The 56904-nt window shown below is 69.5% G+C and carries 53 protein-coding genes and 1 rRNA gene (1 of these 54 only partly in view); 14 read left to right on the top strand and 40 right to left on the bottom strand.

Annotation, left to right across the window (positions count from 1 at the left end):
- The 4 genes from AB0M51_RS07735 to AB0M51_RS07720 form a co-directional block, all read right to left on the bottom strand.
- Window positions 1-573, bottom strand: partial view of a YegS/Rv2252/BmrU family lipid kinase gene (locus tag AB0M51_RS07735; RefSeq protein ID WP_363748571.1) — the 5' portion only. The gene continues 300 nt to the left of window position 1, outside the view; the window shows 573 of its 873 coding nt (coding positions 1-573); it begins with the start codon at window positions 571-573; the stop codon falls past the left edge of the window.
- A 49-nt stretch (window positions 574-622) separates the two neighbouring features.
- A complete protein-coding gene (gene tatC, locus AB0M51_RS07730) occupies window positions 623-1378 on the bottom strand; it encodes a twin-arginine translocase subunit TatC (protein WP_344202001.1) in 756 nt (251 codons plus the stop codon).
- Window positions 1379-1463: 85 nt separating this feature from the next.
- Window positions 1464-1760: a twin-arginine translocase TatA/TatE family subunit gene (locus AB0M51_RS07725; protein WP_344202003.1), complete on the bottom strand. Its 297-nt coding sequence runs from the start codon at window positions 1758-1760 to the stop codon at window positions 1464-1466.
- Between the two features lie 57 nt (window positions 1761-1817).
- A complete protein-coding gene (locus tag AB0M51_RS07720; protein ID WP_344202006.1) occupies window positions 1818-2015 on the bottom strand; it encodes a hypothetical protein in 198 nt (65 codons plus the stop codon).
- Between the two features lie 152 nt (window positions 2016-2167).
- On the opposite strand from AB0M51_RS07720, the gene AB0M51_RS07715 reads away from it, so the two are divergent.
- Window positions 2168-3361 carry a winged helix DNA-binding domain-containing protein gene (locus AB0M51_RS07715; RefSeq protein ID WP_363748567.1) on the top strand — a complete coding sequence of 398 codons (1194 nt, stop codon included), beginning with the start codon at window positions 2168-2170 and terminating at the stop codon, window positions 3359-3361.
- Here the strand turns inward: AB0M51_RS07715 and AB0M51_RS07710 are convergent.
- A complete protein-coding gene (locus AB0M51_RS07710; RefSeq protein WP_344202013.1) occupies window positions 3358-4329 on the bottom strand; it encodes a WYL domain-containing protein in 972 nt (323 codons plus the stop codon). The two genes, AB0M51_RS07715 and AB0M51_RS07710, sit on opposite strands and share 4 nt — an antisense overlap.
- The gene (locus tag AB0M51_RS07705; protein ID WP_344202015.1) at window positions 4326-5282 is read right to left on the bottom strand and encodes a WYL domain-containing protein; all 957 of its coding nucleotides are present in this window, start codon (window positions 5280-5282) and stop codon (window positions 4326-4328) included. Before AB0M51_RS07705 ends, AB0M51_RS07710 begins: the two co-directional genes overlap by 4 nt.
- Window positions 5283-5369: 87 nt before the next feature.
- Here AB0M51_RS07705 and AB0M51_RS07700 point away from each other — a divergent pair, with 87 nt between their 5' ends.
- Together AB0M51_RS07700 and AB0M51_RS07695 are read left to right on the top strand one after the other, a co-directional pair.
- Window positions 5370-6452: a DUF3866 family protein gene (locus tag AB0M51_RS07700; protein WP_344202018.1), complete on the top strand. Its 1083-nt coding sequence runs from the start codon at window positions 5370-5372 to the stop codon at window positions 6450-6452.
- Window positions 6453-6528: 76 nt separating this feature from the next.
- Window positions 6529-7026, top strand: a complete 498-nt coding sequence (locus AB0M51_RS07695) for a hypothetical protein (protein ID WP_344202021.1) — start codon at window positions 6529-6531, stop codon at window positions 7024-7026.
- 50 nt (window positions 7027-7076) lie between these two features.
- Here the strand turns inward: AB0M51_RS07695 and AB0M51_RS07690 are convergent, their stop codons facing one another.
- The 3 genes from AB0M51_RS07690 to pafA all read right to left on the bottom strand — a co-directional run bounded on the left by AB0M51_RS07690 (window position 7077) and on the right by pafA (window position 10872).
- Window positions 7077-8048 (bottom strand): FKBP-type peptidyl-prolyl cis-trans isomerase, encoded by a 972-nt coding sequence (locus tag AB0M51_RS07690; protein WP_344202023.1) that lies wholly within the window; start codon window positions 8046-8048, stop codon window positions 7077-7079.
- 145 nt (window positions 8049-8193) lie between these two features.
- Window positions 8194-9459, bottom strand: coding sequence for a GNAT family N-acetyltransferase (locus AB0M51_RS07685; RefSeq protein WP_344202026.1), 1266 nt, complete (start codon window positions 9457-9459; stop codon window positions 8194-8196).
- Between the two features lie 51 nt (window positions 9460-9510).
- Complete coding sequence (gene pafA / locus AB0M51_RS07680) at window positions 9511-10872, bottom strand: Pup--protein ligase (protein ID WP_344202029.1); 1362 nt, start codon at window positions 10870-10872, stop codon at window positions 9511-9513.
- A gap of 132 nt (window positions 10873-11004) precedes the next feature.
- On the opposite strand from pafA, the gene AB0M51_RS07675 reads away from it, so the two are divergent.
- From AB0M51_RS07675 to AB0M51_RS07650, 6 genes are all read left to right on the top strand, one after another.
- Window positions 11005-11940 (top strand): hypothetical protein, encoded by a 936-nt coding sequence (locus AB0M51_RS07675; RefSeq protein WP_344202031.1) that lies wholly within the window; start codon window positions 11005-11007, stop codon window positions 11938-11940.
- 93 nt (window positions 11941-12033) lie between these two features.
- Complete coding sequence (locus AB0M51_RS07670; RefSeq protein WP_363748562.1) at window positions 12034-13098, top strand: alpha/beta hydrolase; 1065 nt, start codon at window positions 12034-12036, stop codon at window positions 13096-13098.
- Window positions 13099-13140: 42 nt separating this feature from the next.
- The gene (locus AB0M51_RS07665; protein WP_344202036.1) at window positions 13141-14034 is read left to right on the top strand and encodes a hypothetical protein; all 894 of its coding nucleotides are present in this window, start codon (window positions 13141-13143) and stop codon (window positions 14032-14034) included.
- A 49-nt stretch (window positions 14035-14083) separates the two neighbouring features.
- A complete protein-coding gene (locus AB0M51_RS07660) occupies window positions 14084-14737 on the top strand; it encodes a response regulator transcription factor (RefSeq protein ID WP_344202039.1) in 654 nt (217 codons plus the stop codon).
- Window positions 14737-16113, top strand: coding sequence for a CHASE3 domain-containing protein (locus tag AB0M51_RS07655; protein WP_344202042.1), 1377 nt, complete (start codon window positions 14737-14739; stop codon window positions 16111-16113). Before AB0M51_RS07660 ends, AB0M51_RS07655 begins: the two co-directional genes overlap by 1 nt.
- 49 nt (window positions 16114-16162) lie before the next feature.
- On the top strand, window positions 16163-16513 hold the full coding sequence (locus AB0M51_RS07650; RefSeq protein WP_344202044.1) for a response regulator: 351 nt from the start codon (window positions 16163-16165) through the stop codon (window positions 16511-16513).
- Here the strand turns inward: AB0M51_RS07650 and AB0M51_RS07645 are convergent, their stop codons facing one another.
- From AB0M51_RS07645 to AB0M51_RS07635, 3 genes are read right to left on the bottom strand one after another with little or no spacing between them, the layout of a single operon-like run.
- A complete protein-coding gene (locus tag AB0M51_RS07645) occupies window positions 16514-17791 on the bottom strand; it encodes an ABC transporter permease (RefSeq protein WP_344202046.1) in 1278 nt (425 codons plus the stop codon). It lies immediately after the preceding gene.
- The gene (locus AB0M51_RS07640) at window positions 17788-18546 is read right to left on the bottom strand and encodes an ATP-binding cassette domain-containing protein (RefSeq protein WP_344202049.1); all 759 of its coding nucleotides are present in this window, start codon (window positions 18544-18546) and stop codon (window positions 17788-17790) included. Before AB0M51_RS07640 ends, AB0M51_RS07645 begins: the two co-directional genes overlap by 4 nt.
- Window positions 18543-19649: a substrate-binding domain-containing protein gene (locus tag AB0M51_RS07635; protein WP_344202052.1), complete on the bottom strand. Its 1107-nt coding sequence runs from the start codon at window positions 19647-19649 to the stop codon at window positions 18543-18545. The genes AB0M51_RS07640 and AB0M51_RS07635 overlap by 4 nt, the downstream gene beginning before the upstream one ends.
- Before the next feature lie 165 nt (window positions 19650-19814).
- Here AB0M51_RS07635 and AB0M51_RS07630 point away from each other — a divergent pair, with 165 nt between their 5' ends.
- On the top strand, window positions 19815-21464 hold the full coding sequence (locus tag AB0M51_RS07630) for an APC family permease (RefSeq protein WP_344202054.1): 1650 nt from the start codon (window positions 19815-19817) through the stop codon (window positions 21462-21464).
- Window positions 21465-21483: 19 nt separating this feature from the next.
- Here AB0M51_RS07630 and AB0M51_RS07625 read toward each other — a convergent pair whose 3' ends face one another.
- The 7 genes from AB0M51_RS07625 to ald form a co-directional block, all read right to left on the bottom strand.
- Window positions 21484-22218 carry a pseudouridine synthase gene (locus AB0M51_RS07625; RefSeq protein WP_344202056.1) on the bottom strand — a complete coding sequence of 245 codons (735 nt, stop codon included), beginning with the start codon at window positions 22216-22218 and terminating at the stop codon, window positions 21484-21486.
- Entirely contained in the window at window positions 22208-24049 is a 1842-nt protein-coding gene (gene scpB / locus AB0M51_RS07620) for an SMC-Scp complex subunit ScpB (protein ID WP_363748556.1), read from the bottom strand. Before scpB ends, AB0M51_RS07625 begins: the two co-directional genes overlap by 11 nt.
- Window positions 24046-25011 (bottom strand): segregation/condensation protein A, encoded by a 966-nt coding sequence (locus AB0M51_RS07615; protein WP_344202061.1) that lies wholly within the window; start codon window positions 25009-25011, stop codon window positions 24046-24048. The genes scpB and AB0M51_RS07615 overlap by 4 nt, the downstream gene beginning before the upstream one ends.
- A gap of 2 nt (window positions 25012-25013) precedes the next feature.
- Window positions 25014-25376 (bottom strand): hypothetical protein, encoded by a 363-nt coding sequence (locus AB0M51_RS07610; protein ID WP_344202064.1) that lies wholly within the window; start codon window positions 25374-25376, stop codon window positions 25014-25016.
- Complete coding sequence (locus AB0M51_RS07605; protein WP_344202067.1) at window positions 25361-26443, bottom strand: AAA family ATPase; 1083 nt, start codon at window positions 26441-26443, stop codon at window positions 25361-25363. The genes AB0M51_RS07610 and AB0M51_RS07605 overlap by 16 nt, the downstream gene beginning before the upstream one ends.
- Window positions 26444-26637: 194 nt before the next feature.
- Window positions 26638-27573, bottom strand: coding sequence for a site-specific tyrosine recombinase XerD (gene xerD, locus AB0M51_RS07600; RefSeq protein ID WP_344202128.1), 936 nt, complete (start codon window positions 27571-27573; stop codon window positions 26638-26640).
- Window positions 27570-28685 carry an alanine dehydrogenase gene (ald, locus tag AB0M51_RS07595; RefSeq protein ID WP_344202070.1) on the bottom strand — a complete coding sequence of 372 codons (1116 nt, stop codon included), beginning with the start codon at window positions 28683-28685 and terminating at the stop codon, window positions 27570-27572. Before ald ends, xerD begins: the two co-directional genes overlap by 4 nt.
- Before the next feature lie 231 nt (window positions 28686-28916).
- Here ald and AB0M51_RS07590 point away from each other — a divergent pair, with 231 nt between their 5' ends.
- Window positions 28917-29741, top strand: coding sequence for an LLM class F420-dependent oxidoreductase (locus AB0M51_RS07590; protein WP_344202072.1), 825 nt, complete (start codon window positions 28917-28919; stop codon window positions 29739-29741).
- Between the two features lie 42 nt (window positions 29742-29783).
- Here the strand turns inward: AB0M51_RS07590 and AB0M51_RS07585 are convergent, their stop codons facing one another.
- On the bottom strand, window positions 29784-31751 hold the full coding sequence (locus tag AB0M51_RS07585) for a family 43 glycosylhydrolase (protein ID WP_363748552.1): 1968 nt from the start codon (window positions 31749-31751) through the stop codon (window positions 29784-29786).
- 116 nt (window positions 31752-31867) lie between these two features.
- Here AB0M51_RS07585 and AB0M51_RS07580 point away from each other — a divergent pair, with 116 nt between their 5' ends.
- Window positions 31868-32461 carry a hypothetical protein gene (locus AB0M51_RS07580; RefSeq protein WP_363748550.1) on the top strand — a complete coding sequence of 198 codons (594 nt, stop codon included), beginning with the start codon at window positions 31868-31870 and terminating at the stop codon, window positions 32459-32461.
- On the opposite strand, the gene AB0M51_RS07575 is transcribed toward AB0M51_RS07580, so the two are convergent.
- The 14 genes from AB0M51_RS07575 to AB0M51_RS07510 all read right to left on the bottom strand — a co-directional run bounded on the left by AB0M51_RS07575 (window position 32442) and on the right by AB0M51_RS07510 (window position 49679).
- Entirely contained in the window at window positions 32442-35789 is a 3348-nt protein-coding gene (locus tag AB0M51_RS07575; protein WP_363748548.1) for a GH92 family glycosyl hydrolase, read from the bottom strand. The two genes, AB0M51_RS07580 and AB0M51_RS07575, sit on opposite strands and share 20 nt — an antisense overlap.
- A gap of 94 nt (window positions 35790-35883) precedes the next feature.
- A complete protein-coding gene (locus AB0M51_RS07570; RefSeq protein ID WP_344202082.1) occupies window positions 35884-36531 on the bottom strand; it encodes an NUDIX hydrolase in 648 nt (215 codons plus the stop codon).
- Entirely contained in the window at window positions 36531-38261 is a 1731-nt protein-coding gene (locus AB0M51_RS07565) for a CTP synthase (protein ID WP_344202084.1), read from the bottom strand. Before AB0M51_RS07565 ends, AB0M51_RS07570 begins: the two co-directional genes overlap by 1 nt.
- Before the next feature lie 21 nt (window positions 38262-38282).
- Window positions 38283-39308 carry a glycosyltransferase family 4 protein gene (locus tag AB0M51_RS07560; protein WP_344202086.1) on the bottom strand — a complete coding sequence of 342 codons (1026 nt, stop codon included), beginning with the start codon at window positions 39306-39308 and terminating at the stop codon, window positions 38283-38285.
- A complete protein-coding gene (locus AB0M51_RS07555) occupies window positions 39305-40882 on the bottom strand; it encodes a lipid II flippase MurJ (protein ID WP_344202089.1) in 1578 nt (525 codons plus the stop codon). The genes AB0M51_RS07560 and AB0M51_RS07555 overlap by 4 nt, the downstream gene beginning before the upstream one ends.
- The gene (locus tag AB0M51_RS07550; RefSeq protein WP_344202092.1) at window positions 40861-41670 is read right to left on the bottom strand and encodes a hypothetical protein; all 810 of its coding nucleotides are present in this window, start codon (window positions 41668-41670) and stop codon (window positions 40861-40863) included. The genes AB0M51_RS07555 and AB0M51_RS07550 overlap by 22 nt, the downstream gene beginning before the upstream one ends.
- 1 nt (window position 41671) lies before the next feature.
- The gene (locus tag AB0M51_RS07545; protein WP_344202094.1) at window positions 41672-42619 is read right to left on the bottom strand and encodes a copper transporter; all 948 of its coding nucleotides are present in this window, start codon (window positions 42617-42619) and stop codon (window positions 41672-41674) included.
- Window positions 42616-43797 (bottom strand): putative cytokinetic ring protein SteA, encoded by a 1182-nt coding sequence (steA, locus tag AB0M51_RS07540; RefSeq protein ID WP_344202097.1) that lies wholly within the window; start codon window positions 43795-43797, stop codon window positions 42616-42618. Before steA ends, AB0M51_RS07545 begins: the two co-directional genes overlap by 4 nt.
- Window positions 43798-43905: 108 nt before the next feature.
- Window positions 43906-45636 (bottom strand): DNA repair protein RecN, encoded by a 1731-nt coding sequence (gene recN / locus AB0M51_RS07535; protein WP_344202099.1) that lies wholly within the window; start codon window positions 45634-45636, stop codon window positions 43906-43908.
- Window positions 45637-45639: 3 nt separating this feature from the next.
- Window positions 45640-46572, bottom strand: coding sequence for an NAD kinase (locus tag AB0M51_RS07530; protein WP_344202101.1), 933 nt, complete (start codon window positions 46570-46572; stop codon window positions 45640-45642).
- A gap of 12 nt (window positions 46573-46584) precedes the next feature.
- A complete protein-coding gene (locus tag AB0M51_RS07525; RefSeq protein ID WP_344202103.1) occupies window positions 46585-47394 on the bottom strand; it encodes a TlyA family RNA methyltransferase in 810 nt (269 codons plus the stop codon).
- Window positions 47395-47407: 13 nt separating this feature from the next.
- Window positions 47408-47863 carry a hypothetical protein gene (locus tag AB0M51_RS07520; RefSeq protein ID WP_344202105.1) on the bottom strand — a complete coding sequence of 152 codons (456 nt, stop codon included), beginning with the start codon at window positions 47861-47863 and terminating at the stop codon, window positions 47408-47410.
- 1 nt (window position 47864) lies between these two features.
- Window positions 47865-48413 carry a polyhydroxyalkanoate synthesis protein PhaF gene (locus tag AB0M51_RS07515; RefSeq protein WP_344202107.1) on the bottom strand — a complete coding sequence of 183 codons (549 nt, stop codon included), beginning with the start codon at window positions 48411-48413 and terminating at the stop codon, window positions 47865-47867.
- A gap of 159 nt (window positions 48414-48572) precedes the next feature.
- A complete protein-coding gene (locus AB0M51_RS07510; RefSeq protein WP_344202110.1) occupies window positions 48573-49679 on the bottom strand; it encodes an HAD-IIA family hydrolase in 1107 nt (368 codons plus the stop codon).
- A gap of 24 nt (window positions 49680-49703) precedes the next feature.
- Here AB0M51_RS07510 and AB0M51_RS07505 point away from each other — a divergent pair, with 24 nt between their 5' ends.
- A complete protein-coding gene (locus tag AB0M51_RS07505; RefSeq protein WP_344202113.1) occupies window positions 49704-50849 on the top strand; it encodes a DUF1015 domain-containing protein in 1146 nt (381 codons plus the stop codon).
- 1 nt (window position 50850) lies between these two features.
- Here the strand turns inward: AB0M51_RS07505 and AB0M51_RS07500 are convergent, their stop codons facing one another.
- From AB0M51_RS07500 to AB0M51_RS07480, 5 genes are all read right to left on the bottom strand, one after another.
- Entirely contained in the window at window positions 50851-51711 is an 861-nt protein-coding gene (locus AB0M51_RS07500; RefSeq protein ID WP_344202115.1) for a CHAD domain-containing protein, read from the bottom strand.
- A 3-nt stretch (window positions 51712-51714) separates the two neighbouring features.
- Window positions 51715-52422, bottom strand: coding sequence for a hypothetical protein (locus tag AB0M51_RS07495; protein WP_344202118.1), 708 nt, complete (start codon window positions 52420-52422; stop codon window positions 51715-51717).
- Entirely contained in the window at window positions 52419-52889 is a 471-nt protein-coding gene (locus tag AB0M51_RS07490; protein ID WP_344202120.1) for a hypothetical protein, read from the bottom strand. Before AB0M51_RS07490 ends, AB0M51_RS07495 begins: the two co-directional genes overlap by 4 nt.
- An 849-nt stretch (window positions 52890-53738) precedes the next feature.
- Window positions 53739-54791, bottom strand: a complete 1053-nt coding sequence (gene bioB / locus AB0M51_RS07485) for a biotin synthase BioB (protein WP_344202130.1) — start codon at window positions 54789-54791, stop codon at window positions 53739-53741.
- Between the two features lie 105 nt (window positions 54792-54896).
- Window positions 54897-55481, bottom strand: a complete 585-nt coding sequence (locus tag AB0M51_RS07480; protein ID WP_344202123.1) for a helix-turn-helix domain-containing protein — start codon at window positions 55479-55481, stop codon at window positions 54897-54899.
- 88 nt (window positions 55482-55569) lie between these two features.
- Here AB0M51_RS07480 and AB0M51_RS07475 point away from each other — a divergent pair, with 88 nt between their 5' ends.
- Entirely contained in the window at window positions 55570-56535 is a 966-nt protein-coding gene (locus AB0M51_RS07475) for an NADP-dependent oxidoreductase (protein WP_363748540.1), read from the top strand.
- Window positions 56536-56604: 69 nt separating this feature from the next.
- Here AB0M51_RS07475 and rrf read toward each other — a convergent pair.
- Window positions 56605-56722: ribosomal RNA gene (gene rrf, locus AB0M51_RS07470) — 5S ribosomal RNA — on the bottom strand.
- Between the last annotated feature and the right edge of the window lie 182 nt (window positions 56723-56904).

Raw genomic sequence — 56904 nt, 5'->3', positions numbered from 1 at the left:
CAGCATGGCCGCGGTCTCGATCGACTCGCCGTCGACGGTCACGACGTACTCGAGCGGGGTGAACGTGCGGAGCTCGGCGAAGGTCGCGAGCGTGTAGCGGGAGCTGCCCTTCGGCCAGGACATCGCATTGGCGCGCTTGTTCACCAGCGAGTCGAAGCCGCCGGCCACGACCGTGGTGATGAACACGTCCTTCGCCGCCGCCAGGTCGATCGTGCGGGTCCGGCCGCCGATCACCAGGTCGGCCGCGGCGCCTGGATCCCCCAGCGGTACGCCGATGCCGCGGGCGAAGTCGTTGCCGGTGCCGGCCGGGATCACGCCGAACGGCATCCCGGAGTTGGCCAGCACCTGCGCACCCAGGTGGATCGTGCCGTCCCCGCCGATCAGCGCGACCGCGTCCGCGCCGGACTCCACCACCTCGGCGGCGATCCGCCCGACGTCGTCGGCGCAGGTGGTGGTGTGGACGTCGACGGTCAGGCCCGCGCCCGCCAGCCGTTCCCGCACCGAAGGCGCGATCCGCGCGCCACGACCCCGCCCGCTGGAGGGATTGACCACCAGCGCGATGCGCCGACTCACCGGACGCCCCTCGAACCCCCGCGCCGGAGGCGCGGTAGTAGTGCGGGCATCAATCCGCCAGCAGTTCTTCGTTGCGCACCTTGCGGCGTTTGTCGTTGATCCGGGCGATCACCTCGGAGGCGAAGAACAGCACGCACATCGGGATCGCCAGCAGGCACATCGTGAACGGGTCACCGGACGGCGTCGCGACCGCGGCGAACACGAAGATCACCAGGATGATGTACGGCCGGAACTTGGCCAGCGCCGACGCCGGCACCACGCCGACCATGTTCAGCAGCACGACCACCAGCGGGATCAGGAACGCGACGCCGAACACCAGCAGGGTCCGGATCACGAAGTCCAGGTACTTGCCGAGCTCGATCAGGTTCTGCACCTGCTCCGGGGTGAAGCCCAGCAGGATGCTGATGCCCTTCGGCAGCGTCCAGTAGCCGAGCGCGATACCGGTCGCGAACAGCGGCGCGGCGATACCGGCGAACAGGTACGCCCACTTCTTCTCGCTGCGGTGCAGGCCCGGCGCGATGAACGCCCAGAGCTGGTACAGCCAGATCGGCCCGGCCGCGATCAGCCCGAGCAGCGCGGACACCTTGATCCGGAACGTCAGCGGGTCGCCGACCCCCTGGAAGGTGAGCTGCGGCTTCAGGCCGCGGTCCTCCGCGAACGGCCTGACGGCCGTCTCGAACGGGTCCTTCAGGATCGCGAGCGCCGGGTAGTACACAAACCAGGCGACAACCGTGCACACCACGATCGCGAGCACACTGATGAGCAGCCGGTTACGGAGCTCGACAATGTGTTCGCGCAGGGTCATCCGACCCTCTGGGTCCCTCGGGCGGCGGTCTTCCTTCGCCTTCCGTCGCCCGAACCTCACCATCGACACAAGTGGGGCGTTCTGTTCAGTTCGCCGTGTGCGTGGGCGGCAAGCCGTCGCCCGGCGCCTGGCCGTTCGCCTGGTTCGGCTGTGCCTGGGCCTGCTGAACCGGCTGCTGTACCTGGGCCGGCTGCTGCGAGGCCTCGTCGGTCAGCTCCGCGTCCTTCTTCCGCGGACCGACCTCGTCCTCCCAGATCTTCTTCGACTTGCCGAGCTGCTTGACCAGCTGCGGAAGCTTCGCCGAACCGAACAGCAGCACGACGATCGCGAGGATCACGAGCCACTCTGCGCCTTGGGGCATACCGAGGAGCGGTGCTGCCATGTCGATCTCCCTTTCAACATCTCAACTCGGACTCGAGCCTGAGTTCGTGGCCGAATACTACGCCGGAGCGTGCGCATCCTCACGGGTCTGTCCAGACCCGGCCGCGGATCGCGACTGCGCTGCGTCCAGCTTGGACTGGGCGGCGACCAACTCACGCGTCAGTGCCTTGCCCTGGCGCCACAGCTTCAGCGCGAGCAGGGCGAGGACGATTGTCCACACCACCACGACCGCGATGAAGAGCAGGAACCAGTACATACCCAGGAGCCTAGCCGGTTCCGGCCGCGGGCCCACGACCTACGGTGCGTCTCCGCGGACAACGGTGCCGGAACGTGATGGTAAAACCGAGTGTCGCGCAGGGTCTTCCGACGGGCTGAGAACGGGCTGAAAACGGGCTGAAGGGTGTGTGGATGAGGCGGATCGGGGTGACGGAGCGGCGGGCCCGGCTGGGGCGCCGGCACCGGCTCGGCGCTGGCTGCCAGGCAGCGGACCCGGTCGAGGCCGCCGCGTCGATGGTCGCGCTGCACGCGACCGATCCGGCCACCGTGCACCTGAGTGTGGCCGCACGGGTTCCGGGGAGTGAGGTCGCGAGCACGGAGCGTGCACTGTACGACGACCGCGCGCTGATCCGGATGCTGGGCATGCGCCGGACGGTGTTCGTCGTACCGACGCCGTTCGCGCCGGTCGTCCAGGCGGCATGCACGGACGACATCGCGGTGAAGCAGCGGAAATTGCTCGTCAAGCACCTGGCCGAGGCGGGAGTCGCCGAGGACGCCGAGACCTGTGGTCGCTGGCTCGCGACCGTCGAGGAGTCCACGGCGACCGCACTGGCGCTGCGGGGGTCGGCCACCGCGCAGGAGCTGGCCTCCGACGAGCCGCGGCTGCGGACCCGGCTGAGCATGGCGGCCGGCAAGTCGTACGCCGCTCAGCCGTACGTGACGAGCCGGGTCCTGTTCCAGCTCTCCGCTGAGGGCCGGATCGTCCGCGGCCGACCGCTGGGCACCTGGTTGAGCGGCCAGCACCAATGGTCACCGTCCGCGGACTGGCTGCCCGGCGGGCTCGGCGACAAGCCGCCGGCTGAAGAGGCGCGTACGACGCTCGCACGGGCGTGGCTGACGTCGTTCGGCCCTGGTACTTCCGCTGACCTGCAGTGGTACGCCGGTTGGACGCTCGGGCAGACCCGTAAGGCGCTCGCGGCGGTGGACGCGGTCGAGGTGGAGCTGGACGACGGCCAGGTCGGCTACGTGCTGCCTGACGACGACGCCCCCGAGGAACCTGTCGATCCCTGGGTGGCGTTCCTGCCCGGCCTGGATCCGACGCCGATGGGCTGGAAGGACCGCGGCTGGTTCCTCGGCCCGCACAAGTCCAAACTGTTCGACACCACCGGCAACGTCGGCCCGACGATCTGGTCCGACGGCCGCATCATCGGCGGCTGGGGTCAGCCCGAGTCCGGCGAGGTCCGGTACGAGCTGCTGGAGGACGTCGGCGCCGACGTGACCGCACTCGTCGAGGCCGAAGCGTCCCGCTGGACCACCTGGCTCTCCGGCGTCCGCGTCACCCCTCGCTTCCGTTCCCCTTTGGAGAGAAAGCTCAGCCTGGGCTAGACGTCGTACGCGGAGAGGGCGTCGCGGGCGGTGGCGGCGATCTGGGTGGTGAGGTCGGGCGGGTCGAGGACCGTGGCGGCACCGCCGAGGCGGAGGACCAGGCGTTGCAGCCAGTTGGTGTCGGCGACCCGGAGTTTGACGATCAGGGAGTTCTCCGGGCCTTCTTCGACGGACTCGTTCGGGTAGTACTCCGCGACCCAGCGCGCGGGCGGGGCCAGGCGGAGGGTGGCCAGGAGGTCCTGTTCGGAGGGCTGGAACATGCCGTTCGACAGGTCGCGCGGGGTCGCCTCGGGCGGTGGTTCGCTCGGCAGGTCGAGAAGTTTGACGTCCGCGATCCGGTCCAGCCGGAACAGCCGGACGTCCTCGGCCAGGCGGCACCAGGCCTCGAGGTACGTGCGCCCTTCCGACACCACGAGCCGCATCGGGTCCACGTCCCGCTCGGTCGTCTCGTCGCGCGACGGTACGTCGTACGTGAGGTGCAGGCGGCGCTTGGTCGCGAGGCCGCGGTTGACGATCTCGGCGATCTCCGGCGCGGCCGGCTCGACGTGGACGTGGGCCGCGGCGCCCTCGCTCGCGGCGGCAGCCTCACCGGCGGCGCGTTCCAGCTTCGCGATCGCGCGGTCGACGGCGTCCCGGTCCGGGCCGGCGGTGACCTCGCGCAGCGTGCGGAGGGCGGTCAGCAGCGCGAGCGCCTCGTCCGCGGCCAGTCGGAGCGGCCGGGCCAGGTAGTCCGCGTTGTTGATGTGGATGACGCCGTCGCCCTCGGCGGCCTCGATGTCGATCTCGATCAGGTCGCCCATCTGCGCACCGGGCAGCCCGCAGAACCACAGCACCTTCAGGTCCGCGATGATCTGCTTCGGCCGGACGCCGAACTCCTTGGCGACGTCGTCGACGCGGGCGCCGTCGTTCTCCCGCAGGTACGGGACGAGCGCCAGCAACCGCTGCACCTGGTCACGTGCGTTACTCATGCGCCGGCCACCGTCCGCAGCCGCCACAGCACACCGTCCAGTACGTCGCCCGGGCCTTCCACGACCGCGTCCGACCCGTACGACGCGATCTCCTCGGCCAGCACCGACGAGTCCGCGTACGGGACGTGCAGCAGGTCCCAGCCCTCCTCGTACGGTTCGATCGCGTTCGCGCGTCGCCGCAGGCTCACACAGGATCCGGTCCGCGCCCGCACCTTCGCCTCGGACGTCGGCCGCGGCGGGGCCAGCTCGGTCACCAGCGACCGCAGGTCCGTCCCCTCCGGCACCGTGAACGCGCCGGGCTCCCCCACCGTCTTCACAGCGCCGCCGATCCGCGACATCCGGAACATCCGGGTCGCCTGCCGGTCGCGGTCGCGCCCGACGACGTACCAGCGGCCGTGCCAGGAGACGATCCCCCACGGCTCCAGCGTCCGGGTGGTCGGCTCGGACGCGCCGCTGCGCAGGTGCTCGAACCGGACCGCCTGGCGCGCCACCACGGCCGCCCACAGCGGGTCGAACGACGGCTCGGACGCGCCGACGTGCGGCTCGATCGCGCTGAGCGCCGACTGGTCGGTCTGGATGCCGGCCGCCTTCAGCTTCAGCACCGCGGAGGTGGTCGCCTCGGACAGGCCGGCGTGCTGCCAGACCCGGGCGGCGACGCCCAGTACGGCGGCCTCGTCCGGCTCCAGGTGCACCTCGGGGAGCTCGAACACGTCGCGGCGGATCCGGTACCCGACCTCGTCGGAGAAGAACTTGTCGATGGTGCCCATCTCGATCGGGATGCCGAGATCGCGCAGCTCGTCCTTGTCCCGCTCGAACATCTTCTCGAAGGCGTCGTCGGTCTGCCCCGCGTACCCCTCGACGACCTCGCGGATCCGCTCCTTGGTCACATAGGTGCGCGCGACCAGGAGGCAGATGACCACGTTGAGCAGCCGCTCACTCTTCCGCGCCGACACCCGTCCACCTTACGGCCTCAGGCGTCCAAAACCCGCCTTACCGCACCGAAACTTCGAACACGGGTTCGACCCCAGTAGGGTCAGCACGTGATTCGTTGGCGGGACGGTGTGGTGACACAGGTCGGGCGGAGCTGGGCCGGAGCGCTCGAGCTGAGCGTGACGGTCGGCGAACAGACTGTGCGCGCCTTGGCGTACCCAGAGCTCGTCGGTACGCCGGTCGCGGGCGACCGCGTGCTGTTGAACGTAGGCGCCCTGGACCGCGGCCTGGGTACGGGCGGGTACGCCCTGGTGGTCGCCGTACCGGACAGGCTCCCGGAGGACCCGCCGGAGCACGGGCACCTGGTGAAGGCGCGCTACACGCCACTACAGGCCATGGTGATGGGCGCGGACGAGCAGGACTCCCCTGACCACGACGTACTGCGAGACGCCGACGACCTCTTCGGTACGCCGGTAGTCGTTGCGGATCTGCACTCCGCGCTACCGGCGGTGCTGGCCGGTGTCTACGAGGCCCGGCCGACCACACGCGTCGTCTACGTGATGACGGACGGCGGTGCGCTTCCCCTGGCGTTCTCCCGGAGTGTCGCGACGCTGCGGGACGCCGGCTGGCTCAGCGGCACCGTGACCGTCGGCCAGGCGTACGGCGGAGACCGCGAGGCGGTAACGGTCCACACCGGGCTGCTGACCGCCGTACAGGTGCTGGCAGCCGAGCTGGTCGTCATCACGCAGGGCCCGGGCAACCTGGGGACAGGTACGCGCTGGGGCTTCTCCGGGGTGCAGTCAGGCGAGGCCGTGAACGCCGTCGGCACCCTAGGCGGCCGGGCAGTCGCCTCACTCCGTATCTCCGAGGCAGACCCGCGGCCGCGGCACCGTGGCATCTCCCACCACAGCCTGACCGCGTACGGGCGGGTAGCGCTCCAGCCGGCCGATGTCGTCGTACCGGATCTGGCTGGGGACTTCGGCGACGCAGTACGGGACGCGGCCGAGCCTTTGAAGGCCAGGCACCGCGTGGTCCGCGTTGGCGTCGACGGGCTGTACGAGGCGATGCAGTCTGCCCCAGTGAAGCTGTCGACGATGGGCCGCGGCCTGGACGAGGACCGCGCGTACTTCGAGGCCGCTGCCGCCGCCGGACGCCATGCCGCCGGGCTGGTGGACGTGCCTGCGCGTAGCTGAGCAGTGGATCCAGGTCTACCCGGGCTGGGGTCGCAGCACTCCTGATCGGGAGGCCGGCCGCAGGGACAGTGGTGGTATGAACAGCACCAAGCACCGCAACCTCACGATCCACGACGTCGCCCGGCCGGAGCCGCCACTGGCCGTCCGGGGAGCGACCACGCTGTGGCTCGCCGCCGTCGGTGCGGGTGTCGCCGAGTCCGTCCTCGGTGTCGCCGGCGCGATCGCCGGCGGCGCCCCGCTGCTCGGCCTGCTGATGCAGGTCGCCTTCCGGGTGATCGTGTACGGCGGCCTGTTCGTCGTCATCGACCGCTACTTCCGGCCCGGTGTCGGCTGGTCCCGCTGGCTGCTCACCGGCCTGCTCGGCACGGTCGGCATCGCGTCCCTGGTGGTCGGCCCGATCGGCTGGCTGCTGCACGACGGCGACTTCGGATCCGTGCACTGGTCGGCCTCGTTCATCGCCTTCGGCGCGATCCGCTGCGTGCACGTGACCGCGGTGATCACCGCGATCCTGCTCAGCTTCCAGCCCGACGCGAACCGCTGGTTCAGCCGCCGCGCGGTCCGCCGCACCCGCTGAAACGCCGAAGGACCGGCCCCCGCGGTGGGAGCCGGTCCTTCGACGGCGTTCTACTGGCCGGTCGTCTTCGGGGCCGGGAAGGCGTTCAGGACGTCGATGACCGCGAACGCGTTGACCGTCTTGCCGGCCTGGTCCTTCGACGCCGGGAGCTCGACCAGGACGCGGCTGCCGATCGGGACGCCGGCCAGGCCGTCGAGCGCTCCGGTCTGGCCGTTCGGGCCGGGACCCACCTGCAGCTGGTCGGTCGGCGCGGCCGGCTGGGCGGCGCTCTGCGCGGTAGCCGGCTGCGCGTCCCAGGTGCTGGCCTGCTTCTTGCCGGTGTAGTCGTACACCACGTAGCGGCCGATCAGCTGGCTGGACTTCTCGATCGGCTTGCCCTTGCCGAGCGCGAACACGATCGGCTTGCCGGGCTTCGCCGGCGGCTTGGTGCCGGGCGCCACGGTGACCTTCGGCTCGGCGTTCAGAGGGCCGGTGACGCTGATCTTGGTCGGCGTCGACGGGGTCACCGTGGTGGCGTCCAGCGGGGTGTCGTTCGCGGCCGCGCCGACCAGGTCGACGACGAAGATCAGCGTGTCGTCACCCTTGATGCCGGCCTGCGAGTTGCCCTGGGACTTGTAGCCCTTGTCGGACGGGATCGAGAGCAGCACCCGGCTGCCGATCTTCTTGCCGACCAGGCCCTCGTCCCAGCCGGAGATGACGCCGCCGACCCCGATCGGGAACGACGACGGCGCGCCGCGGTCGTAGGAGTTGTCGAAGACCTTGCCGTCCCGCCAGATCTGGCCGAGGTAGTTCGCGGTGAGCAGCTCGCCCTTCTTCACCTCCGGGCCGTCGCCCTCCTTGAGGACCTCGGTGACCAGCTGCTTGTCGGGGTCGCCCTGGCGGTGCGTGATGGTCGGTTTCTGCCCGAAGTCCGAGGTCACCTTGAAACCGGCGGCGTCGAAATCGTTCTTCTTGTCCGATCCGCACGCCACCAGGGAGGACCCCAGAGCCGCGACAACGACCAGACTCAACAGCTTGCGCACGAAACCAGCACCTCGAACCATCCCGGCGCTGAAGTTTGCGCCGATTGCCTCCGGTCAACGACGCGGACCACCCTAGCTTGCGGATTCAACCGGATGAGCAGCCGCCCGAGTCACCATTGCGTCACACCACGCACAGTCACAGCGGTCAGAAACCCACGGCGTTGTGCGGGGCACGGTCAGGGCGCAGCAGCGCATCCAGGCGGGAGACGGCGCCGGGTGTGTGTTCGACGACACGGCGCGAGTAGGCGAACTCACTCGCGCGTACGCCGCCGAGGTACAGCGAGCCCAGCTCGTTCACGCCGAGCGTGAGGTCCGCGGCCCGGTCGGTCGCCGTACAACTGGCGCCGTCCGGCCCCGCGTCCAGCAGCCATCGCCCCGACTCCACCTCCAACACCAACGTGTCGGTCGCGGCGTACGTGCGTGCTTCCAAAGCAGCCCGTACGTCGAGAATCCGCAACCACAGGTTGTCCCGGGTCCGCGTGAGCTTGAGCGCCCGCGGGTTGGTCAGCATCCACCGCAGCGGCTCGTCCACGGGCCTGCGGGCGGCTACGACCCGCCTGGTCAGGTCGAAGTCGAGCAGCAGGCCCCAAAGCGCTCGGTAAGCATCAGCCGTCAACGCCTCGAGAGCCTCCACCTGGAGTACGCCGACCCGCGCCGGGTCCGGCGACCACGGCAACCGGAAGATCGCGGCGCCGTCCACCGCACCGGACGCGTCACGATGTAGCAGGTGATGCGCCGGACCGGAGCCGTCCGCCGGCAGCCCGCCCAGCCCGTCCCACTTGCCCGGCAAGGGGCTGATCTCCCCCACACGCTCGGCCCGCACCTGCTCGTGCAGCACCGGCCACACCTCACCGGCGACCGCGGCGTCCACCAACTCCAGCCCTCCCGGATCCGTGAACTCGTCCCGGAACACCACGTCGCTACGCCGTACCTCCCACCGGTGCTGGAACGTGGCCGGCGAGAACCCGTACCTCCCGTAGATGGTCCCCTCACTGGCACTCAGCCCCGCCAGGAACTCACCACGCTCCCGGCAGTCGTCCAGCATCGCCGCCATGATCTTCCGCAGCAGCCCGCGCCGCCGGTACGTCGGCAGCACGGCCGTGGAGGTCACCCCGCCGAGTGCCACCTGCCGGCCGCCCGGAACGGTGAGCTGGACCGAGACGATCGCAGATCCGCCCGCGAGCTTCCCGTCCACGAACGCGGCCTGCGGGCGGAACCAGTCCGCCTGCAGTTGCTCGGCGTACCGCTCGATGTCGGCAGCGGTCTTCGGGACCTGCGGCGGCCAGGCGGCGCTCCCGGCGTACCAGGCCGACGGCTCGGGCTCCTCCTGCGGAAAGCCGTTCACGTACGGCAGGACGCGAAAATAATCGGATGCCTCAGCCGGTGTCACCGGCCGGATCTCGGTCGTCATGCGCTCTTTCTAAGCAGCGCACGACAACCCAGCACTTCATTTAGTCGGCACCTACATGCTCGCGATGAGCTTTTCGACTCTTTCGTCGTGGGACTTGAACGGGTCCTTGCAGAGCACGGTCCGCTGGGCCTGGTCGTTGAGCTTCAGGTGCACCCAGTCGACGGTGAAGTCCCGGCGCCGTTCCTGGGCCCGCTTGATGAACTCGCCGCGCAGCCGGGCCCGCGTGGTCTGCGGCGGCACCGACTTGGCCTCGAAAACCCGGAGGTCGTCGACGACCCGGGTGACCGCGCCCTTCCGCTCGAGCAGGTAGTACAGCCCGCGCGGGCGGTGGATGTCGTGGTACGCCAGGTCGAGCTGCGCGACCCGCGGGCTGGCCAGGCCGAGGTTGTTCTGCGACCGGTAACGCTCGATCAGCCGGTACTTGATCACCCAGTCGATCTCGCGCTCGATCCCGGACAGGTCGCCGGACTCGATCGCCTTCAGCGTCCGCTCCCACAGCGACAGCGCCCGCTCCACGGCCGGCGTGCCGAGCTCGCGGCGGTCGACGAAGTCCCGCGCCTTGGTCAGGTACTCGGTCTGGATGTCGAGCGCCGACGCCTCGCGGCCGTTCGCCAGCCGGACCTCGCGGCGACCGGTCATGTCGTGACTGATCTCCCGGATCGCCCGGATCGGGTTGTCCAGGGTCAGGTCGCGCATCACGATGCCGGCCTCGATCATCCGCAGCACCAGGTCGGTGCTGGCCACCTTGAGCAGCATGGTGGTCTCGGACATGTTCGAGTCACCGACGATCACGTGCAGCCGGCGGAACCGCTCCGCGTCCGCGTGCGGCTCGTCGCGGGTGTTGATGATCGGCCGGGACCGGGTGGTCGCGGACGACACGCCCTCCCAGATGTGCTCGGCGCGCTGGGACACGGAGTACACCGCGCCGCGCGGTGTCTGGAGCACCTTGCCGGCACCGCAGATCAGCTGCCGGGTGACCAGGAACGGGATCAGCACGTCGGCGAGCTTCGCGAAGTCGCCGTGCCGGCTGACCAGGTAGTTCTCGTGGCAGCCGTAGCTGTTGCCTGCCGAGTCGGTGTTGTTCTTGAACAGGTAGACGTCACCGAAGATGCCTTCGTCGTGCAGCCGCTTCTGCGCGTCCACCAGCAGGCCCTCGAGGATCCGCTCACCGGCCTTGTCGTGCGCGATCAGGTCGGTGACCGAGTCGCACTCACCGGTGGCGTACTCCGGGTGCGAGCCCACGTCCAGGTACAACCGGGCGCCGTTGCGGAGGAAGACGTTGCTGCTCCGTCCCCAGGACACGACACGCCGGAAGAGGTACCGCGCGACCTCGTCCGGGGTCAGTCGCCGCTGCCCGCGGAACGTACAGGTGACGCCGTACTCGTTCTCGAGACCGAAGATTCGCCGGTTCACATCACCCACAGTACGGCGCCCTTCCGACAATGGGGTGCCGTCCCAGGCGCGCCGTCGTACCCCGTTATGCCTTTGATGCTCGCAACAATGGTCCGGCCGCCCGCATCGGTACCTGTGACGAAAGGTGTTCAGATGATCAGATTCGGGCGAAGGCTCGCTGCCGGGGTGCTGCTCGCCGGCGGTCTCGCCGCCGCTCCGGCCGGTGCCGCACCGGCCACTACCACCGCAACAACCGCGACCGCCGAGGCGTGCTCGCTGCGGCTCGGCTCGGTCACCACCGGTGGCGACCACACCGTCCAGACCATCACCGCTGCCCCGTCAGCGAGTGCCCGCAAGGTCGGGCCGAAGGACCTGTACCCGGACGGCCAGGCGCACCTGCCTACCGCCGTCCGGACTTCGTTCCAGCCGTGGGACGGCCTCGAGCAGCGCGAGGGTCTGGTGGTGCTCGGGGTACGGATGTACGCGACGAGCTACTTCGCCGACGCCACCGGCACAGCGGTCGTGCCGGGGAGTCTGAAGCAGACGCTGATCGGTGGGGGCTGGGACGACCTGCACAAGTACGTCGAGCTCAGCCATGCCGCCCCCGGAGGAATCGAGCGGTCGAACGTCTACTCGCTGATCGACCAGTTCACCGACGGGCTGATCGCCCGCTGGACGGTCACGCCCAGCGGCTGGAAGTACTACACGACGTTCGGCGGCTTCAAGGCTGTCAAGACGATGACCCTGATCGGCCAGGGCAGCACATACGACACCTTCCTAGCCACGACGCACGGTGGCGCCCTGTACACCGTCAGGGTGCCGACCGGCTCCGGGAAGCCCGTGGTGACCAAGGTCCGCACGTCGACGTGGCAGGGCTTCGAAACGCTCATCGCCGAGAAGTGTGGCAATTACGGGACCCTTCTGCTCGGCATCGACAAGGACACTGGTGCCGGCTACCTGTACGCCGTCGGACACGCGAACGGAACCGCGACAGTGATCAAGGGACTGGGCAAGGTCCCGACCACGTTCCCGGCCTCTGACTCGTACTTCCGGTACTACAACGCCGGGACCGTCCTCACCGGCGCCTGACGTGCCCTACGGCTCCACCCGGGGCTGGAACTCCGGGTGGAGATGCACTGACGCCTACTGACGCGCCCGTCCGCGGCTGGCACCGTCGGCGGCATGAGACGACGTACCTTCCTCACCGCATCCGCCAGCACCGCCGCCTCAGCGCTGACCGGGATCCGGACGGCGTCCGCGGCCACCGACCGCACCCTGCGCCTCCCCGCCCCGACCGGCGCGTGGCCCGTCGGTACGACGACCCGCGCGCTGACCGACCGGACGCGCTCCGACCCGTGGAACGGCTCTCCCACCCGTGAGATCGCGTTGACCGTGTTCTACCCGGCAACCGGCGTACGTGGATGTCAACGCGCTCCACAGCTCGCCCCCACCGCGGCTGACGTGTTCAAGCAGTTGGACGCCGGCGTACTGCATCCAGAGCTCCCCACGAGCGGTGTCGACTGGGCCGCCACCCTGACTCACTCGTACGTCGACGCACCCGCTCTGCCCGGACGACGCCCGACCCTGCTCTACAGCCCGGCCGGTGCGGACCCGCGGACCGTCGGCACGTCACTGGCCGAGGACCTGGCGAGCCACGGGTACGTCGTGATCACCATGGACCACCCTGGTGAGGCCAGCGAGGTCGTGTTCCCCGACGGACGGCTGCGGACCATCGAGATCAGCCCGGCTGTGCAAACGGACCCAGTGCAGTCGCGGTTGATGATGGACACGCGCTTCGCGGACATGCGCTTCGTACTGGAGCAGTTGGAAGGGCCCGTGGGCGTGTACGGGCACTCGGCCGGCGGTGCGACTGCCGCTGTGTCGTTGGCACACCCGAAGGTGCGTGCCGCCATCAACCTGGAGGGCTACCTCGACGCGCTTGACGGTGAGCTCTACACGATCGCGAAGAAGCCCTTGCTGCTGGCAGGAACCGATGGCTTCCGTGACGCCCGTTTCGATCGCACCTGGTCGGCGGTGATGGCCCAAGGCGGCCCGGTACGCCGGGTGCAACTGTCGGACGCCAACCACTGGATCTGGACGGACTACGCCGCGCTGGCACCCCAACTGCAGCGAGCCGGGCTCATGACCGCAGCTCAACGGGCCGAGCTGATCGGCAGGTCCGCGTGCGCCGTGCCCGAAGTACGGCGGCTGGTCCGTGGATTCTTCGACCTAACCTTTCGGCGTTGACGTGCATCGAGGTGGGTGACACGACTCTCCGAAGGAGGCCGGATGGCCAGAACGGCGATCGCCGTGGGGGCGGTGATGACGGTGGCAGGGCTGATCCCGGTGCCCGCGCAGGCCGCCACTCAGCAGGCAACAGCTGCCTGTTCGATGACCCTGGGCACCGCGACCGTGCAAGGCGATCACAAGTTCCAGCGGATCACCGCGACCGCACCGGTCACGGTCGGAGCACCGCATGTGGGGCCGAAGGCGCTGTTCCCGGTGGACCAGGTACGACTCGCGTCGTCGGTCGGCTGGGAGCCGGATCCGCCGACAGGCATGGCGAACAGCGGGTACGTACGGATCGTCAACGACCTCTACCGGTTCAGGTACGTCACCGACACCACGACAGGCCAGCTCGACCCGACGTCGTTCCAGAAGACGAAGGTGGGCGGCGGCTGGATCCACCAGACGTACTTCGAGAAGTCGACGAGCCACACGTACGCCCTGGAAGGCAACGTCATCACGCGCTGGACAGTGGAGGGGTCCGCCTGGCGCAACAAAGCGACGTACACCGGGTTCTCGGCGGTCAAAACGATGGCGCTGATCAGCCAGACGCGGACGTACGACACGTTCCTGGCCAACACGCGCGGCGGGGCGCTCTACACGATCCGCATCCCGTCGAGCGGTGCTCCTGTGGTCAAGAAGGTGCGTACGGCGACCTGGCAGAAGTTCGAGACGCTCGTCGCGGAGAAATGCGGCAAGCAGAGCACCCTGCTGCTGGCGATCGACAAGGACAGCAGGAAGGGCTACCTGTACGCCGTGAGCCACGCGAACGGCGCGGCCACCGTCATCAAGGGTCTCGGCCAGGTCGGCGATCAGCTGGAGGCCCCTGAGGACAAGACGCACTTCCGCTACTACCCGTCGAGCACAGAAGCGGACGCGCAGCTCTACGGAGAGTGACTTGAGTGCCTGGTGACACTGGAATCACCAGGCAACCAAGGGGTAGACCGTGACCCGGACCCGAGTGGCTATCGCGGACGACGACGTGCTGCTGCGCGAGGGACTTGCCAGCCTGCTCGAGCGATCCGGGTTCACGGTTCTCGGTACGGCGGGCGACGGTCCCGAGCTGCTGGAGCTGGTACGTCGGCACGGGCCGGACCTGGTCGTCGTGGACATCCGCATGCCGCCGGAGCACCTCACCGAGGGGCTGGACGCGGCGGACGTGATCCGCCGCGAACGCCCGGACACCGCCGTCGTGCTGCTGTCGGCACACGTCGAGGTCGAGCACGCCCTGCAGCTGATGGCAGCTGGACACGGTGTGGGGTATCTGCTGAAAAGCCGCGTGACCGACGTCGACGAGTTCCTCGAAAGCCTCCGCCGCGTTGCCCGTGGCGGGTCCGTCGTCGACCCGGCGTTGGTGCAGGAGCTGGTCGACGCGCAGCACCGCAACGATCCCCTGGGCGTACTGAGCGAGCGCGAGCGGGAGGTGCTCGCGCTCGTCGCACAAGGCCGTTCGAACGCCGGGGTGGCCCGTCGGCTCTGGGTCACCGAAGGGACCGTGGAGAAGCACGTCCGCAGCATCCTGACCAAGCTGGATCTCCCGGAGACCACAGACGACCACCGCCGTGTCCTGGCCGTCCTGAGGTACCTGGACGGTCGCTGATGAACCGCCACGCCGGCGTTGCCGGACGGGTGGTGATCGCCAGCGGACTGCTGATGGTGCTGGTCGGCTCCGGCTTCGTCGTACTGCTGGTGTCTGTGCAAGGCCTGCGTACGTCGGAGCACCAGGCGCAGCACACGTCCGCAGTACTGACCAGTGCGCACCAGGTAGAGCGGCTGGTGTCCGACCTGGCCACGGGGCAGCGTGACTTCGTCATCACCGGGCAGAAGAAGTTCTTACAGCCGTGGGAGCAGGCCGCCGAGGCTCTGCCCGCACAGACCAAGTCGCTGCTGCAGCTGGTCGCAGGCAGCCCCGACGAGGTCGCGCGAGTGCGGGAGGCAGACCGGAGAATCACGTCGTACCTGCAGGACTACTCGCTCCCGCAGGTCGAGGCCACCCAGAAGGACCCCGACTCGGCCCGGACCGCGACGGCCATTGCCGAAGGCACCCAACGCGTCAACACGATCCGGTCGGTGCTCGACGCGCTGATCACGTCCGAGCAGCAGCTGTCCGCAACCCAGCAGCAGCGCACGGACACGATCGCGGACCGCGCGGTCGTGGCGGCGGTCGAGGGCCTGTTCGGTTCGGTCGTCCTGGTGCTCGGGTTCACGATGTACCTGACCCGCGCCATCGTCCGGCCGGTCCGGGTGACCGCCGAGATGGCGAACCGGCTGGCCGCGGGCGACCTCGCCGTACGGGTGCCGGAGACCGGCGTCGGGGAGATCCGCACGCTGGAGCGGACCTTCAACACGATGGCGGCCTCCCTCGGCCGGGCGAACGCGGACCTGGAGGCGTCCCGGGCCCGGATCGTGCGGTCCGCGGACGAGACCCGGCGGCGGATCGAGCGCGACCTGCACGACGGCATCCAGCAGCGGCTGGTCTCGCTCGCCCTCGACGTCCGCGCCCTGCAGGCGGACGGCGCGCCCGCCGAACTCGATGGCGTGGCCAACGGTTTGGCGGCGACCCTGGACGAGCTCCGGGAGATTGCCCGCGGCATCCATCCGGCGATCCTCACCGAGGGCGGGATCGGGCCGGCCGTCCGGATGCTCGCCCGCCGTTCGAAGCTCCCGGTCGAGGTCACGGTCGACGTACCGGCCCGGCTGCCCGAACCGGTCGAGGCCGCCGCGTACTACGTGGTCTGCGAGGCGCTGACCAACGCCGCCAAGCACGCGGACGCCTCCGCCGCGGTGGTCGACGTACGGCTCGAGCGCGACCGGCTGCGGCTCTCGGTCCGCGACGACGGCCGCGGCGGTGCGGACCCGGCGAAGGGTTCCGGCCTGGTCGGGCTCGCCGACCGGATCGCGACGCTCGACGGCACACTCGCAGTCGAAAGCCCTTCAGGTAAAGGCACTACGCTCACCGCCACGCTGCCGCTGTAGTACAGGCAGCAGGAATGCCACCGCGGTCCGGCGCTGCGATGCTGTAGCCATGCGGTGCGTGATCGTCGACGACAGCCGGCGCTTCCTGGACGCGGCTCATCGCCTGCTGGTCCGCGAGGGCGTCGCGGTCGTCGGTACCGCGACCACGACCGCCGAGGCCGCCGGACTGATCGGCCGGCTCCGCCCGGACGTCGTACTGGTCGACATCGACCTCGGCGGCGAAAGCGGGTTCGACCTGATCACCCGGCTGCGCGCGTCCGGCGAGTCGGCGCCGATGATCCTGATCTCCAGCCACGCCGAGCAGGACTACGCGGAGCTGATCGCGGCCAGCCCGGCGATCGGGTTCGTCGCCAAGACCAGCCTGTCCGCGGGTGCGATCCGCCGCCTTCTCAACGGTTGATCAGGCTGTCTTTCCACGGCGTACGACAGCGTCGAAACCGGCCGCCAGCAGCAGTACGGCGCCTGTGACGACCCACTCGTAGCCGGACGAGTTCGAGCCCTGGATCAGGTCGCTCATCCCGTTGATGATCACCGCCACCACGAGACCGCCGAGGACCGCGTCGATCATCCGCCCGCGGCCGCCGAACAACGACGTACCGCCGATCACCGCGGCGCCGACCGCCAGCAGCAGCGTGTTGCCGGCGCCCGCGTTCGACTGCACGGATTGCAGCAGCGACGCCGCGACCAGGCCGGAGACCGCCGCCATCCCGGAGCAGATCACGAACACCGAGATCCGGATCCGGGAGACCGCGACGCCACCGCGCCGGGACGCCTCCTCGTTGCCGCCGACGGCGTACACGTGCCGCCCGTACCGCGTCCGGCTGAGCGTGAAGTGCCAGACCACGAACAGCAACGCCAGCAGTACGACGACCCACGGCTCGCCCTGCGCCTTGCTGCTGAAGAACGCGTTGCTGATCAGGTTCCGGTTGATGCCCATCTCGTAGGTGAACGCGACGCCGAGGACGGCCACCCCGACCACCTTCGTGACGATCACCACCACCGGCGTCGCGGGCAGTCCGTTGTGCCGCCGCGACTGTGCATCGGTCAGCTTCACCGCGGCGTACCCGAGCACGAACACGCCGAGCAGGACCCAGCCCAGCCACAGCGGTACGAAGCTGTTCTCCAGCGAGATCAACGGCGTACCGGCCGGCAGCGTCACCGAGCCCTGACCGCCGATCAGGATCAGCGTCAGGCCCTGGAACGCCAGGAACGTCGCCAGCGTGATCACGAACGACGGGATCCCCGCCCTGGCCCGCAACCAGCCCATCACGAACCCGATCAGCAGCCCGACCGCGAGCCCGGCCAGGATCGCCAGCCACCAGTACCAGCCGTGCCGCAGCATCAGCACCGCGGTGATCGCCGAGCACAGCCCGCCGGTGGTCCCGGCCGACAGGTCGATCTCGCCGAGCAGCAGCACGAACACCAGGCCCATCGCCATCACGATGATCGGCGCCGCCTGGATCACCAGCGCCTCCAGGTTGTACGCGCTCAGGAAGCCCTGGTGGACGATCGCGAAGAACGCCGTGATCACGATCAGCCCGACGATCGCCGGCGCGGAACCCAGCTCACCGCCGCGCAGCCGGGCGAGGTAGTCGCGCAGGTAGGAACTCAGCGCGGCGACCTCACGATGCCGGGGCGCCTTGCCGTGCCGTTGTGTGTCGGCAACCACCGTGTTCATACGGCTCCCGCCAGTCCCAGGTCTCCCGATCGGCCGGACGTGATCAGCTCGACGACCTGCGTCTGCGTCACGTCGGAACGCCGTACCTGGGTCGCCATCCGGCCCAGGAACAGCACCGCGATCGAATCCGCCACCTGCATCACGTCGTTCATGTTGTGCGACACCAGGACGACCGCCACGCCGCGGTCGGCGAGCCGCCGGACCAGCTCCAGCACCTGCTCGGTCTGCGCGACGCCGAGGGCCGCGGTCGGCTCGTCCAGGATCACGATCTTGGAACTCCACAGCACCGACTTCGCGATCGCGACCGTCTGCCGCTGGCCGCCGGACAGGCTGGCCACCTTCTGCCGGACCGAACGCACCGTCCGGACCGACAGCGACGCCAGCGTCTGGGCGGCCAGCTGCTCCATCGAGTTCTCGTCCAGCGTGTGCAGCCGGCTGATCCGCTCACGGCCGAGGAACATGTTGCCGACGACATCGAGGTTGTCGCAGAGCGCCAGGTCCTGGTGCACGATCTCGATCCCCAGGTGCGCGGCGTCCCGCGGCTCGTGCAACTGCTGCGCCGTACCGTCGACCAGGATCTCGCCCTCGTCGATCCGGTAGATACCGCCGATGCACTTCACCAGCGTCGACTTGCCCGCGCCGTTGTCCCCGACCAGCGCGGTCACCTCGCCGGCCTCGGCGCCGAAGTCCACCGCCGTCAGCGCCCGCACCGGCCCGAACGACTTGCCGATGCCGTGCAGTTCAAGAGTCCTCACGGGATGTGGATCCCGTTCTCGCCGCACAGCTTCACCAGCGCGGGCGTCGGGCAGACCGACTTCGCGGGCACGTATCCGTCCGTCACCGGCAGCGCGACGTTCTTCTTCGTGATGATCGTCGGCGTCGCCAGGTACGACGGGACCTGACGGCCGCTCGCCGGATCCTTGATCGTGGCCGGCGCGGTCGGCTTCTGGCCGGACAGGATCTGCCCCGCCAGCTTGATCGCCACGTCCGCCTCACCGGCGACCGGCTTGTAGATCGTGAAGCACTGCGTGCCTGCCATCACGTTGTCCAGGCCGCCCGCGGTCGCGTCCTGACCGGAGACCGCCACCTTGCCGGACAGGTTCTGCGACTTCAGCACGTTGATCACCGACTGCGCCATGGTGTCGTTGGCGACCATCACCGCGCTCAGGTTCGGATTCTTGCCGAGCATCGTGGTGAACACCGCCTGCGCGGTCGCCGGGTCCCAGTTGCCGGTCTGGTCGCCGAGCTTCGTCCAGCCCTTCTGCTTGGACAGCACCGAGTTGTAGCCCTCCGCGAACAGCGTCGCGTTGTTGTCGGTCGGCGCGCCGTCGATCTCGACGTACCCGACCGCGCTCTTGCCCGCGACCTGCGGACAGGCGGTCAGCGCCGTGCCCTGTTCCTGGCCGACCTTCACGCCGTCGAACGAGACGTAGTACTCGGCGCTGCCGCCGGCTGTCAGCCGGTCATAGTCGATCGTCACCACGTTGTGCTGCTTGGCCAGCGACTCGATCGCCTTGCCGGACCCGGAGTCCAGGTTCGTCACCAGCAGGACGCCGACGCCCTTGTTGATCAGTGCCTGGGCCTGCGACTCCATGTTCGTCGCGCTGCCGTTGGCGTTGTCGATGTAGCAGGTCAGCTTGTTGTCGGTGCACTGCTTGCGCAGCTCGTTCGGGTCCGCCGACACCCAGCGGGGCGAGGTCGCGGTGTCCGGGAGCAGCACGCCGACCTTGGCGTTCGCCGGCGGCGCCGACGTGCCGCCGCCCGACGACGAGTTGTTGTTGTTGCCACAAGCAACGAGACCGGCCAGGAGTACCGCGGTGGTCCCGGTCAGTGCGACAGCTCTGGATGATGTTCGCATCGTGCGTCCTTCGTGATCGCCGCAGGTTCTCTCCCCGCCAGCATGCGGTCCGGTACGCCGTCACGTCCTCGGTGCAGGCCGGAACACCGCCGTACCTGCTAGCAGGGGGGTCGATCTCCAGGCAGCGTTAATGCACCGCCCGCGCACCGGAGCGATGGTGCGGGTATGGCCACTTCCATTGCACATCCCTCGACGGAGCGGAACCGGCCCGGACTACGACGGGACATCGGTTTCGTCGGCCTGATCTGGGCGTCCGAGGGATCGATCATCGGTTCCGGCTGGCTGTTCGGCGCGCAGGGTGCACTGGCGACGGCCGGCCCCGCGGCGATCATCTCGTGGGTGATCGGCGGTGTCGCGATCCTCATCCTGGCGCTGACACACGCCGAACTCGGCGGCATGTACCCGGTCTCCGGCGGGACGGCGCGGTTCCCGCACTACGCCTTCGGCGGCGCGGCCGGGGCGTCGTTCGGCTGGTTCTCCTGGCTGCAGGCGGCCACCGTGGCACCGATCGAGGTGCTCGCGATGATCACCTACGGCACCCACTACTCGTTCGCGAAGGGCTGGGAGCGGACCAGTGGCGGTCAGCACATCCTGACCGGACCCGGGATCGTGGCCGCGGTCGTCATCATGGCCGTGATCACCGCGATCAACTTCCTCAGCATCAGGCTGCTGGCGCGCACCAACAGCGTCGCGACCTGGTGGAAGGTCGGTATCCCGCTGCTGACCATCTTCGTGCTGGCGATCGCGCAGTTCCACGGCAGCAACTTCACCGCCGCCGACGGGTTCAACCCGGGCGGCGCGAAGGGCATCCTGTCCGCGGTCTCGACCAGCGGCATCATCTTCGCGATGCTCGGCTTCGAACAGGCCGACCAACTGGCCGGCGAGAGCAGCAACCCGCGGCGCGACATCCCGCGTGCGGTGATCGGCTCGATCGTGATCGGTGCGCTGATCTACATCGCTCTGCAGGTCGTGTTCCTCGGCGCGCTGCCCGCGTCGCAGGTCCAGGGCACCTGGGCGAGTGCGGCGTTCAACACGCTGACCGGTCCGTTCGCGCAGGTCGCCACCCTGGTCAGCCTCGGCTGGCTGGCCACGATCCTCTACATCGACGCGATCGTCTCGCCAGGCGGTACCGGCCTGATCTACATCACCGGCAGCTCGCGGGTCTCGTACGGGCTGAGCCGCAACGGGTACGTGCCGTCGGTGTTCGAGAAGACCAACGAGCGCGGCGTACCGTGGGTGGGCCTGATCACCGCGTTCGTGATCGGGTGCATCTGCTTCCTGCCGTTCCCGAGCTGGCGGTCGCTGGTCGGGCTGATCACCAGCGCCAGCGTGCTGATGTACGCCGGGGCGCCGCTCTCGCTCGGCGTGTTCCGCCGCCGGCTCCCCAACGAGAACCGCCCGTACCGGCTGCCGGGGGCGGTGTGGTTGTCGCCGCTGGCGTTCATCGTCGCGAACCTGCTGATCCTGTGGTCCGGCTGGGACACCGACTGGAAGCTCGGCGTCGCGATCCTGATCGGGTACGTGATCCTGGTCGCCAACCGGGTGTTCAAGATGAACCCGATCACGCCGCAGCTCGACCTGAAAGCCGCGCAGTGGCTGCCCGTGTACCTGATCGGGATGGGGCTGATCGTGTACCTGAGCGACTTCGGGCCACTCAAGCACCCGTGGTTCCCGCTCTGGTGGGACATCGGCGCGGTGGCGGTCTTCAGCCTGATCATCTACTACTGGGCGATCGCCGTCGCCCTGCCGGCGGAACGGATCACCGACATGGTCAACCAGGTCGTCCTGCCGGAGGAGGCGGATCTGCAGGTGTAGCTGATGGTTCGCCAGGCAGCTACAGCTCGACGAGATCGAGCAGTTGCCCGAGCTCCTTGGGATCGAGCTCGCGGAGCTCGCCGGTGTGCAGGTTGCCGCGGCGGACCGGTCCGATCGCGGTGCGGGTCAGCCGCTTCACCGGGTGGCCGACGGCGTCGAACATCCGTCGTACGATCCGGTTCCGCCCTTCGTGCAGGCTCAGCTCGATGAGGGTCCGGCCGGGGACAGTGGAGACGATCTTCACCGTGTCGGCGCGGGCCGGTCCGTCCTCGAGGTCGACGCCGTCCAGGAGTCTGCGCAGTACCGCCGGTTTGACGTTGCCGTCCACTTCGGCGACGTACGTCTTCGAGACCTCGTACGACGGATGCGCGAGGCGGTGCGCGAACTCACCGTGGTTGGTGAGCAGCAGCAAACCCTCCGTGTCGGTGTCCAGCCGCCCGATGTGGAACAACCGCTCCGGCCGGTCCTGCACGAAGTCGGTGATACACGGCCGGCCCTGCGGGTCGGACATCGTGGTGACGACGCCGCGGGGTTTGTTCAGCACCAGGTACACGTTCGCGCTGACCGGCGGAATCCGCTCCCCGTCCACCCGGATCACCGCGGTCTCCGGATCCACCCGCACCCCGAACTCGGTCACCACCCGCCCGTCGACCTCGACCCGCCCCTCCTCGATCATCAACTCCGCGTTCCGCCGCGAAGCCACCCCCGCCCGAGCCAGAACCTTCTGCAACCGAACCCCGGCCTCATCCCCCATACCGCACCCCATCCCCAGCCGCGCCGGCATCGGCACCGCCTACGCCCCGACCGCCCGCCTCCTCACGCACGGCATCACCACCCAACTCCTCACGCACGGCGTCACCACCCGACTCCTCACGTACGGCGTCGCCGCCAGCCGCACCACCTTCACCGACACCCACCGGGGCCGCCCCACCGTCCTCCACAACCTGCTCCGCCGCGCGCCCACCGAGCTCATCACCCGACTCGTCCGCCAACGCCCGGTCAGCCCGCCCACCATCCGCCGGCCCGTCCGCCGCCGCGTGCTCGGCCAGCTCGCCCTCTGCAGACTCGCCACCCGCCACGCCCGCCGACGCGTGCTCAATCTGCTCACCATCCGCGGGCTTGTCAGCCGCCTCATCTACCAACGGCCGGTCGGCCTGCCCACCATCCGCGGGCCCGTTCGTCGACGCGTGGTCCGCGGGCTCGTCGCCCGACTCGTCCACCGACGCGTGCTCCGTCTGCCCACCATCCGCAGACTCGCCACCCGCCCCTTCCACCGACGCCCGGTCGGCCTGCCCGGCATCTGCCGGCTCGTCCGCCAACCCGTACTCGGCCTGCCCACCGTCCGCGAGCTCGTCGCCCGATTCGTCCGTCGACGCGTGCTCCGCCTGCCCACCATCCGCGGGCCCGTTCGTCGACGCGTGGTCCGCGGGCTCGTCGCTCGCCTCGCCCGCCGACGCGTGCTCGATCTGAGCACGATCCGCAGGCTCGTCGCCCGGCCCATCCACGGGCTCGGCCGGCCCGTCCGCAGGCTCGTCGGCCGGCCCGTCCGCGGGCTCGTCGGTCGGTTCGTCCGTCGGCTGGCGGTGGGTGTGGGGCTCGTGTGCGAGGGCTTCGTCGGGGGTGGTGGGATCGGCGGAGGTCGCGGGGTGCGGCGTACCCGGGTCGAGGTCGTTGTCCGCCGGCAGCTCGTCTGTCGGGTGGGGGTGTTCGGTGGCGGGCTGGTCGTCCGAGTCCGCTGGTGCGGCGTCCGCGTCCGGGGAGGTGGTGGGTGGGAGGGTCTGGGCAGCCAGCTCCTCCTCGATGTCGTCCATCTCGGGGAGGTACGGCGCCAGCTCCGGGAGGTCGTCCAGGGACTGCATGCCCATGCGTTCCAGGAAGTACGTCGTGGTGCGGTACAGCGTCGCCTGGGACTCCGTGTCCGCGCCCGCCTCCTCCACCAGCCCGCGGGCGACGAGCGTACGCATCACGCCGTCGACGTTCACCCCGCGGATCGCGGAGACACGCGCCCGGCTGACCGGCTGCTTGTACGCGACCACAGCGAGCGTTTCCAGCGCCGCCTGGGTGATCCGCGACTGCTGCCCGTCGAGCACGAAGCGTTCGACGTACTGCGCGGCGTCCGGGCGCGTGTAGTACCGCCACCCGCCGCCGACCTCCCGCAGGTCGAACCCGCGACCCTGCTCGGTGTACTCCGCCGCCAGCCCCGCGAGCGCTGCCGCAATGTCCCCGGTAGGCCGCCCCACCGCCCGCGCCAACGTGAGCACCGGCAACGGCTCGTCCGTCACCATCAGGATCGCTTCGAGCGCCCGCCGCATCGTCTCGTCGTCGACGACAACCTCATCCCCCACCGGCAGGGCAGTCTGCCCCGCCGGCAGATGATCCTGGTCGTCCCCGGGTACGCCGCCTCCGGCCTCCGCTACCGCACCCTCGGCGGTCGTGTCCTCCGACGTCGCCGTGGTGGTCTGGGGAGGATTGTCTGCCGAATCGGGAGCAAAATCGTCCCCGACCCCGGTGGACCCGGCCGCGGCCGCGTCGTCGGTGGGAGCGGCGTTCGTGGGGGTTTCCTCGGGGCTGGTGTCGTCGGTCACTGGTTTGCCGTCTCGTCGGGTGTGGGGGGCGGGGGGACGTCGGATTCGTCGGTGGCGCTGGCGCCGGGCTCGAGGAAGGTGGTGTCGTCGTCGACGCGGGGGGCCTCGCCGGACTCGTCCTCGGGTTTGTGTTCTTCGTCGAACTCGTCGCTGACGTCGATCTCGCCCTCGTCGGTGCCCGTCCACCGGATCGTCAGTTCACCCAACGGTGTCACCTGGTCGAACGACACCGCCGCCTCACGGAACAGCTCCAGCAACGCCAGGAACCGGCAGACAGTCGTCACCGTGTCCGGCGAATCCGCCACCAGCGAGCGGAACGTCGCGCTCCGCTGCCGCCGCAGCCGGTCGACGATCACGATCGCCTGCTCCCGCACGGTGACCGCCGGCGCGTGCAGGTGCGCCAGCGAGACCCCGGGCGGTACGTCGTCCTTCGGCGCCAGCGCCCGTGCCGCCAGCGCGGCCAGCCCGGCGGGATCGATCCCGAGCAGTACCTCGGGCAGCAGTTCCGCGAACCGCGGCTCCACCCCGACCGCCCGCGGGAACCGCCGCGCCTCGAGCGCCATCCGCTCCTGCATCAGCGCCGCGATCTGCTTGAACGCCCGGTACTGCAGCAGCCGCGCGAACAGCAGGTCCCGCGCCTCCAGCAGCGCCAGGTCCTCGTCGTCCTCGACCTCGCCCTTGGGCAGCAGCCGGGCCGCCTTCAGGTCGAGCAGCGTCGCCGCGATCAGCAGGAACTCCGACGTCTGGTCGAGGTCCCACTCCGACCCCAGCGCCTTGATGTGCGCGATGAAGTCGTCGGTGATCACCGACAGCGCGATCTCGGTGATGTCCAGCTTGTGCTTCGAGATCAGCTGCAACAGCAGGTCGAACGGTCCTTCGAAGTTCACCAGGTGAACGCTGAAACCCTTGCCCTCGGCAACTGTCGCCTCGGGTTCCAGGTCCGGCGGGTCCGTGGCGGACACGGTCACTCCGAGGCCTTCAACCGCCGTACCAGCACCGAGTCCGGTCCGTGGTCGACGAAGTCGGCGAGCAGGACGTCGATCGCCTCCCGGACGATCCGGCCCCGGTCGGCCGTCAGGCCGTGCTCCGCGCGCAGCGCGAGTCTGGTCTGTTCCAGGCCGAGCAGCTCCTCCTCCGTCACGTACACGGTGATCTTCGTGTCGTGCCGGATCCGACCACTCGACTTGCGGTCGTCGACGACCGTCGTCCGGGCCCGGACGGTGCCGGGCCCATCGGAAGTGGTGGTGCGCTTCTCGGGTCTGGTCTGCTGCGGTGCCGCACCCCCGAAGAGTTCGCTGGCACCTGGCAGGCTCACCCGGCGGGACAACGCGCCAGCACCTCCTTGGCGAGATCGCGGTACTGCGTGGCCGCGCTCGATGACGGGGCGTACGTCGTGATCGGCTCGCCGACGACCGTGGTCTCGGGGAACTTGACGGTACGCCGGATGACTGTGTGGAAGACGCGTTCGTCGAAGGCCTGGACCACCCGGTCGAGGACCTCCCGGGCGTGCGTCGTACGCCCGTCGAACATGGTGCCGAGGATCCCGACGATCTCGAGCTTCGGGTTCAGCCGGTCCTGGACCTTGGCGATCGTGTCGGTCAGCATGGCCAGCCCGCGGAGCGCGAAGAACTCGCACTCGAGCGGTACGACGATGCCGTTCGACGCGGTCAGCGCGTTCACGGTGAGCAGCCCGAGCGACGGGGCGCAGTCGATCAGGATCACGTCGTACAGCGGGATGATCGGGTCCAGGACGCGCTGCAGCGTGTACTCGCGGGCGACCTCCTGGACCAGCTGCACCTCGGCCGCGGACAGGTCGATGTTGGCCGGCAGCAGGTCGAGGTTCGGCACGTTGGTCGGCTGGATGACCTCGTCGGCGGTGATGTCGCGCTGCATCAGCAGGTTGTAGACCGACAGCTCGAGGTCGTGCGGCTGGACGCCGAGACCGATCGAGGCGGACCCCTGCGGGTCGAAGTCGATCAGCAGCACCTTGCGACCGGTCTCGGCGATCGCCGCGCCGAGGTTGATCGTGGTGGTGGTCTTGCCGACGCCGCCCTTCTGGTTGCACATCGCGATCACCTGCGCCGGGCCGGTCTTGGTCGGGGGCTGCGGCTCCGGCAGGTCCGGCAGCGGCCGGCCGGTCGGCCCGATCGTGTGGCGCGGGCCGTTCGGGTCTTTCACGGGTGCAAGGTCCTCCGCGGTGAGCTTGGCCGTCGGCTTCGGCATCTCCGCATAGTTGTCGGGCAGGGCTCGCGCCGGCACGGGCGCCGGACGGGCCGGCGTGCTGTGCTGGGGCTGCTCCTGAGGGTTCAGGGGCGTGCTGATCTGCTGGGCCGGCTCCGGGGCGGCGTAGTGGCCCATCACGTGTTCGGTGCCCGGGAATGTCGACTCGTTCATGACTCGTCAAACCTTTCAACCGATACGGGCGATCCCAGCGACTGTAAGCGTGCATTCAAGCACTCTCAACCAGCCACTCCGCACCGGGGTGGGGCTGTTTGTCGACAAAGCTCCGAACGCGGCCGATCACCCTCCCCGAGTCACCAACCGTCACCAGATGATCGCACACCGTTCACGGGCGTCGGCGACCGGGTCTACGACGAGGAGAGGGCCCGTGGATGCGAGGTCGCGTAGACCTCGCGCAGCTTGTCGACGGTGACCAGTGTGTACACCTGCGTCGTTGTCACGGACGCATGACCCAGTAGCTCCTGGACGACGCGTACGTCGGCGCCGCCGTCCAGCAGGTGCGTTGCGTACGAGTGGCGGAGTGTGTGCGGCGAGATCTCCTTGGAGATGCCGGCACGTTGCGCAGCGCGACGTAGTACCGTCCAGGCGCTCTGCCGGGACAAGCGGCCGCCTCGGGCGTTCAGGAACAAGGCCGGCGTCCCCCTGCCGCGTGTGACCAGATCAGGACGGCCACGGACCAGGTACGCCGACAGGGCCTCGCGGGCGTACGTACCGATGGGTACTACCCGCTCCTTGCCGCCCTTGCCGCGCAGCAGGACCCCACCGGCGTCAACGTCGATGTCGTCGACGTCCAGTCCGACAGCCTCCGAGATGCGGGCGCCTGTTCCGTACAGGAACTCCAGCAACGCCGCGTCGCGAGTGGCCAGAACGGCGGGCTCGGCCTCGGCGCCGGCGGCCGCTGTGAGGATCCGGGTGACCTCGTCGACAGACAGTGCCTTGGGCAGCCGTTGCGGCGGCACAGGGGGCTTCACGGCCGCGGCAGGATCCACTGCGGACAGTCCCTCGCGCACGCAGAACTTGTGGAACCCGCGAACCGCCACCACGGTCCGTCCGGCGCTCGAAGCGGTCAGTGGCGGGTGGTCCGCGTCGCCCTCCCGCAGCCGCATCAGGAAGTCGCTGACCACGGCCTCGGTGATCCCGCCGAGGTCGTCGATGCCCGCCGCCGCCAGGTAGCCGCCGTACCGGCGCAGGTCGCGCCGGTACGACGCCAGAGTGTTGGCGGCGAGGCCGCGTTCCACCGTGAGGTGGTCCAGGTAGGCGCCAACCGCTCTGGTGATGCTCAGACCAGCACCTCGTCCAGTTTGAGCTGGGCCAGGTCGTGGGCCTCCGCGATCGGGCCGTACGTCACGTGACCGTCGAACGTGTTCAGCCCGAGCGCCAGGCTGTGGTCCTGCTTCAGGGCCTCGCGCCAGCCGAGGTTCGCCAGCTCGATCGCGTACGGCAGCGTCACGTTGGTGAGCGCGTACGTCGACGTGTTCGGCACCGCGCCGGGCATGTTCGCGACGCAGTAGAACAGCGAGTCATGGACCTTGTACACCGGGTCGGCGTGCGTGGTCGGCCGGGAGTCCTCGAAGCAGCCGCCCTGGTCGATCGCGATGTCCACCAGCACGCTGCCCGGCTTCATCCGGCTGACCATGTCGTTGGTGACCAGCTTCGGCGCCTTCGCACCGACCACCAGCACCGCGCCGATCACCAGGTCGGCCTCCAGCACCGCGCGCTCGATCTCGTACGCGTTGGAGGCGATCGTCAGCAGGTGGCCCTGGTAGATCTGGTCGGCCTGGCGGAGCCGGGCGATGTTCCGGTCGAACAGCTGCACCTGCGCCTGCATACCGAGCGCGATCGCGGCCGCGTTCATCCCGGAGACACCGGCACCCAGGATCACCACCCGCGCCGGGTGTACGCCGGACACGCCGCCGAGCAGTACGCCGCGACCGCCACCCCGCGCCATCAGGTGGTACGCACCGGACTGCGGCGCGAGCCGCCCGGCCACCTCGCTCATCGGTGCCAGCAGCGGCAGCGTGCCGTCCGGCAGCTGCACGGTCTCGTACGCGATGCCGGTGATGCCCGACTTGAGCAGTGCCTCGGTGCAGTCCTGGCTGGCGGCGAGGTGCAGGTACGTGAACAGCACCTGGTCCTTGCGCATCCGGTGGTACTCCTCCGCCACCGGCTCCTTCACCTTGAGCACCAGCTCCGCGTCGGCCCACACGTCGTCCGCTTCCGCCACGATCCGCGCCCCGGCGGCGACGTACTCGTCGTCCGGGATCAGTGAACCGGTGCCTGCCCCCTGCTCGATCAGAACCTCGTGCCCGTTGCGCACGAACTCGTGCACGCCGGAGGGGGTGATCGCCACCCGGTACTCGTGGTTCTTGACTTCCTTGGGAACTCCGACCTTCACAACACGCCCTTCTTTCCCGTCCAGGTGTGCGGCCCACATCGTTGTGTCCGCGGCCCGGCGGTTGAGGGGACGCTGCCAGGTCGCTGCCGAGTGTATGCCTCCCGAGGTCATACCACTCGACCGGATGGTCTGATGGTACTGCGGCTGACGCGGCAACCATCATTGACGGCTATTCGTAGTGGTCAGGGATGCTTGCGGAGGACGGCCCGACGAGAGGAGCAGGGAGTGGCGATGGAACTGGGACGCTACGGGATCTGGCACGCGGGGCAGCACTACGGCCCGGAACTGGCGGCCGGGCTCGAGCGCGCCGGGTACGGCACGCTCTGGCTGGGCGGCTCGCCGGAGGCCGGCCTCCGCGACGCCGAGGTGTTGCTGGCCGCAACGTCTTCGGTTGCCGTCGGCACCAGCATCGTCAACATGTGGAAGTCGCCGGCGGCCGAGGTCGCGGCGTCGTACCACCGGCTGGAGGACGAGCACCCCGGACGGTTCCTGCTCGGCGTCGGGATCGGGCACCGGGAGGCGACCGGCGAGTACAAGTCGCCCTACCGGACGATCGTCGGCTACCTGGACGAACTCGACGACGCGAAGGTGCCGGAGGACCGGCGGGCGCTGGCGGCGCTCGGCCCGAAGGTGCTGCAACTGTCCGGCGCGCGGACGGCCGGCGCGCTCCCCTACCTGGTCACGCCGGAGCACACCCGGGAGGCCCGGCGGATCCTCGGCGGCGGGGTGCTGCTCGCGCCGGGGCAGGCGATCGTCCTGGAGACCGATCCGGAGATCGCCCGCGCGACGGGCCGCGACTGGCTGGAGCGGTACCTGCAGCTGAGCAACTACACGACCAACTTCAAGCGGCTCGGGTTCTCCGACGACGACTTCGCGAACGGGGGCAGCGACAACCTCGTCGACGCGATGGTGCTGCACGGCTCCGCGGTCGAGGTCGCGGCCGGTCTGAAGGCGCACCTGGAGGCCGGCGCGGACCACGTCGCGATCCAGCTGCTGGGCCACGAAGGCATCGACCTGCTACCCGGCTACGAGGCGCTGGCAACCGTCCTCCGGTAGGTCTTCATCCCGGGCCTTCGTCGTCCTGGCAACTGTGACCACTCAGGAGGGGTGTCCTGTCGGAAGCGGCAGGATGGGCGCGCCTGGCAACGTCTGCCAGGAGCCCCATCCACTGCTCGGGGCTACCTGGACACGCTCCCGCAGCACACCGTCCGGTGACACGGCGAACACGTGCTGACGCCCGCTCGCGTCCACGATCACCGTAGGGCTGGCTGCGACCGGCTGTGTGTCGAAGACTTCGCTGTTGCTCCACGTACCGCTGGTAGGTGTCGTCTGCCAGCGGTGTGTGATCTGTGCGCCACCAGGCGGGATACAGAACATCTCCAGCCGCCCGTCTGCGTTGACCGCAGTACGCGCGGATGCGTCGGCCCACGAGTCCGCCTGCTGCCAGCCGGCCCAGCCACCACTCGGCGCGGCCTGCACTCTCCTGTGTACGCCGGTACTCACCGGAGCGAGTGCGAACACGTTGAGCAGCCCACGTCCGTCGCGGTTGACCGTACTGAGCGCAGCAGCCGGTCCACCGAAGGACGTGTCCCAGGAGCTCCAGCCGCTGTTCGGAGCGTTCTGCCAGCGGTGTGCGACGTATGCGCCACCGGGGCCCAGTGCGAAGACCTCCATGCGTCCGTCTGCGTTCACACCGACGACAGGTGGTGCTCCAGCCGCGCCACCGAAGCTCTCCCAGTCGCTCCAGGTCGTTGAGCCGCCTCCGGTCTGCCAGCGGTGCGTGATGTACGCGCCGGCCGGCCCGAGCGCGAATACCTCCAGGCGACCATCAGCATTGCGTGACACGGCCGGTGCGGCGCCAGCAGCGCCTCCGAACACCTCCCAGTCGGCCCAGGTCCCGTCTGCCCGTTGGACGCGGTGAATGAGGCCCTGGTCCTTGGCGACCGTGAAGAGCTCGAGCCTGCCGTCCGTATTGCGGCCCACGGTCGGGACGGTGGTCACCTCGTCGCTGAACAGCTCCCAGTCCCCCGGCAGCACCCGTCGCACGATCCGATGGTTGTTGTCGAGGGCAAACAGTTCGATGGCGCCCTGCGGGTTCAGACCGGCGGCCGGGTTGTCCGGACTGTGCCAGACCGGCGGCGTACTGCGCCATTGCAGATCGGCCAGGTAGATACCGTGCTGGAACGAGCCTGCCGCGGTCACGTGGTCGCCCACGACCTCAATGGCATGCGCGGGCACGTGGCCGGCGTAGTTGGACAACTGGAAGTTGAACGGGTCGGTGCTGCGGAAGACGTCCGTACCGACGTACCCGAAGCGCGGGCCGATGAACAGGTAATAGGTGCCGTCGCGCGCGACCACGACCGGCGATTCGGTGACTGAGGCGTTCGCGTCGGTGCTCGGGTCTGTGAAGACGGTCCGTGGAGCACTCCAGTGGATCAGGTCGGTGCTGGTACGGGCCGCGACGATGTGGTTCGACTGCCAGTCCTTCAGCTCGCAGTAGTACATGACCCACTGGTCACCGATGCGGGTGACGTACGGGTCCCGTGCGACCAGGCCGCGGAACACCGGGCCTTGCGGGATCCGCGTCCAGGTGAACAGGTCCGTGGACGTTGCCAGGTTGATAGCACAGCCGCTTCCGCCGGCGGCGTAGTACATGTAGTAGGTACCGCCGCTCTCGATCACGTGCGGCGCCCACAGGTGTTCTTCGCCGTAGTAGTTCGGATCGACCGTCAGTACGTATGGCTGCGTCGTCCACGGTCCGTCCAGCGCCGGGGCGGTCGCGTGTGCGAAGTGGATCTCCTTCGCGCCGTCGGGGAAGCTGCCGGGCGGTGCGGAGTCGCCGATGATCCCGTACAGGTGCCAGGTCCCGTCGGCTCCCTGGATCACGCAGTGGTCGTTCAGGTACTCGTAAGGCGGCCCGTCCGGCGTCGGGTCGTACACGTGCCGCAACGGCCCCGCCCCTACCCAGGCCAAGGCCGCGGCCTCGGCCTCGGCCGGTAATCCGATCAGTCCAGTAGCTGCCAGCCCTAGTCCGCCCAGCACCACAGTCCGCCGCCTCAGCTCCATCAGCCACCTCACGGAAATCGATTCCCCGCAGCGTGACCGCTCTCCGGTCACCCAGTCAACCAGTGAAACGACGACCGAAACTTCCGCCCTCCGCGAGGCTGCGGCAGAGTGCGGCCATGACCTCCGACTACCACCGCCGGCTTCCGTACGGCGAACGCATGTCCGCGGCACCGTTCGCCGGCGACCCGATGTTCCCCTTCGAGGGCGACGTCGAGGTCGTGCCGCTGGCCGAGCCGGTGCTGCCTGAGCCGGCCCGCGGCGGAGAGGGCGGCGCGGACTGCTGGTCGTGTGCGGAGCCGGACCGCGACATGATCTGGCGGGACGAGCAGTGGAAGCTGAAAGCCCGCAAGCCGAGCGGCCTGCCGTTCGTGGCGATCCTCGAGCCGCGCGAGCACTACCGGCTGGACAACCTGCCGCCCGAACTCACCGCCACGCTCGGCCCGGCGATCCAGCGGGTGGCGAAGGCGATCCAGGACCTCGACCCGGTCGCCCGCACCCACTTCAACCGCTGGGGCGACGGCAGCGAACACTTCCACCTGTGGTTCCTCGCCCGCCCGCTCGGCATGATGCAACTCCGCGGCGCGATGATCGCGCTCTGGGACGACATGCTCCCCGCGATCCCCGCCGACGAGTTCACCGCCAACGTCAACCAGGTCGCCGCCGCCCTGGCGCAGGGCGGCGGCGAGGCGGTCAGCCGCTGGCGAGAGTGAACAGGCGCAGGTCGCGGTTCTTGGGCAGGGTGATGCTCACCGGGGTCTGCGTCAATGTCACCGGGGCGGTGGCGAAGATGTGGGTGGTCACGTTGTCCTTGCCGCCGCCGGACTCGTTGCGGTACGGCGTGGTGGCGACGATCAGGTTGCCGTAGTGCACGGTGTCGCCGCCGCCACCGAGGGTCCAGTCGCTGAACGACAGGTCGACCTGCGACGTCGTACCGTCCGCGTAGTTGAGTGTTGCGGTCGTCTGCTGGTTGCCGTTGACCGCGCTGCCGATGAACGACAGCTTCGTCGTACCGGCGGGCAGGTTCAGGTTGAGCAGCTGTCCGTCGGCGGGGACGTTGTCAGGGTCACCGGACGGTACGTCGGGCCACGTGAAGCTGAGGCCTTGCACGGTACTGGTACCGCCAGGAGTCAGCCCGGCCGCGGCCAGCGCCTGGCGGGAGTAGCTGACGCCACCGCCGTCGAAGTCGGCCTCGGTGTGGTCTCCGTTGTCGTCGGAGATGCCCGCGCCTTCTCTTAGTACGAAGAACGAGTTCGGCTGGCCCACGACCACAGTGAAACCGACCTGGGGCAAGGCGGTGCCGTCTGCGGCCTTCATTTGCACTGTCACCGGATAACGCCCGTCTGGCGTACCAGCCGGAGCAGTAATAGTGACGGCCGCACTCCCCTTCTGATCGACATGGAAGGTGCCAGTAGCAGGCGTTGCTGTCAGACCAGCCGGCGCGCTGACCGTGTAGGTGACGTCCTGTGCCGTTCCGCTCAGTCGATGCGCCTGGAGCGCAACGGGAGCGCTAGTGGTGCCAGGAGCAACGACAATGCGGCTCGTGTCGGTGGACGTCTGGAACGGGATCTCACCGGTCCGCCACGACGGCGGTGCCTGCCCAGTACCCCAGCTCTTGTTGGCCGTCGTACCAAGAGTGAAGTCCAGCGTCCCACCATGCTGCACGAACGACTCCGGCAGCCACGGCTGGTTCGTCGGCGTCCCGTTCACCTTCAAGGACTGCACGTACTGCGCGTCCGCGCCGGGAGCGTTGATCCGGATCGTCTTGCCGCCGTCGCGATGGATCACCGCCCGCTCGAACAGCGGAGCTGCCACCTGCAGCTCTGCCCGGCTGGGCACGTCCGGGTAGAGGCCGAGCGCGGTCCAGACGTACCAGGACGACATCGCGCCCAGGTCGTCGTTCCCCGGGATCCCGCCGGTGCCGGTGTTCCAGAGCTGGTTCATTGCCTGCCGCAACGTCTCCTGCGTCTGGTACGGACGACCCGTGTAGTTGTAGATCCACGGGGTGTTGATCGACGGCTCGTTGTCCATCTCCGCGTGCAGTTCACCCGCACCGGTCAGCGCCCACGTGCCGTCGGGGTTCTTGAAGAACGCGTCCAGCCGCTGGTTCGCCGCGTCCGTACCGCCCATCGCCTCGATCAGCCCGGCCCGGTTGTGCGGCACCATCCACGTGTACTGCGCACTGCTGCCCTCGGCGAACCCGTCGTACGTCGACGGCGTGAACGCGGGCCAGGCGCCGTTGTCGTCCCGGTTCTGCACGTAACCGCCGTTGTCCGGGTTGAACACGTTCTGCCAGTACTGCGACCTGGTCAGGAACTTCTGGTACGTCGACGCGTCACCAGTACGCCGCGCCAGCTGGGCGAGCGCGAAGTCGTCCGTCACGTCCTCGAGCGTCTCGACCGCGCCACCCCACGCGTTCGACTTCGTGGGGATGTAGTGCAGCGCGAGGTACTTGTCGAGCGACGGACGCTGACCGATCGACATCACCGGCTTACCGGCCGAGCTGAGGTCCTTGGCCGTCGGCACGGTCGCGGCCCGCACCAGCGAGCGCAGCGCGCCGCGGGCGTCGAAGTTGGTGCCGCCGAACGCGTAGATGCCCGCAACCGCCGGCGCGGACGGGTCGCCGGTCATGACCGCGGTACTGCCCGAGGCGTGCGTCCAACGGTCCCAGACGCCGTCGTTCTGGGAGGCCTGGTTGTACAGCGACTGTGCGATGTCAGCGGCCCGGCGTGGTTCGAGCAACGTCAGCAGTTGTAGCTGCGAGCGGTACACGTCCCAGCCGGAGAAGGTGGCGTACTGCGCCTGCTGTCCGCGGGACAGCGCGTGCGGTTTCTGGTCAAAGCCCCAGTACTGGCCGTTGACGTCACTGAACACGTTGGGGTGCAGCAGGGCGTGGTACAGCGCCGTGTAGAACGTGGTGCGCTGGTCCGTCGTACCGCCTGCCACCTCGATGCGGCCCAGTTGCGCGCGCCACGCTTCCTTGGCTTTCACCGCGGTCACGTTGACCGACGTACCGCGTGGGTTCTCGGCACGCAGGTTCTGTAACGCGTTCGCAGCGCTGACGTAGGAGATGCCGATCCGCATCGTCACCTTGTCGCTCGCGAACCCGACGTACCCGCCGGAGCCCTTGTCGGCCGGCATCCAGCCGTCCTTGCCGTACGTCGTACCCCCGTGGGCGCTCGTGCTGCCCGGTGTCACGGTGGTGTCGGTCCAGGTGCCCTGGTTCGCGAACGGCTGGTCGAACTCGGCGACGAAGTGCAGCGTGTAGTAGCTGCGCTGCCCGACGCTCGCGAGGTACCCGCAGAAGTTTCCGCTGGTCACCGAGCCGCTGACGGTCCGGTGCGCGGGATCGATGCTGAGCTGCGCGTCGCTGGACCCGACCTCGGAGTTCGACGTACGGAACATCACCGTCTTGGCCTTGTCGGCCGGGAACGTGAAGGCCGCGGAACCGGTCCGGGTGGTCGCGGCCAGCTCCGCGGTCACGCCGGAGTCGAGGCCGACCTTGTAGTAGCCCGGTTTCGCGACCTCGTTCGCGTGGCTGAAGGTGCTCGCGTAGACCGCGTCCTTGGCGTCACTCTGCGGCGAGGACGTCACCTCGCCGGCCAGCGGGTAGATCGGGATGTCCCCCGACCCACCCGCACAACCGGTCCCGCTCATGTGGGTCAGGCTGAACCCGCGGATCTTCGTCGCCGCGTACGAGTACCCGCCCGGCGCCGCCGTCCGATAGGCGTTCCCCCGGCTCGTCTCCGGACTGAACGAGAACATCCCGAACGGCAGCACCGCCCCCGGAAAGGTGTCCCCTGCGTTCGAGGTGCCGACCAGCGGATCCACCTGCTCGGCCGGATCCGCCGAACTGGCGGTGATCCGACTCTTCCCCACCGCCTCCGGCCCCAGCATCCGCGCGGCCAGCGGATCAGGCGGCGGCGCGGTCGTCGGACGAGAGTCCGTCGGCGGGGGCGACGGCACAGCGTGCGCGGTGGGAGCGACAGCCACCACCAACGCACCGGCCAGGAGGACACGGGGCAGCACAGAACGACGCATGGGCGGACCAACCTTCGCGGATGGGTGACATCGTTGTCAGCAACAAATACCCGCACCGACCGCAACCGGTCAAGACTTGCGCGTAGTTCCGGAACTAGTCCTTCGCCGGCCAGGGAGCGTCGGCGGGACGGAGGGTGTCGAAGCCGGGGCCGTTGAGGGCGGTCCAGGTGGCGAGGGCGCCCATGATGAGGATCGGATTCTGGAGCTGGCCGGCCAGGACGGCGCCGACCACGTCGATGAGCGGGGCCCAGACGGTTTCCATGTCGGCTTCTTCGGCTTCGCGTTCGAAGGTCTCGTCGGCCGGTGAGAGGTCGCGGGCCAGGAAGATCCGGACCGCCTCGTTGGTCAGGCCGGGTGAGGTGAAGGCGTCCACCAGGATCCGCCAGTCGGCGGCCTTGGTGGCGGTTTCCTCCCATAGTTCGCGTTCGGCGCCGAGGCGGTACTGCTCGCCTTGGACGTCAAGCAGCCCGGCCGGTGCCTCCAGCAGCTTGTGGCCGACCGGGTGGCGGTACTGGCGGACCAGCAGCATCCGGTTGTTCTCGTCCAGCGCCACCACGCCGACAGCCCCGGGATGTACGACGACGTCGCGGACGAACGGCGTACCGCCCGGAGGCTCGATGGTGTCCCGGCGTACCGAGATCACCCGGCCGGTCTTGTGCACCACCTCGGAGGCGGAGACCGGCCAGCGCTCCGGCCGGTCGGCGAGGCCGGCGCCGAACCGGAGCTCGGGATAGTCCTTCATCAGGCCTTGACCGCCTCTGCCTTGTCAGCTGGCTTGGCGGACTTCTTCGCGGCGGCCGGCTTCGGGTCCTCGACCGGGAGCCGAGACTCGCGCTGCCGGTCGAGCGCGGCCGCGACCAGGCCGGAGAACAGCGGGTGCGGCTTGGTCGGCCGGGAGCGCAGCTCCGGGTGCGCCTGGGTGGCCACGAAGTACGGGTGGACCGACCGGTCCAGCTCGATGAACTCGACCAGCTCGTGGTCCGGCGACAGCCCGCTGAACACCAGGCCGGCGGCCTCCAGCTTGTCGCGGTACGCGTTGTTCACCTCGTACCGGTGCCGGTGGCGCTCCTGGATCGACGGGGCGTCGTACAGGCCACGGACGATCGAGCCCTCGGCCAGGTTCGCCGGGTAGAGCCCGAGCCGCATCGTGCCGCCCATGTCGCCGGTGCCGGAGACGATGTGCTTCTGCTCCTCCATGGTCGCGATCACCGGCTGCTCGGCGTCGGCGTCGAACTCGCTGGAGTTCGCCTGGTCGAGCCCGGCCAGGTCGCGGGCCACCTCGATCACCATGCACTGCAGGCCGAGGCACAGGCCCAGGATCGGGACGCCCTGCTCGCGGGCGTACCGGATCGCGCCGATCTTGCCCTCGATCCCGCGGACGCCGAACCCGCCCGGGATGCAGATCGCGTCCACGTCGCCGAGCAGCCGGGCCGCCGCCTCCGGGGTGGCGCACTCGTCGGAGGCGATCCAGCGCAGGTTCACCCGGGCGTCGTTGTCGAACCCGCCCGCGCGCAGTGCCTCGGCGACCGACAGGTACGCGTCCGGCAGGTCGATGTACTTGCCGACCAGCGCGACGGTGACCTCGTCCTTCGGGTGGTGCACGACCCGGAGCAGTTCGTCCCAGCGGGTCCAGTCGACGTCCCGGAACTGCAGGTTCAGCCGGCGTACGACGTACGCGTCCAGGCCCTCGGCGTGCACCACCTTCGGGATGTCGTAGATCGACGGCGCGTCCACGGCGGCCACCACGGCCTCGACGTCGACGTCGCACATCAGCGAGATCTTCCGCTTCACGCTGTCCGGGATCGGCCGGTCGGCCCGGCAGACGATCGCGTCCGGCTGGATACCGATCGAGCGCAGCGCGGCCACCGAGTGCTGGGTCGGCTTGGTTTTCAGCTCACCGCTCGGCGCCATGTACGGCACCAGCGAGATGTGCAGGAAGAACACGTTGTCGCGGCCGACGTCGTGCCGGACCTGGCGGGCCGCCTCCAGGAACGGCAGCGACTCGATGTCGCCGACCGTGCCGCCGATCTCGTGCAGGACGACGTCCACGTCCGGGCCCGCCATCGCGAGCATCCGTTCCTTGATCTCGTTGGTGATGTGCGGGATCACCTGGACGGTGTCGCCGAGATACTCGCCGCGGCGCTCCTTGGCGATCACGCTGGAGTAGATCTGGCCGGTCGTCACGTTGGCGACGGCCGACAGGTCACGGTCCAGGAAGCGCTCGTAGTGGCCGATGTCGAGGTCGGTCTCGGCGCCGTCGTTGGTGACGAACACCTCGCCGTGCTGGAACGGATTCATCGTGCCGGGATCCACGTTCAGATACGGATCCAGCTTCTGCATGGTGACCCGGATACCCCGCGCCGTCAGCAGACTGCCGAGGCTGGATGCCGTCAGTCCCTTGCCGAGACTGGATGCCACGCCACCGGTGACGAATACGTGCTTGGTCTGCTGGGAATTCGAAGCCCTGTCCACGGGCCTCCAGCCTACCTCTTGTCAAGCACCGGTCGCGACGAGACCCGCGTAGATGTCGAGGAGATTCTTTGCCACGGCGTCCTCGTCCATCCATCGGGCGGCCAACTCCCGGCCTCGTGTCCGCATAGCGTTCGCCGTCTCGGGCTCCGCCAGGACCGCCCGTACGCCGTCCGCCAGCCCGTCCGCGTCGCCCGGAAACGCCAGTACCGCGCTGTCGTCGACGAGTTCGGGCACGCCGCCGACAGCCGTCGCGACGACCGGTACGCCGACCTGCATCGCCTCCTGGAGCACCAGCGCGCGGGCCTCCCAGTGGGACGTGAGCAGAAACACGTCCGCGGCCCCCAGAAGGTCCGCGACGTCGTTGCGATGCCCGAGCAGCCGCACGGGCAACTGCTCCGCGTCGATCCGCGCCTGCAGGTTGTCCCGCAGCGGTCCGTCCCCGACGACTACGAACACCGCGTTCGGCGTGGACTCGTGCACCCTAGCCGCGACCGACAGGAGCGTCGGGTAGTCCTTCTGCGGCGCCAACCGGCCAACGGTGAGTACGACGGGTTGATCGCGGAGGCCTAGCTCACGACGGACCGCCGCACGCGACGTACGCACCGTGGGCATCGCAGGAGCCGCTACAGGCGCCAGCTGAGCGTTGCGAGCGCCTAGGCTCTTGGCCAGCTCCACGAGGTCGCTGGAGGCGCCCAGCGTCAGGTCAGCGCCCTTGGCGACCAGTCGCTGCCCCATACGCATCACCAGCCCCTTGGGCCCTGGTGCGATCACGGCGTTGTGCCACGTGACGACAAGGGGCCGCAGCCGGGACCTGTCCCGCAGCGCGGTCATGCCGGCGCGGTACCCGTGCGCGTGGATGACGTCACAGCCACGCAACCCGGCCGCCTGGGTCACGACGGTCGCGGGAGCGAAGTCGAAATGCTCCGCCGTGCCGGGCGGGGCGCACACCACAACCTCGTGCCCGGCACTCACGAACCGCGGCACCAGCGAGGCAACGTGCTGCCCGATCCCGCCCCGCGATTCCGCGAGCAGCAGCCCGATCCTCATGGTTTCTCCCGTCGTACGAGGGCGCGAGCGTCCGCGCGGTCCAATGCAAGCACGACCAAGGCGTACACGACGACAACTACCAGCCCGGACAGGAGCGAGAAGAGGACCGCCTTACCGACTCCACCGTGCCCAGCGGGCAGGGCAACCAACCAGCCTGCAGCACCGGCCAGCGCGGCGCCTGCGAGCCCTGTGAGGTGCGCACGCGGGACACCGGTCAGTACACCCGGGCCAGCCTCGCGGCGGAGCACCAGCAGCAGTACGAACGCTCCGACGACCATCCCGATCGACATGGCGGCCGCCAGCGCCGGTACGGCGTCCCAGTGACCTGTAAGCACCACACCGGCTACCGCCACGAGCACCCAGGCGGCTGAGGTCACGACAGCGACTTCACGGCCCGAGTGCCGCGCGTAGAGCACACGGCCGAGGTGCATGAGTACGGCGAACCCGATAGCGGCAGGAGCGAACGCCAGCAGACCGTTGGCCAGTGAGGTCGCCTTGTCGGCCTGCACCGCGCCGTCGTCGTACGCGAAGATCCTGGCGACCGGTACCGCCGTACCGACCAGCAGGGCAGCGCCTGCGCCGCCTGCCAGCATCACGGCCCGGGTGGACGTGGCGGCGTACCGGTCGAACCCCTCCCCTGCCTCGAACGTGGCTGCCAGGCGCGGGAAGACGGCCGTGGTGATCGGCACGGCCAGAACGGCGTACGGCAGGAGGTAGATCGCGTTGGCCCACGTGTAGACGGCAATGCTGCCCGCTACCCCGCGATGGTTGGCCAGGTACGTCGTGACGACGAACGTGAGCTGCTGGGCGATCAGTACGGCGAGCCCGGCGAGCGCAAGCCGCCGCAGTACCGGACCGACGCCAGGGTCGAGCCTGAGCGTCGGCTTGATCGGCAGGCGCAGAACGAGCATCGGGACCAGGACCGTGAGCGCAAGAGCGAGCACACCGGCCGTGGTGCCCCACGCCAGTACGTCGTTGGCGCCCTGCGAGGCGTGATCCGCGTCCGGAGCCACGGCCGCGAACACGAAGTACGTCGCGACCACGACCAGGCTGGAGATCAGCGGGGCCAGCGCACCAGCCGCGAAACGCTTGTGGGACTGGAGAACGGCGGTCGCGATCACGGCGACGGCGTACCCGAAGATCTGCGGTACGAAGATCGCCAGCATCCGGGTCGCGGTCGCCGTCGAGCTACCGCACTCGGCGCCCGGGTCGAGCATCGCGTCGGTGTACCGGCCGGCGAGCAGCCACGCCAGTACGGCGACCGGCGCGAGCAGCACGAACGACCAGGACAGCAGCGCCCCGATGATGCGGCCCTGCGCGGCCCTGTCGTCCCGGGCGACCGGACCGGCCAGCACCGGGATGACCGCGCCCGCCAACGCCCCGCCGGCCACGACTTCGAACAGGATGTTGGGCAGCTGGTTGGCCGTCGTGTACGCCTCCGCCAAGCACCCCGCGCCGACGGTCTTCGAGAACACCAGCCACCGGCCGAAGCCGACAACCCGCGCCAGAACGGTGACCGCCGCGACGACGAGGGCGGCGCGGGCGACCCGACTCACCTGGGTCGTCGGCCCCACTGGTCGATCTTGTCGAGGGCAGGGGTGTCGGCGATGACCTTGGTGAAGCTGACCTTCTCGCTGGCCAGGTTCAGGCCGACGACCAGCGCCAGCGCCAGCGTCTTCAGCGGGCGCGGCAGCGCGGCGGCGAGCGCCGTACCGGTGATCGCGCCGAGGCCGTTCGCACCGCAGTCACCGAGCATCGCGCGTTCGCCGAGGTCGGCCGGGGCGGAGGCGGCGGCCGCGCCGACGACCGCACCCGCAGGACCGTTCACCACGGCCAGCGGTGCGTTCAGCGCGGTCACGGCCTTCAGCGCGCGGCCCGGACGGAGGTCCAGGAGGTTGGTGAGGTTCGCCGTACCGGCGATCAAGGCGCCGTCGGCAACGACCCCGGCGACGGCCTTCACACCGCGCGACTTGCGCGGCAGCAGCGCGGCGGCGGCGATCCCGGCCGCGCCGACACCGAGGATCTTCACCGCGCCGCTGGTCACCTCGCCGCGCCGCAACGCGCTCAGGTGACCGCGGAATCCCTTGGCCTGGGTGGTCCCGCGCAGATCGTCGTACGCACCGACCGCGCCCGACACCGCGCCCGCGACCACCGCGGCCGCCTTGACCTTGTTGCTGCCCCGGGAGGCGAGCACACCGGCCAGGGCGCCGAGCACCGCGCCCGGACCCTCGAGCAGCGTCACCGCTTCACCGCGGTGGTTCGTGCGCTCGAAGGGCTCCCGGTTCTCCTTCGGCAGCTTCTCCGCCGCACGCTCGAGCCCGGAAGTAGCGGCCGCCGCCACGGCAGCGCTCAGAATTCCCACGTCAGTTGTCCTTCGTCTGTACGGCTGCCGGCGCCACGCCGTCCTTGGCGTTGATCGCGCCGTACTGCCCCGCCTTCCCGGTGAGCTGCTCGGCGAGTGCGAACACCACCGTCATCTGGCCGGCGGGGAGATCGGCCACGTCCACCGAGGAAACGATCTTGGTGGCGTCGGAGTCACTCCGCAAGGCCTTGATCAGTCCGCCGTCGCTCGCGGAGTCCGGCGTACCGGCCACGACGACGCCGCCGCTGCCCTGGTCGAGGCCCTTGATGAAGTCCACGGCGTCGGTGTACGACGAGTTGTCCGGCGCCGGTGTCGGCGGCTTCGCGGCGATCACCACGATCAGGCTCGACCGGTCCTTCACCGTCGACGGCTTCAGCGACAGCAGCTTCGCGCCCGTCAGCCCGCTGACCACCTTGGTCGCGTCGGCGTCCACGGGCTTGCCCTCTTCCTTGCCTGCGACCCCGCGCGCGAGCAGCAGACCGGCCCGCTGGAACGTCGTACTGTCCTTCGGGAAGTCCATGTCCGCGGTGACCAGCTGCTGGACCAGTGTCTCGACCAGCTGGCGCTGCCCGCTGTCGAACATCTTCGCGTCCAGCGACACCTTGGTGGAGACCGTGCCGCCGGCCTTCTCCAGCTCGGCCTGGACGCCGTCGCTCAGGTCGCTGTCCGCGTTCGGCATCGAGACGATGGTGATCTTCTTGTTCGCCAGCTTGCCGTCGGTCAGCCCGGCGGTCACCTTCGCGACGTAGTCGTCGCGGTACTTGTCGAGCGCCTTCACCTGGACGAGCTCCGCCCGGGCGTCGGCGAGTTGCTGGCGGTCCTTGTCGGCCTGCGCCTGGACGAGCTCGCTGCCGGTGCCCTTCAACGGGCCGGCCCCGAGCACCACACCGGCGCCCAGGGCGAAGAAGATCGCCACGATCGAGACGATGTGGTAGCGAAAGTCGATCACGTGAACAGCTCCCGGATCCAGTAGACGAGGTCGTTCCAGCGCGCCCGCAGGATCGACCAGAGCACATCGTCGGCGCCGATGGCGACCAGCGCCATGCCGACCGCGAACAGGCCGGCCACGATCAGCGCGGCCACCTGGAACGTCGAGACCCGGCTCCGGTACAGCCGGCCGACGCCCTTCGCGTCCACCAGCTTGGCACCGACCCGCAGCCGGGTGATGAAGGTGCTCGCCATCCCGGAGCGTCCCTTGTCGAGGAACTCCACCAGCGAGTTGTGGGTGCCGACCGCGACGATCAGCGAGGCGCCCTTGGAATCGGCCAGCAGCATCGCGACGTCCTCGCTGGTGCCCGTGGCCGGGAACTCGATCGAGTCCACGCCGAGCCGCTCGAGCCGCTCGGAGCCGGGCGCGCGGCCGTCGCGGTACGCGTGCACGATCACCTCGGCGCCGCACTTCAGCGTCTCGTCCTTGACCGAGTCCATGTCGCCGACGATCAGGTCCGGGACGTACCCGTTCTCCACCAGCGCGTCAGCGCCGCCGTCCACCCCGATCAGCACGGGCCGGTACTCGCGGATGTACGGCTTCAGCGCGACCAGGTCATCGCGGTAGTCGTACCCGCGAACAACGATCAGGACGTGCTTGCCCTCCATCGGCGTGTGGATCGCCGGTACGCCGACGCCGTCCAGCAGCAGGTCCTTCTCGCGCCGCAGGTACTCCAGCGTGTTCGCGGTGAACGCCTCGAGCTGGGTGGAGAGTCCGGACCGGGCCTCGTCCATCAGCTCGGCGACCGACTGGCCGTCCTGGGCGACACCCTTCGCGACCGCCTCGTGCCCGCGGTACAGGGTGCCCTCGTCGAGCCGGACCCGCTCGCCCTCGTGCAGCACCGAGAACACCTCGCGACCGACCCCGTCGACCAGCGGGATGCCCGCGTCGACGAGGATCTCCGGCCCGAGGTTCGGGTACCGGCCGCTGATCGAGTCGGCCACGTTCACCACCCCGGCGACCTTGCAGTCGACCAGCGCCTCGGCGCTCACCCGGTCCAGGTCGACGTGATCGATGACCGCGATCTCACCCGGCTTGAGCCGTTTGGTGAGATTCTTGGTACGCCGATCCAGCCGGACCACACCGGTGACGCCGGGCAGTTCAGTGGTACGTGCTCTCCGCAGGCTGGGCAGTTTCATCGCGCTCTCATCCTGCCATGTCAAGAGCCCCTTACCTGCGTATTTACCCGGCCAGGCCCTCGTTCACGCACCGAATTAACGGTGACTGTGTGTGTCAGGGGGTAGAAATCATCCTTTGGAACGACCCTTCCGGCGCGGTTTACGGCGCTTCGCCGCGAGTGCGAGCAGCTCCTCGGCGTGCGTCTGCGCGGCCTCGGAGTTCTCCAGACCGGCCATCATCCGGGACAGTTCCTTCAGCCGGGCGTCGTCGTCCAGAGCGACCAGGCCGCTGGTGGTGACCGACCCGTCGTCACTCTTCAGCACGACCGCATGACGATCCGCGAACGCGGCCACCTGCGGCAGGTGGGTGACCACGATCACCTGGGCCTTCTCGGCCAGCCGGGCGAGCCGTTTCCCGACCTCGACCGCGGCGCGGCCGCCGATCCCGGCGTCGATCTCGTCGAACACCAGCGTCGGCACCGGGTGCGTGTCGGACAGGATCACCTCGAGCGCGAGCATCACGCGGGACAGCTCACCGCCGGACGCCGCCTTCTGCAGCGGGCGCGCCGGACTGCCCGGGTTCGCCGCGAAGCAGAACTCGACCTCGTCGATCCCGAACGGGCCGGCGGTCGTCTCGTGCACCTCGACCGACAGCTTCGCGTGCGGCATCGCCAGCCCGGTCAGCTCCTCCGAGACCGCGACGCCGAGCCGCTCGGCCGCCTCGATCCGGGCCGCGCGCATCTGCTGCCCGAGCTCGGCGAGCGTCGCGTCCAGCTCGGCCAGCTCGGCGTTCAACTGCTCCACGCGCTCGTCGCTGCCGTCGAGCTCGGCGAGCCGCGTCGCGGACCGCTTCGCCCACTCCAGCACCTCGTCGACGATGCCCTCGTCGGCGCCGTACTTGCGGACCAACGCGGTCAGCAGCGCCCGCCGCTCACTGACCACGGACAGCCGCGCCGGATCGGTGTCGACATCGGCGGCGTACGACGACAGCTCCTGGGCCAGGTCGGCCGCCAGGTAGCCCAGCTCGCCCGCCCGGTCGGCCAGCTCGGCGAGCTTCGGGTCGTGCTCGCGCTCGCCGTCCAGCACCTGTTTCGTCAACGCCAGCAGGCCGAGTACGTCGTTCGGCCGCGTCGAGTCCAGGTCCTCGGAGGCGATCGCGTCCGCGGCGGTAGTGGCCGCCGACCGCAGACCGTCCGCGTACGCGAGCCGCTGCTCCTCGGCCGCCAACTCGAGATCCTCGCCCGGCAACGGCTCCGCCTTCGCGATCTCGTCCAGCCCGAAGCGCAACAGGTCCGCCTCGGCCAGCCGGTCGCGCTCGCGGGTGATCAGCTCGGTCAGCTCGGCCTCGACCTCGCGATGCCGCCGGTACGCCGCGGAGTACTCCTGCAGCGGGACCAGGATCGCCTTGCCCGCGAAGGTGTCGAGCGTCTCGCGCTGCCTGGCCGGCTGCAGCAACCGCCATTGGTCCGCCTGCCCGTGGATCGCGACGAGGTCACCGGACACCTCGCCGAGCACCGACACCGGCACGGACGCGCCGCCGAGGAACGCCCGCGAACGACCCTCCGACGAAAGCTCCCGCGCGATCAGCAACTCGTCGTCGTCCAGTTCGCCGCCACGGTCCTCGGCCTGCTGCACGATCGCCCGCGGTACGCCGCTCGCGCGGCCCTCGACCCGGGCGCGCCGGGTCCCGTGCCGCACCAGCCCGCTGTCGGCGCGACCGCCGAGCAGCATGTTCACCCCGGTCACGACCATCGTCTTGCCGGCCCCGGTCTCACCCGTGACGGCGGTGAACCCCGGGTCGAGGTCGAGCGTCGCGTCCTCGATCACGCCCAACCCGGTGATGCGGATCTCCGAAAGCATGGGTCATCCGTTTCCGTTGCTGCCGTTGCGTTTGCGCTCGGCGGCGCCCCGCCAGCCGAGCACCGGGAGGTCGAACTTCGCCACCAGCCGGTCGGTGAACGGCGCCTCGTGGGCGCGCGCCAGCCGGACCGGCGTCGAACCCCGGCGGACCTGGATCTCGGCGCCGGGCGGCACCTCGACCATCCGCCGGCCGTCGCACCACAGCACACCGCGCCCGTTCCAGGTCGGGACCAGCTCGATCGACAGCCGCGACGTCGGCGCCACCACGATCGGACGCGAGAACAACGCGTGCGCGCTCAGCGGCACCAGCAGGATCGCCTCGACCTCGGGCCAGACGATCGGCCCGCCGGCCGAGAACGCGTACGCCGTACTGCCGGTCGGGGTCGCGACCACAACACCGTCGCAGCCCCAGCGGGACAGCGGCCGGTCGTCCACCTCGACCAGCACCTCGAGCATCTTCTCCCGGGCGGCCTTCTCCACACTGGCCTCGTTCAGCGCCCAGGTCTCGAAGATCAGGTCGTCGTCCAGCCGGACGTCGACGGCCAGCGTCATCCGCTCCTCGACCGTGTACGTCCGGTCCACCACCACCTGGACGATCCGCTCCAGGTCGTCCACCTCGGCCTCGGCGAGGAACCCGACGTGGCCCAGGTTCACCCCGAGCACCGGCGTACCGTGCGGGCGGGCCAGCTCGGCGCCGCGCAGGATCGAGCCGTCGCCGCCGAGCACCATGATCAGCTCGACGTCGTTCGCCGCCTTCTCCGGATCGTCGACGATCTCCACCGGGTCGAGCTTGAGCTCCTCGGCCTCACCGCCGAGCAGCCGGACCTGCATCCCGGCGTCGGTCAGCAACCGGTGTGCGTCCCGGGCGACCTCGACCGCCTGCTCGCGACCGGTGTGCGTGACCAGCAGCACGCGCCGCGGCTCGTGCTCAGTCAACCCCTGCCTCCTTCACTGCGGCCCGAGTTCGATGGCCGTTCGGAGCATCGTCTCATCGAGAGGCGGCGCTTCCCGCCGTATCCACAGGAAGTATTCGACATTTCCTGACGGACCAGGCAACGGACTGGCGGCGACGCCTTCGATTCCCCACCCGAGCTGCTCGGCCTTCGCGGCGACCGACCGGACCGCGTCCGCCCGCAGTTCGGGCTCTCGCACCACGCCGCCCTTGCCGAGCCGCTCCTTGCCGACCTCGAACTGCGGCTTCACCATCAGCACCAGATCGCCGGCCGGCTTCACCACGCCGATCAGCGCGGGCAGCACGAGCGTCAGGCTGATGAAGCTCAGATCGCTGACCACCAGGTCGACCGGATCGCCGCCGATGTCCTCGAGCGTCAGTGTCCGGACATTGGTCCGGTCCATCACGGTCACCCGGTCGTCGGTCTGCAGCGCCCACACCAGCTGCCCGTACCCGACGTCGACCGCGATCACGTGCGCGGCCTCGTTGCGCAGCAGTACGTCGGTGAATCCGCCGGTCGACGCCCCGGCGTCGAGCGTCCGTCGGCCCTTCACCCGGACGCCCGGGAACGCCTCGAGGGCGCCGATCAGCTTGTGCGCGCCGCGGCTCGCGTACCCCGGGTCCTCGTGCTCGGACGTGTCGACGACGATCGGCGCGTCCGCACCGACGCCGGTCGCGGGCTTGCCGGCCACGGTGCCGGACACCTTCACCTTGCCGGCCGCGATCAGCTCACTCGCGTGCTCGCGGGAACGCGCGAGTCCCCGCCGTACCAGCTCCGCATCGAGCCGCGACCGCTTGACTCCCATGCCCTTGGGCCGCTCAGCCCCGGTCGCTTTGCTCGGCGTCGGCCTCGACCAAGGCGGTCTGCAGCCGCTCGTGCAGGTCGGCGTACACCTCACCGTGCTCACTCACCGGCTTGTCCCGCAACGAGTCCAGCCGCCCCATCGTCTCCTCCACCAACGGATGCCCACCTTCCCCGGCACCATCCGCAGTGTCGTCATACGCCGACACCTCGGCGGAGGGGTCGTCGTACGCCGGGTCCTCGGCGGAGCCGGCTTCGAAGGCGTGTTCGTGCTCCTCGCCGGGTGCCCGCGCGAACTCCGGGCCGAACTCGACCGCCGCCGGATCGACGTGCTCGTGCGAACTCTCCTGCGAACCGGGTTCGGTGTCGTAGTCCGGCTGTTCCTGCGTCTCCCCCGACCGGTACGGGTCGAATCCGGGCTCGACGTCCGGGTCCACGTCCGGTGGGAACTGCTCGCCGGGATGCTCGGTCATCTCAGGCCTTCTTCGCCGTCTTCGCCGGCGCCTTCTTGGCCGCCTTCTTCGCAGCAGCCTTCTTCGCCGGCGCAGCCTTCTTCGCAGCCGCCTTCTTGGCGGGCGCAGCCTTCTTCGCAGGTGCGGCCTTCTTCGCGGGTGCCGCCGTCTTCACCGGAGCCGGCACGCCTTCGACCACCGTCGCCTCGACGACGTCCTCCACGATCGGCGCCCGCTCGGCGGACCGCTCCGCCGCAGCAGCATGCGCCTCGGCGAGCTCGGTCTCCAGCGCCTTCACCCGCCGGGTGAGCGCCGCGACCTCCTCGGACCGGACGAACCCGAGCCGCGCGACCGCGCCCTCGACCTCGTTCGCCACGATCGCCTGCAGCAGCTGACGGTTGCTCTTGCTGGTGGCAACGATCTCGTCGGCCAGGTCACTCACCCTGGTCGTCAGCGAATCTGCCCCGGTCTGCTGCAAAAGCGCCTTCGCAGCCGCCTGGGCCTTCTGCTTCGTGACCTCGGTCAACCCGTTCGCCAGTTGTACGTACCCGCGCAGCGCGTCCATCACCATGACTGCCTCCTAGCGTCGTCCCCAGCAACGGTATCGCCTCCCCACCCGAACACCACCCACCCCCGGCCCAACGCGCGAACCCTCCAACTCGGCAGGCAACCCCTGAGCCAGAGGGTTGCCCCCTGAGAATTTCAGTGGGCAACGCTCCGGCTCAGGGGGCTAGTTGGCCAGGCCGATCCGGTGGAGGGCGGCGTCCAGGGCGATGGAATCGGGTGTCGGCGCGGGTTTCGGGCGCGGGCGGCGGCCCCGGGCGGTCGCCTTCGCGGGCTTGGCCGGCTCGGCGGGCGCGTCGACCGCGGCCCAGACCGCGGACAGGATCGCGCGGAGGCCGTCGTACGGCTCCCCCTCGCCCTTCACCGTGACGGCGTTGTTCACCACCTCGGCGGTCCAGCCCGCACAGGTGTGCCGGCCGCCCTCGACCTTCACCCCGGGCTGCTTCTCCGCGAGCGCGCCGAGCCCGGCGGCGACGTACGTCGGCCGCTGGTTCTTCGGCGCCCGCGCCAGGTCGTACGCGTCGTGCACCCCGGTCGCCACCCACAGACTCGCGATGCCGACGTTGTGGGCGCCTTCGATGTCGGAGTCCAGCCGGTCCCCGATCATCAACGGGCGCTTGGCTTCCAGCCGTTCGATGCTGGTCTCGAGCAGCGGCGGCTCGGGCTTCCCGGCGACCACCGGGTCGACCTCGACGGCGGCCCGGACCGCCTGCACCAGCGTGCCGTTCCCGGGCGCCTTGCCGGCCGCGGTCGGGATCGTCTCGTCCATGTTGGTCGCGAACCACTTCGCGCCCTCGTTGATCGCGTGCGCGCCGTCGGCGAGCATCACCCAGTTGACGTCCGGGTCGAAGCCCTGCACGACCGCGACCGGGCGTCCGTCGCTGCTGCGCACCGGGGTCAGCCCGTACTCCTCGAGCGCGACGAACAGCCCCTCGCCGCCGACCACGAGCACCGGCGAGCCCTTCGGGAACTCGTTCGCGACCAGCTTCGCCGCGGCCTGCGCGGACGTCACCACGTCGTCGGCGATCACGTCCAGCCCGAACGACGCGAGGTGCTCGGCAACGGTCGCGGCCGGCCGGCTGGCGTTGTTCGTGATGAACCCGATCCGCATGCCTTCCTTGGCGGCCTTGCGCAGGTTCTCGGGCGCGTCCGGCACCGGGTCCGGGCCGACGTACACGACGCCGTCGAGGTCGAGCAGCGCCACGTCGTACCGGCTCGCCAGCGGTTCGTCACACGCCGACAGCGGTTCCGGGGCGGTTCGTTCCTTGGTCATGACTCACCCCGTACGATTCCGCGCATGCCGGATGCGGTGCTGAGACTCGATCCCTTGCGGGCCTGGCGGTTCGTGGCGGGCAAGGTGAGCGCGCTGGGCGCGGTCACGTCGCCGCCGTACGACGTACTCGAACCCGCCATCGTCCGGCGGCTGACTGACTCTGATCTGCACAACATGGTGAGGCTCATCCTTCCACGCGATCCGGACCTCGGACCTGCCCGGTACGACGAACCGGCGCACCGGCTGTCCGGGTGGCAGCGGGACGGTGTCGTGGTGCAGGACGAGCAGCCCGCACTGTACGTGTACGAGCAGCGGCTGGGGGACGCCGTACTGTGCGGACTCGTCGGCTCGCTGCGGCTGGATCCCACGCGTCACGTCGTACTGCCGCACGAGGACGTGATGCCGCACTGGGTCGACGACCGCCTGCGGCTGATGGAGGCGACCGACGCGGACCTGGAGCCCATTCTGCTCGCCTACTCCGACGGGGGCGTCGCCAGCGATGCTGTGGACGCCGCACGCGCCGGAGAGCCGTGGCTGGAGGCTGAGACCGACAACGGCGCCGAACACCGCATCTGGCGCATCGCCGACCCTGCTGTGCTGGCTGACATCTCGGACGAGTTGGCGAAGCACGAGGCGCTCATTGCTGACGGCCACCACCGCTATGCGGCGTACCTGGAGCGCCAACTGCGCGAGCCGTACCGGGAGAGCACACAGGTCGGCCTGGCGATGCTGGTGGACTACGTACGACACCCGTTGACGCTGGACCCGATCCACCGCGTCATTGCGGGTCTGGATCTCGCTACCGTGCAGCAACGGACGCCGTCCGGCTGGCAGATGCAGCCTGGTCGCGTAGAAGGCGACCCGAACCGCATCTCGGTGACAGACGGCTCCAGTTGGCTGACTCTGCACGCGTCATCGGACGCGCCTACTGTCGCCCTGCTCCACCAGGTGCTCTTGCCGGCGTGGGGAGTCGCCGAAGACACGCTCAGCTTCCACCACAGCCTTGCGGACGCCCTAGCTCTCGCTGACGCGCAGCAGGTCGCCGTGGAGCTCACGGTCCCTAACATGGATCAGGTACTGCGTTCTGCCGCGCAAGGCGTCGTACTGCCGCAGAAGGCGACGTCGTTCGGCCCGAAACCTCGTGTGGGGCTGCTGTTCCGAACTCTGTGAGTCAGGGCCGGTGATACAAGCTGAGGAACTGCTCGCGCAGTGGCTTCCGCGCGGCTCTGTGGCGCTCTGTGAGCCGTCCTAGCGTGAACGAGAGCTCTGGGTCGTCCTGAGCGGCCGCGTCCACTGCCATGGCCGTCAGAGCGTCTGCAGCGGCACAGTGGTCCTGGTGCCGGCCCAGCAACTCCTGGTACGTCGCTGCGTGCGTGGCGGTGGCCTTCGCTTCGTCACCGAGTACTGCGGCGCTGGTGTCGGCGGCGTACCGCACACGCTTGGCCAGCAGCCGTACCTCGTGCCAGTCGTCGTCAGGGGTCCAGGGCTCGAGTTTGTCGGCTTCCTGGGTGAACTTGGCGGTGGCTGAGCGCAGCAGTTGCGGGAGGACCTCGCCGCAGGGGATGTCTGCTGTGGGCTTCAGATCGGGTGCTGCGGCGACAGCCTCGAGGGTTGCGAGCAGGTCTTTCGTCGACTCGCCCAGGACCGCCTCGGCAGAACGGGCCGCGGCGCGGTCCAGTCCGAGGGTGAGTGTGGTGAGGATCGTGTCGACGTGCTCCGCGTTGTCCTCGCTGGTGGTGTTCTCACGGACGAGGGCCGCGATCACCTCGAGGTCGCGGGCCTCGCCGCACGCTTGTGCCAGCGCGGCGAGGTCTGCCCGGAGCCCGGTCGCCCAGTCCCCCGCCAGCAGTTTGCGGAACAGCTTCAGGTCGCTCCGCAGCCGCCGGCAGGACACCCGCACCTGATGGATGGCGTCGTCCTCGCCGTTCGCCACCATCAGGACCGACTTCTGCAGCCGCCGCGCTCCCTTGGCGAGCGCGGCCGCCACCAACTCACCGACAGGGTTCTCGGCCGCCAGGCCCACAACCCCCACGGCCTACTCCGCGTCCGGTTCGTCGCTGTCGCCGGGCTTGTCGTCCTCGAAGTACTCGTCACCCAGCACTGCGTCGTCCTCGTCGAGGTCGGTGAACTCCAGCCCCTCGAGCTCCGCCGCCCGCTCGGCCGCGCCGGTCACACCGTCACCGTCGACGCCCGCCGCCCGGTGGAACCACACGAGCGCGTCGTCGGTCCGCCCGATCTCCGCCAGCGCGTCGGCGTACGCGTAGCGCAGTCGCGGCAGCCAGTCCGCGCGCGTCCGCTTCGTCAGCTCCGGCACCTCGAGCGTCTGGATCGCCGCCGCTGTCTGGCCCATGTCCCGGCGCGCACCGGCGGCCACGATCAGTAGCTCGATCTGCGTCGGCTCCGACAGTTCGCGGACGTGCTTGTCCTTCGTCAGCGCCAGCGCCTTGTCCGGCCGCCCGAGTGCGCGCTCGCAGTCGGCCATCATCGCGAGCACCTCGTGGTTCCCGGTCATCCGCCGTACGGCCCGGAACTCGGTCAACGCCTCGTCGTAGTGCTCGGCGAGGTACGCCGTGATCGCGACCGCCTCCCGCACACCGCCGAGCCGGGCCGCGAGTCGCCGCGCCGTCCGGGCGTGCTGGTACGCGAGCTCCGCGTCGTCGTCGAGGAACCGCCCCGACGCCACCAGGTGCTGCGCGACCAGGTCGGCCAAGGTCCGCGGCAACGAGCGCAGCTCGGCCTTCACCCCACGGTCGAGCTCGGCTCCCGTGATTCCCTCCGGAATCTTCGGATCGTCCCGCCGGGGCCCGACCTTCTCCTCCCGCTCCTCGCGCCGCGGCCCCCCACGCCGCTCGTCCCGTCCCCCACGCTCGTCCCGACCGCCACGCTCATCACGCCGCCCGCGCGCCGCACCTGCCCCAGCCCCACGCCCCCGCGACTCCCCACGCTCATCACGCCGGAACCCACCACGAGAGTCCCCACGGTCATCACGCCGATACCCACCAGCGCCCTGACCACCACGCGAATCCCCACCGCGCTCATCACGCCGGAACCCACGATCATCCCCGCGCTCGTCACGCCGGAACCCACCACGACTGTCCCCACGGTCATCACGCCGATACCCACCAGCACCCTGACCACCACGCGAATCCCCACCACGCTCATCACGCCGGAACCCACGATCATCCCCGCGCTCGTCACGCCGGTATCCATCACGGTCGTCGCGTCGCGAGCCGGCTACCCCACGGCCCGCGCCGGGCCCACGCCCGCCGCGCTCGTCCCGTCGATACCCGCCGGACCGATCGTCGCGGCCCTCGCCCGACATCTGCCCGCCGAACGGATCGCGCCGCCCCTTGTCATCCCCCCGGGACCCCACAAACCCCCGCCGGTTCTCGAACGAGCTTTCCTCGCGATCGCTGTACCCGGACCGCCCGCCGGCGATCCCGCCACGCCGCGGCGCCCCGCCGGAACTGCCGCCGGAACTGCCGCCGGCACCACCCGTCCGAGGCCCCGAACCCGACCGGGCCCCACCGGACCCCGCGCGCGAACCACCGCCAGCAGACCGTCCCCCGCCCGATCCAGACCACCCAGTCCCAGAACCGCCACGCCCAGCACCAGTCCCGGACGGCCCACTCCCCGAAGCGCCACGTCCAGCGCCGGCCGGACCCCGGCCGCCACCAGCACCACCGGCACCGCCACGCCCAGAACCCGAGCCGCCGCGCCCGTCCCCGGCGCCACCGCGACCGCCGCCGGACCCACCGGTCCCAGGCCGGCCACCCGACCGCCCGGCCCCACCGGAACCCGCCCGGTTCCCGGAGTCAGAACGTCCACCACCGGTACGGCCCGAACGGCCGGCGCCCCCGGAGGAACCGCGTCGGTCCCCAGAACCGGGGCGGGGATTGCGAGGTGGCGTCGCCACGATGACTCCTAACAATGCTGAAGATCAGTAATCGGACAAACGTTACCGTCCAACCCACCATTCCACCGCATCGCTCACTCTCCACACCGCTCCTCCGCCAACCCACCGCGCACAACGCGCGAGAGCCCGCAGACCGCAGGGTGTCAGGAGCTGCCGCGCCGAGTGCTGCCGGCGCCGCGGTGCCTGAGGGCGACCAGGTCGTGCCGCTGCTCCGGCAGCGTCGGATGTTCCAGGCCCTCGACGGTGAAGCCGGCGTCCGCGATCAACTGGAGGTCGTCCGCGCCGGGCTGGCCCTCGCTGGTGAGGTAGTCGCCCAGGAAGATCGAGTTCGCCACGTACAGCGCCATCGCCTGCAGCCCCCGCAGATGGATCTCCCGCCCGCCGGCCAGCCGCACCTCGACATCCGGAAAGCAGAACCGGAACAGCGCGAGAATCCGCAGACACCTCTCAGGCGTGAGTTCCCAGCGCCCGCCCAACGGCGTTCCCTCGAACGGGATCAGGAAGTTCACCGGCACCGAGTCCGGGTCGAGCTCACGCAGCGCGAACGCCAGATCGACGATCTCCTCGTCCGATTCCCCCATGCCGAAAATCGCTCCCGAACACGGCGACAACCCGCCTCTCGTCGCCCGCTGCAGCGTCTCGACCCGATCCCGGTACGTGTGCGTCGTACATATCTCGCCGTACCGCTGCTCGCTGGTGTTCAGGTTGTGGCTGTACGCGTACGCGCCGGCGTCCCGCAACCGCTCGGCCTGCCCGTCCTGAAGCAACCCGAGGCACACACAGACCTCCACCCGCGGGTGCTCGTCCTTGATCGTGCCGATCATGCCTTCAACGCGGCGGATGTCGCGGTCACCGGGCCCACGCCCACTGGCAACCAGGCAGACCCGCTTCACGCCGGCCGCAACCGCCTGTCCGGCGAGCTGCGCGGCTTCGTCCGGCTCGATCCACGAGTACTTCAGGATGTCCGCGGTCGAGCCGAGCCGCTGTGAACAGTACGAGCAGTCCTCTGGGCACAGCCCACTCTTCAGATTGATGATCGTGTTCAGCTTGACCCGCCGCCCGAAGAACTCACGCCGTACCCGAAACGCGGCCGCGATCACGTCGACAAGCTCGTCCTCCCCGGCGAGTACCCGAAGCGCCGCCGTACGCGACGGCAATTCGCGGTTGAGAGCTGTCTGTACGAGTTCCTCTAGCATCGTCACCGTCCGATCGTCACCTGACCGGACCGCTCCGACAATTGGCAGAAGCCGACAACACACAGGCGCCGAACTTTCGCGTACGCCGCTTGCCGCGTACGCCGCCTACAGCCGCGTGCCGGGGGAAGACGTGAGCCCGTCCATCAAGAGGTTCAACAGCCGAGCTGCCAGCGCTTCATGCTCGGGTGAACCTGCGACGGTGAAGATGCCGATCAGCGCGGCCGCGATGTCTTCGGCGGGTACGTCGGCGCGGAGTTGCCCGCTCGTCCGACCCGCTTCGAGGATCTCGTTGATGGCCGCGAGCAACTGGCCCCGGGTGTGGGCATGGGCGATCTCGCCCGACTCGACCATGGCGAGCAGCGTGCCGAGCATCCCGTTCTTGGTGGCGATCCAGTCCCCGAACAGGTCCATCCAGCGGCGCAGCGCCGCCGGCGGGTCCAGCTCGGCAAGCAGCTCACGAGCACCGGCGGTGAGCCGCAGGACCTGGTCCTGGTAGACCGCGTCGACCAGCGACTCGCGCGTGGGGAAGTGCCGGTACAGCGTGGCGATGCCGACTCCGGCTTCGTTCGCGATCGCGCGCATCGACGGCTCGGCGTCGGCCGAGGCGAACAGCCGGGTCGCCACGTCGAGGAGCTGTTCGCGGTTGCGGGTCGCGTCCGCCCGCGGGCGACGGGTCTGCGCGGCAGCCAAAACGGATCACGCTCCACTTGTGCTAGATTCGATATTGAAACGGAGCATACTCCGTTTACTTCGGACGACCAGCTGCTAGGGGAGACAAGTGAGCGTGAAGGAACCGAGCCTCGACACGACAGCGACCACGAGCCGGGCGGTCCAATTCGAGTCGTTCGGCGGGCCGGAGGCGTTGAGGATCCGTGACGTACAGGCGCCGCAGGCCGGTCCGGGACAGATCCGGGTACGGGTGACCGCGGCCGGCCTGAATCCGATGGACTGGTACATGACGTCGGACGCGGAGACCGCCGGGCGATTCGGCCTGAGCCTGCCGTGCGGGTTCGGCACCGACTACGCCGGGGTCGTGGACCAGGTCGGTGAAGGGGTGAGTGAGTTCGTGGTCGGTGACCGGGTGTACGGCGGTGCCATGTCACGCGCGGTGGCCGACCACGTCCTCGTGGATGTCGCGGGCACGATCGCGGTGGGCGGCGAGGCGCACCGTACGCCTGACGGCGTGGACGACCACACTGCCGCCACCCTTACGATCGCAGGCCGCACGGCGGCCGCAGCTCTCGCCGTAGTCAACCCGCGGCCGGGTGAAACGGTGCTCATCGGGGGTGCGGGAGGAGGGGTCGGGGTCTTCGCCGTCCAACTCGCGCGCATTGCGGGCGCACGAGTAATCGGGACCGGATCAGCAACCTCGGCCGATGCCCTGCGGGCTCTGGGGGCCGAGCCTGTCGCGTACGGCGATGGAGTGGTCGACCGGGTCCGCGCACTGGCTCCAGCCGGCATCGACGCAGTCATGGACCTGCACGGGACGGACACGGCGCAGGCCGCACGCGATCTCGGCGTACCCGACCAGCGCATCACCACGATTGCCGCCCAGGTCGACGGGATCACGCCGGCGAACGGCGCCAACGCCGCTCCGGCCGCCCTCGAGGAGATCGCCGACCTGGTTGCGGCCGGCCGGCTCCGGGTGCCGATCGCCGCAAGCTTCCCGGTCGAACAGATCCGCGCCGCGGTCGAACTCCAGGCGGCACGGCACGTACATGGCAAGGTCGTCATCGACCTCTAGCAACAGAACAATTGTCTGGGGAAATGTTAAGGGCCACCCCCGGTGGGGGTGGCCCTTAACAGTGTGAATGTCCGGCGGCGTCCTACTCTCCCACGACCTCCCGGTCGCAGTACCATCGGCGCTGAAGGGCTTAACTTCCAGGTTCGGAATGGAGACTGGGTGTTTCCCCGACGCTATGGCCACCGAAACTCTATGAGAACACTATCAACCAACACGAGCCACACGGGCTGGGGTTGACCGTATCCTGGGAACCGTACAGTGAACGCGAACATTGATTGAAGCGCAGCTTGCCCAAAGTTTGGGTGAGTGACAAGCCCTCGGCCTATTAGTACCAGTCAGCTCCACACCTTACGGCGCTTCCACCTCTGG

It is taken from the genome of Kribbella sp. NPDC051137 (genome assembly GCF_040682535.1).
Classification (GTDB): Bacteria; Actinomycetota; Actinomycetes; order Propionibacteriales; family Kribbellaceae; genus Kribbella; species Kribbella karoonensis.
Note: the sequence above shows the minus strand (reverse complement) of the source record. Positions and strands in the feature narration are given on the sequence as shown.

What these genes read in the sequence shown, in the direction of transcription:
- AB0M51_RS07575 (WP_363748548.1), bottom strand. Translation starts at nt 35,789, where the DNA reads ATGCGTCGTTCTGTGCTGCCCCGTGTCCTCCTGGCCGGTGCGTTGGTG.
- AB0M51_RS07645 (WP_344202046.1), bottom strand. Translation starts at nt 17,791, where the DNA reads ATGAACACGGTGGTTGCCGACACACAACGGCACGGCAAGGCGCCCCGG.
- AB0M51_RS07655 (WP_344202042.1), top strand. Translation starts at nt 14,737, where the DNA reads ATGAACCGCCACGCCGGCGTTGCCGGACGGGTGGTGATCGCCAGCGGA.
- AB0M51_RS07650 (WP_344202044.1), top strand. Translation starts at nt 16,163, where the DNA reads ATGCGGTGCGTGATCGTCGACGACAGCCGGCGCTTCCTGGACGCGGCT.
- AB0M51_RS07515 (WP_344202107.1), bottom strand. Translation starts at nt 48,413, where the DNA reads ATGGTGATGGACGCGCTGCGCGGGTACGTACAACTGGCGAACGGGTTG.
- steA (WP_344202097.1), bottom strand. Translation starts at nt 43,797, where the DNA reads ATGAAACTGCCCAGCCTGCGGAGAGCACGTACCACTGAACTGCCCGGC.
- AB0M51_RS07590 (WP_344202072.1), top strand. Translation starts at nt 28,917, where the DNA reads ATGGAACTGGGACGCTACGGGATCTGGCACGCGGGGCAGCACTACGGC.
- AB0M51_RS07605 (WP_344202067.1), bottom strand. Translation starts at nt 26,443, where the DNA reads ATGAACGAGTCGACATTCCCGGGCACCGAACACGTGATGGGCCACTAC.
- AB0M51_RS07675 (WP_344202031.1), top strand. Translation starts at nt 11,005, where the DNA reads ATGATCAGATTCGGGCGAAGGCTCGCTGCCGGGGTGCTGCTCGCCGGC.
- AB0M51_RS07720 (WP_344202006.1), bottom strand. Translation starts at nt 2,015, where the DNA reads ATGTACTGGTTCCTGCTCTTCATCGCGGTCGTGGTGGTGTGGACAATC.
- AB0M51_RS07630 (WP_344202054.1), top strand. Translation starts at nt 19,815, where the DNA reads ATGGCCACTTCCATTGCACATCCCTCGACGGAGCGGAACCGGCCCGGA.
- tatC (WP_344202001.1), bottom strand. Translation starts at nt 1,378, where the DNA reads ATGACCCTGCGCGAACACATTGTCGAGCTCCGTAACCGGCTGCTCATC.
- AB0M51_RS07665 (WP_344202036.1), top strand. Translation starts at nt 13,141, where the DNA reads ATGGCCAGAACGGCGATCGCCGTGGGGGCGGTGATGACGGTGGCAGGG.
- AB0M51_RS07505 (WP_344202113.1), top strand. Translation starts at nt 49,704, where the DNA reads ATGCCGGATGCGGTGCTGAGACTCGATCCCTTGCGGGCCTGGCGGTTC.
- AB0M51_RS07625 (WP_344202056.1), bottom strand. Translation starts at nt 22,218, where the DNA reads ATGGGGGATGAGGCCGGGGTTCGGTTGCAGAAGGTTCTGGCTCGGGCG.
- AB0M51_RS07635 (WP_344202052.1), bottom strand. Translation starts at nt 19,649, where the DNA reads ATGCGAACATCATCCAGAGCTGTCGCACTGACCGGGACCACCGCGGTA.
- AB0M51_RS07510 (WP_344202110.1), bottom strand. Translation starts at nt 49,679, where the DNA reads ATGACCAAGGAACGAACCGCCCCGGAACCGCTGTCGGCGTGTGACGAA.
- AB0M51_RS07685 (WP_344202026.1), bottom strand. Translation starts at nt 9,459, where the DNA reads ATGACGACCGAGATCCGGCCGGTGACACCGGCTGAGGCATCCGATTAT.
- AB0M51_RS07520 (WP_344202105.1), bottom strand. Translation starts at nt 47,863, where the DNA reads ATGACCGAGCATCCCGGCGAGCAGTTCCCACCGGACGTGGACCCGGAC.
- AB0M51_RS07585 (WP_363748552.1), bottom strand. Translation starts at nt 31,751, where the DNA reads ATGGAGCTGAGGCGGCGGACTGTGGTGCTGGGCGGACTAGGGCTGGCA.
- recN (WP_344202099.1), bottom strand. Translation starts at nt 45,636, where the DNA reads ATGCTTTCGGAGATCCGCATCACCGGGTTGGGCGTGATCGAGGACGCG.
- AB0M51_RS07715 (WP_363748567.1), top strand. Translation starts at nt 2,168, where the DNA reads ATGAGGCGGATCGGGGTGACGGAGCGGCGGGCCCGGCTGGGGCGCCGG.
- AB0M51_RS07695 (WP_344202021.1), top strand. Translation starts at nt 6,529, where the DNA reads ATGAACAGCACCAAGCACCGCAACCTCACGATCCACGACGTCGCCCGG.
- AB0M51_RS07525 (WP_344202103.1), bottom strand. Translation starts at nt 47,394, where the DNA reads ATGGGAGTCAAGCGGTCGCGGCTCGATGCGGAGCTGGTACGGCGGGGA.
- AB0M51_RS07580 (WP_363748550.1), top strand. Translation starts at nt 31,868, where the DNA reads ATGACCTCCGACTACCACCGCCGGCTTCCGTACGGCGAACGCATGTCC.
- AB0M51_RS07670 (WP_363748562.1), top strand. Translation starts at nt 12,034, where the DNA reads ATGAGACGACGTACCTTCCTCACCGCATCCGCCAGCACCGCCGCCTCA.
- AB0M51_RS07725 (WP_344202003.1), bottom strand. Translation starts at nt 1,760, where the DNA reads ATGGCAGCACCGCTCCTCGGTATGCCCCAAGGCGCAGAGTGGCTCGTG.
- AB0M51_RS07490 (WP_344202120.1), bottom strand. Translation starts at nt 52,889, where the DNA reads ATGGATACCGGCGTGACGAGCGCGGGGATGATCGTGGGTTCCGGCGTG.
- AB0M51_RS07710 (WP_344202013.1), bottom strand. Translation starts at nt 4,329, where the DNA reads ATGAGTAACGCACGTGACCAGGTGCAGCGGTTGCTGGCGCTCGTCCCG.
- AB0M51_RS07560 (WP_344202086.1), bottom strand. Translation starts at nt 39,308, where the DNA reads ATGAGGATCGGGCTGCTGCTCGCGGAATCGCGGGGCGGGATCGGGCAG.
- AB0M51_RS07570 (WP_344202082.1), bottom strand. Translation starts at nt 36,531, where the DNA reads ATGAAGGACTATCCCGAGCTCCGGTTCGGCGCCGGCCTCGCCGACCGG.
- bioB (WP_344202130.1), bottom strand. Translation starts at nt 54,791, where the DNA reads ATGCTAGAGGAACTCGTACAGACAGCTCTCAACCGCGAATTGCCGTCG.